This window comes from bacterium, assembly GCA_022616075.1.
In the GTDB taxonomy this organism is placed as follows: Bacteria; Acidobacteriota; HRBIN11; order JAKEFK01; family JAKEFK01; genus JAKEFK01.
In genome coordinates, this window is record JAKEFK010000360.1 from 1 (window position 1) to 48548 (window position 48548).

Annotated in this window: 43 protein-coding genes; 8 read left to right on the plus strand and 35 right to left on the minus strand. The window is 48.2% G+C overall.

What is annotated here, in order from left to right:
* Positions 1 to 40: 40 nt before the first annotated feature.
* From L0156_27395 to rsmB, 3 genes are all read right to left on the minus strand, one after another.
* A complete protein-coding gene (locus L0156_27395) occupies positions 41 to 1309 on the minus strand; it encodes a ribonuclease H-like domain-containing protein (protein MCI0606727.1) in 1269 nt (422 codons plus the stop codon).
* Positions 1310 to 1377: 68 nt separating this feature from the next.
* Positions 1378 to 3729 carry a DEAD/DEAH box helicase gene (locus L0156_27400; protein ID MCI0606728.1) on the minus strand — a complete coding sequence of 784 codons (2352 nt, stop codon included), beginning with the start codon at positions 3727 to 3729 and terminating at the stop codon, positions 1378 to 1380.
* Between the two features lie 63 nt (positions 3730 to 3792).
* Positions 3793 to 5058, minus strand: coding sequence for a 16S rRNA (cytosine(967)-C(5))-methyltransferase RsmB (rsmB, locus tag L0156_27405; GenBank protein MCI0606729.1), 1266 nt, complete (start codon positions 5056 to 5058; stop codon positions 3793 to 3795).
* Between the two features lie 18 nt (positions 5059 to 5076).
* On the opposite strand from rsmB, the gene L0156_27410 reads away from it, so the two are divergent.
* The 6 genes from L0156_27410 (at position 5077) to L0156_27435 (ending at position 11804) form a co-directional block, all read left to right on the plus strand.
* A complete protein-coding gene (locus tag L0156_27410; protein MCI0606730.1) occupies positions 5077 to 5886 on the plus strand; it encodes a thioredoxin family protein in 810 nt (269 codons plus the stop codon).
* Positions 5887 to 5981: 95 nt separating this feature from the next.
* Positions 5982 to 7493: an amino acid permease gene (locus L0156_27415; protein MCI0606731.1), complete on the plus strand. Its 1512-nt coding sequence runs from the start codon at positions 5982 to 5984 to the stop codon at positions 7491 to 7493.
* A gap of 62 nt (positions 7494 to 7555) precedes the next feature.
* Complete coding sequence (locus L0156_27420) at positions 7556 to 8122, plus strand: sigma-70 family RNA polymerase sigma factor (GenBank protein ID MCI0606732.1); 567 nt, start codon at positions 7556 to 7558, stop codon at positions 8120 to 8122.
* A 1-nt stretch (position 8123) separates the two neighbouring features.
* A complete protein-coding gene (locus tag L0156_27425) occupies positions 8124 to 9071 on the plus strand; it encodes a HEAT repeat domain-containing protein (protein MCI0606733.1) in 948 nt (315 codons plus the stop codon).
* The gene (locus L0156_27430) at positions 9068 to 10213 is read left to right on the plus strand and encodes a DUF4097 domain-containing protein (GenBank protein ID MCI0606734.1); all 1146 of its coding nucleotides are present in this window, start codon (positions 9068 to 9070) and stop codon (positions 10211 to 10213) included. The genes L0156_27425 and L0156_27430 overlap by 4 nt, the downstream gene beginning before the upstream one ends.
* Positions 10182 to 11804, plus strand: a complete 1623-nt coding sequence (locus tag L0156_27435) for a HEAT repeat domain-containing protein (protein MCI0606735.1) — start codon at positions 10182 to 10184, stop codon at positions 11802 to 11804. The genes L0156_27430 and L0156_27435 overlap by 32 nt, the downstream gene beginning before the upstream one ends.
* 14 nt (positions 11805 to 11818) lie before the next feature.
* On the opposite strand, the gene L0156_27440 is transcribed toward L0156_27435, so the two are convergent.
* The 10 genes from L0156_27440 to L0156_27485 all read right to left on the minus strand — a co-directional run bounded on the left by L0156_27440 (position 11819) and on the right by L0156_27485 (position 22793).
* Positions 11819 to 13423 (minus strand): tetratricopeptide repeat protein, encoded by a 1605-nt coding sequence (locus L0156_27440; protein MCI0606736.1) that lies wholly within the window; start codon positions 13421 to 13423, stop codon positions 11819 to 11821.
* Between the two features lie 2 nt (positions 13424 to 13425).
* Positions 13426 to 14496, minus strand: a complete 1071-nt coding sequence (locus L0156_27445; protein ID MCI0606737.1) for a hypothetical protein — start codon at positions 14494 to 14496, stop codon at positions 13426 to 13428.
* Between the two features lie 371 nt (positions 14497 to 14867).
* A complete protein-coding gene (locus tag L0156_27450) occupies positions 14868 to 15524 on the minus strand; it encodes a DedA family protein (protein MCI0606738.1) in 657 nt (218 codons plus the stop codon).
* 169 nt (positions 15525 to 15693) lie between these two features.
* Entirely contained in the window at positions 15694 to 16698 is a 1005-nt protein-coding gene (locus L0156_27455) for a hypothetical protein (GenBank protein ID MCI0606739.1), read from the minus strand.
* 16 nt (positions 16699 to 16714) lie between these two features.
* Positions 16715 to 18064 (minus strand): TIGR00366 family protein, encoded by a 1350-nt coding sequence (locus L0156_27460; protein ID MCI0606740.1) that lies wholly within the window; start codon positions 18062 to 18064, stop codon positions 16715 to 16717.
* A gap of 36 nt (positions 18065 to 18100) precedes the next feature.
* Positions 18101 to 18808 (minus strand): ABC transporter ATP-binding protein, encoded by a 708-nt coding sequence (locus L0156_27465; GenBank protein MCI0606741.1) that lies wholly within the window; start codon positions 18806 to 18808, stop codon positions 18101 to 18103.
* Positions 18808 to 19569: an ABC transporter ATP-binding protein gene (locus L0156_27470; protein MCI0606742.1), complete on the minus strand. Its 762-nt coding sequence runs from the start codon at positions 19567 to 19569 to the stop codon at positions 18808 to 18810. The genes L0156_27465 and L0156_27470 overlap by 1 nt, the downstream gene beginning before the upstream one ends.
* A gap of 4 nt (positions 19570 to 19573) precedes the next feature.
* A complete protein-coding gene (locus tag L0156_27475; GenBank protein ID MCI0606743.1) occupies positions 19574 to 20563 on the minus strand; it encodes a branched-chain amino acid ABC transporter permease in 990 nt (329 codons plus the stop codon).
* Positions 20560 to 21615, minus strand: a complete 1056-nt coding sequence (locus tag L0156_27480; GenBank protein ID MCI0606744.1) for a branched-chain amino acid ABC transporter permease — start codon at positions 21613 to 21615, stop codon at positions 20560 to 20562. The genes L0156_27475 and L0156_27480 overlap by 4 nt, the downstream gene beginning before the upstream one ends.
* Before the next feature lie 47 nt (positions 21616 to 21662).
* Positions 21663 to 22793, minus strand: coding sequence for an ABC transporter substrate-binding protein (locus L0156_27485; protein MCI0606745.1), 1131 nt, complete (start codon positions 22791 to 22793; stop codon positions 21663 to 21665).
* Between the two features lie 232 nt (positions 22794 to 23025).
* Here L0156_27485 and L0156_27490 point away from each other — a divergent pair, with 232 nt between their 5' ends.
* Positions 23026 to 25440 (plus strand): sodium-translocating pyrophosphatase, encoded by a 2415-nt coding sequence (locus L0156_27490; protein MCI0606746.1) that lies wholly within the window; start codon positions 23026 to 23028, stop codon positions 25438 to 25440.
* A gap of 93 nt (positions 25441 to 25533) precedes the next feature.
* Positions 25534 to 26106 carry an outer membrane beta-barrel protein gene (locus L0156_27495; protein ID MCI0606747.1) on the plus strand — a complete coding sequence of 191 codons (573 nt, stop codon included), beginning with the start codon at positions 25534 to 25536 and terminating at the stop codon, positions 26104 to 26106.
* A gap of 134 nt (positions 26107 to 26240) precedes the next feature.
* Here the strand turns inward: L0156_27495 and L0156_27500 are convergent, their stop codons facing one another.
* The 22 genes from L0156_27500 to trmFO all read right to left on the minus strand — a co-directional run bounded on the left by L0156_27500 (position 26241) and on the right by trmFO (position 48540).
* Entirely contained in the window at positions 26241 to 26663 is a 423-nt protein-coding gene (locus L0156_27500; GenBank protein ID MCI0606748.1) for a biopolymer transporter ExbD, read from the minus strand.
* A gap of 16 nt (positions 26664 to 26679) precedes the next feature.
* Positions 26680 to 27099 carry a biopolymer transporter ExbD gene (locus L0156_27505; GenBank protein MCI0606749.1) on the minus strand — a complete coding sequence of 140 codons (420 nt, stop codon included), beginning with the start codon at positions 27097 to 27099 and terminating at the stop codon, positions 26680 to 26682.
* Positions 27080 to 27775, minus strand: a complete 696-nt coding sequence (locus L0156_27510) for a MotA/TolQ/ExbB proton channel family protein (protein MCI0606750.1) — start codon at positions 27773 to 27775, stop codon at positions 27080 to 27082. Before L0156_27510 ends, L0156_27505 begins: the two co-directional genes overlap by 20 nt.
* 19 nt (positions 27776 to 27794) lie before the next feature.
* The gene (locus L0156_27515; GenBank protein ID MCI0606751.1) at positions 27795 to 28526 is read right to left on the minus strand and encodes an energy transducer TonB; all 732 of its coding nucleotides are present in this window, start codon (positions 28524 to 28526) and stop codon (positions 27795 to 27797) included.
* Positions 28527 to 28539: 13 nt separating this feature from the next.
* Positions 28540 to 29376, minus strand: a complete 837-nt coding sequence (locus L0156_27520) for a tetratricopeptide repeat protein (GenBank protein MCI0606752.1) — start codon at positions 29374 to 29376, stop codon at positions 28540 to 28542.
* Positions 29377 to 29545: 169 nt separating this feature from the next.
* Positions 29546 to 30130: a DUF4416 family protein gene (locus tag L0156_27525; protein ID MCI0606753.1), complete on the minus strand. Its 585-nt coding sequence runs from the start codon at positions 30128 to 30130 to the stop codon at positions 29546 to 29548.
* Complete coding sequence (gene thiE, locus L0156_27530) at positions 30127 to 30756, minus strand: thiamine phosphate synthase (GenBank protein ID MCI0606754.1); 630 nt, start codon at positions 30754 to 30756, stop codon at positions 30127 to 30129. The genes L0156_27525 and thiE overlap by 4 nt, the downstream gene beginning before the upstream one ends.
* Positions 30757 to 30825: 69 nt before the next feature.
* Complete coding sequence (accC, locus tag L0156_27535; protein MCI0606755.1) at positions 30826 to 32217, minus strand: acetyl-CoA carboxylase biotin carboxylase subunit; 1392 nt, start codon at positions 32215 to 32217, stop codon at positions 30826 to 30828.
* Between the two features lie 93 nt (positions 32218 to 32310).
* The gene (accB, locus tag L0156_27540; GenBank protein ID MCI0606756.1) at positions 32311 to 32793 is read right to left on the minus strand and encodes an acetyl-CoA carboxylase biotin carboxyl carrier protein; all 483 of its coding nucleotides are present in this window, start codon (positions 32791 to 32793) and stop codon (positions 32311 to 32313) included.
* On the minus strand, positions 32793 to 33149 hold the full coding sequence (locus L0156_27545) for a hypothetical protein (GenBank protein ID MCI0606757.1): 357 nt from the start codon (positions 33147 to 33149) through the stop codon (positions 32793 to 32795). The genes accB and L0156_27545 overlap by 1 nt, the downstream gene beginning before the upstream one ends.
* A gap of 10 nt (positions 33150 to 33159) precedes the next feature.
* Positions 33160 to 34458, minus strand: coding sequence for a tetratricopeptide repeat protein (locus tag L0156_27550; GenBank protein ID MCI0606758.1), 1299 nt, complete (start codon positions 34456 to 34458; stop codon positions 33160 to 33162).
* Between the two features lie 137 nt (positions 34459 to 34595).
* Positions 34596 to 36035 (minus strand): PKD domain-containing protein, encoded by a 1440-nt coding sequence (locus tag L0156_27555; protein ID MCI0606759.1) that lies wholly within the window; start codon positions 36033 to 36035, stop codon positions 34596 to 34598.
* 68 nt (positions 36036 to 36103) lie between these two features.
* Positions 36104 to 38287 (minus strand): PKD domain-containing protein, encoded by a 2184-nt coding sequence (locus tag L0156_27560; GenBank protein ID MCI0606760.1) that lies wholly within the window; start codon positions 38285 to 38287, stop codon positions 36104 to 36106.
* A gap of 80 nt (positions 38288 to 38367) precedes the next feature.
* Complete coding sequence (locus tag L0156_27565) at positions 38368 to 38997, minus strand: hypothetical protein (protein ID MCI0606761.1); 630 nt, start codon at positions 38995 to 38997, stop codon at positions 38368 to 38370.
* A gap of 26 nt (positions 38998 to 39023) precedes the next feature.
* Positions 39024 to 41474: a type IV pilus secretin PilQ gene (pilQ, locus tag L0156_27570; protein MCI0606762.1), complete on the minus strand. Its 2451-nt coding sequence runs from the start codon at positions 41472 to 41474 to the stop codon at positions 39024 to 39026.
* A complete protein-coding gene (locus tag L0156_27575; protein ID MCI0606763.1) occupies positions 41471 to 41965 on the minus strand; it encodes a hypothetical protein in 495 nt (164 codons plus the stop codon). The genes pilQ and L0156_27575 overlap by 4 nt, the downstream gene beginning before the upstream one ends.
* Positions 41962 to 42567, minus strand: coding sequence for a type 4a pilus biogenesis protein PilO (locus tag L0156_27580; protein ID MCI0606764.1), 606 nt, complete (start codon positions 42565 to 42567; stop codon positions 41962 to 41964). The genes L0156_27575 and L0156_27580 overlap by 4 nt, the downstream gene beginning before the upstream one ends.
* A gap of 6 nt (positions 42568 to 42573) precedes the next feature.
* A complete protein-coding gene (locus tag L0156_27585; GenBank protein ID MCI0606765.1) occupies positions 42574 to 43176 on the minus strand; it encodes a PilN domain-containing protein in 603 nt (200 codons plus the stop codon).
* Positions 43177 to 44235, minus strand: a complete 1059-nt coding sequence (locus L0156_27590) for a pilus assembly protein PilM (GenBank protein ID MCI0606766.1) — start codon at positions 44233 to 44235, stop codon at positions 43177 to 43179. It lies immediately after the preceding gene.
* Between the two features lie 217 nt (positions 44236 to 44452).
* Positions 44453 to 46117: an N-acetylmuramoyl-L-alanine amidase gene (locus L0156_27595; GenBank protein MCI0606767.1), complete on the minus strand. Its 1665-nt coding sequence runs from the start codon at positions 46115 to 46117 to the stop codon at positions 44453 to 44455.
* A gap of 145 nt (positions 46118 to 46262) precedes the next feature.
* Positions 46263 to 47168, minus strand: a complete 906-nt coding sequence (locus L0156_27600; GenBank protein ID MCI0606768.1) for a tyrosine recombinase XerC — start codon at positions 47166 to 47168, stop codon at positions 46263 to 46265.
* A gap of 13 nt (positions 47169 to 47181) precedes the next feature.
* A complete protein-coding gene (gene trmFO / locus L0156_27605) occupies positions 47182 to 48540 on the minus strand; it encodes a methylenetetrahydrofolate--tRNA-(uracil(54)-C(5))-methyltransferase (FADH(2)-oxidizing) TrmFO (GenBank protein MCI0606769.1) in 1359 nt (452 codons plus the stop codon).
* Between the last annotated feature and the right edge of the window lie 8 nt (positions 48541 to 48548).

Sequence of the window (48548 nt, forward strand, 5' to 3'; positions counted from 1 at the left end):
ATTTTGCATTTCGATGGTCACTCCCTCAAATGGTTCGCCATTATGGTCCCAAAGCAGGACGCTGGTTTCCATTGGGTCCAGCAGCTGAAGCCGTACGAAGAGCGGTACTAACTTCGCATTTGCGTTGAAGGCGCGCGCGGCGACGGTCCCAATCGTTCCATTGAATCGCAAAACGACTGCTCAGGCCGCGGTATTTCTCCAGCTTCTGCATTTGGAGCTGGGCATACTTGAGAGCGAGGGTGAAATCCTTCAGGTCATGCTCGCAAAGGATGCAGATTTGGCGGCAGAGCAGGTCATCCATAGGGATATTTTCGGCTTGATCCACGAGCCACTGGATTCGTTCTTGATCCTTCATGCGGCGAAGATTGCGCGCAAGAGAAAACAGAATGGCTCGCCGAAAATGAGTTTCCCCGGCGAGAGCCAGCAATTGATGTTGAACTGCTTTGGCCGGGTCCTTTTGCTTCTCAAACAAAAGGCTCAGTGAAAAGTGCTCTTCGGGTGTCAAATCTTCTTGCTGCTGCAATCGCGAAGCGCGCGCGGTCAATACGGCCAGAGAAACAATGTCCCACTGGTTGTGATGAATCACTTTTTGCATCAGGTTTGCGCGCGCAAAACGCAAGTAGTCCGTGTAGACGGAAGGAATCAAATAGCCGGGAATGTCATCGAGCCGGTAGAAATTCAAGAGATTTCGTTCCAGATTCATCAAATCGCATTCCCGGAATCTTTTCTTCCACAACCGGCGGGCAATAAAAAGCATATCCACATGAGGTTTTTCCTTGAGCGGATCTTCCTTGCGATGCATCAGATAGCGATTCCGCAAGATTTGGGAATCGAATGTTTTTCCGTTGTACGTGACGAGATAGCGAAACTTCCCGGAGAATTCTTCAATGGCATTCAGAAATGCGGATTCCTGGGCAAGATCATGAAGAAAGAATTGGCGAACTTGAAAATAACCCTCTTCAACAAAACCAAATCCGACAAGAAATGCGTACGTACCCGTTCCGCCGGCCGTGCCTGTCGTTTCGATATCAAGAAAAAGGACATCCCGGATGGAAAAATCGGCAAGTGTGCGGTCCTGTGAAAGAAACCGGAGCGTATCGACTGCAATTTCCGGAAATTGTTTCAGGTCGATCTGTCCGTGGTAGTCAATAAAGATTTTGTCGCAGTAGTAAGTCAGTCCTTGCTTGTTTTCCAGCGGTGTTAAATAAGGTAAGGGAGAACGATTCACAGGAGTGGATGGGATCCGGTCGCCGGACCGCATCTGATTTAATCGCTCACGCAAATTCATAACGTCTAAGCTTCGTGACACTTGTCTCCCCCTTATAAAGGGAGAGACAAAAGAGGGGGTTGTCTTTTCTTAATTCTTCCAACCTCCCCTTAATCCCCTCCTTCATAAGGAGGGGAAATCCGCGCACTGTTCAATTGGGACAAAATGTACAAAATGGCTTCCTTGGGGCGTCTTGAATAAATCAACGGGGCGCCGATGCAGGACGGGCATCCGTTGATGCAATCACAACGCTGCACCAGCGATTCCACCGATTGAAAAAGAGTTGGGTGGATGTCGTACAGCGTTTTGCTGAAACCGATGCCGCCCGGATACTTGTCGTACAAATAGATGTTTGGTTGAAAAACATCTCGCGCAGGAACATCGGACTGCCGGCGCCGCAATTGATGCTGATAGATTTTACGGTCCTGCAATGTATCAATGACGGCAACTCCAAGATCCCGAACGTCGCACATCAAATAGATGACAGCCATGCTTCGCAGACCGTACGCTAATCCGCGAACAGCATCGATCTTTTCTTCCGATTCAAATGGCGCCTGGTCCAGAAGCTCGCGCGTCAGTGTGAACCAGAAAGATGTGGTGTGCCATTCCCGCTCCGGCAGCGAAAGCTCGCCTGCTCCGACATTTTCGAGCGTGAACAATTTCAGCTTTTTGAAACCCACCACCTCTTCTGTGACCTGAATTTCGCCATGACAGGGTCTGTGAACTGCGCTTTCCTGTGTCTCGAAAATATCGAGCACTTTCACGTCCGTGTAAGTAATGGCATCCGTGTAATAATCCGCCTGAACCGGACGAACCAGAGCTTTTCGGCCTTCGAAATCCAGCTGATCCACGTAGTAAGGAACTCCCTCGCACATGTAAATCGCCTTTTCGTGGAGTGTTGTGAGTCCGCTCGTAAAATCAACTTCAGCAATGATTTCATCTCCTTTCGAAGTGTCCACCACCAGGAAGTTATCGGATGTGATCCGGCGCAAACTTACCGCATTGGCGGGATACGCTTCATGAATCCAGTGGTATGCCTCTCCGGTCTCGTGAAGGAAACCTTCCTCGCGCAAAAAAGTCAAGATTTCAGTCAAATCCTCTTTGCCAAATCGTTCCACATTATGAAATGGCATTTCAAATGATGAACACTTGATATGGTCCACCAGTATGTGGAGATTATCGGGATTGATCCGCGCGTGTTCCGGAGAAGCTTCGAAGAAATATTCGGGGTTGTGAACGAGAAACTGGTCGACCGGTGAGGAAGTGGCGACCAGCACACTCATGGAAGATTTATCCCGGCGGCCGGAACGCCCTGCTTGCTGCCACGAGCTGCTGATGGTTCCCGGATAACCGGCCAGGATGCTGGCGTCCAGCGAGCCGATATCGATGCCGAGTTCCAGAGCATTCGTGGAAACAACGCCTTTGATCTCTCCTGAACGAAGGCCTGCTTCAATCTCGCGGCGGACCGAAGGAAGATAACCCCCGCGATATCCGCGGATTTCTCCCCGTTGCAAAACCATCTTCTCCTGTTCCTGCTGCAGGTAGGTCAACAAAATTTCCATGATCAAACGGCTTGGCGCAAAAAGGATTGTATGAAGTCCTGCGCTTAGCAGATAATTCGCCACACTCTGGCTCTCCTTCACATAAGAACGCCTGATGCCTAGAGCCGGATTTACCACAGGAGGGTTTAAAAGAAAAAAGTGCTTTTCACCGACAGGAGCGCCATTCTCATCGATGAGCTCCACGGGCGATTCGAGAATCAGCTCCGCATGTTCTTTCGGATTTGCAATCGTTGCCGAACAACAAATGAATTGCGGAGCGCTTCCGTAAAAACGGCAAATCCGTTTGAGCCGCCGCATCACATTCGCAACGTGGCTTCCAAAGACTCCACGATACGAATGCAGTTCATCCAGAACGATGAATTTCAAATTTTCAAAAAGCTTTTGCCACTTAACGTGATGCGGCAAGATTCCGGAGTGCAGCATGTCCGGATTCGTAATCACGATATGTCCCTGCGCGCGGATCGCCCGTCTTGCATCGGCTGGAGTGTCCCCATCGAAAGTAAACGCTTTTGCCTCCGGGGCAGCATGGTTCAAGAGGCTTTGAAGTTCCGCCAGTTGATCCTGCGAAAGAGCTTTCGTAGGAAAAAGGTAAAGAGCGCGCGTGTTGGGATCCTCCAAAATCTTCTGGACAACAGGAACGTTGTAACAAAGCGTTTTTCCTGACGCCGTGGGAGTGACCACAACAACGTTCTTGCCATCCGATAGTTTCCGCCAGGAAGCGGCTTGATGACTGTAGGGTTTGGCAATCGAACGCTGCTGGAGCGCTTCTACTAATTTAGAAGGAACGGATGCTGGAAAATCGCCGAACACCGGTGGACGCGCATCGATGATTTCATGATGGAAAATGCGATCCGCAAAATCGCGCCTGAATGCAGCAAGCACCCTCAAAAAATCGGTCATTCTCTGACTACCTGTAGGGGCAGGGTTTGTCCCTGCCCGCGCGGGCGACCACGAGGGTCGCCCCTACCTCTTAAATTTCACTATATAAAAACCGTCGGTGTGATCACGATGAGGAAGCAAAACCATCTCTTTCTGAATGTTAAACCCCGTGTGATCCGTCAAAAAAGCATCCCTCACCTCTTCTGTTTCTTCGGATTCGAAACTGCAAACCGAATAGACCAGTTCACCCTGACTTCGCACATATTTAGCACAGGCATCTAGAATTTGCAATTGTAAAGTTTTCAGCCCCGGCAGATCAGTCTCTTGCCGCCACCATTTGATCTCCGGATGCCTGCGAATAATACCCAGAGTTGAACAAGGAGCATCAACGACCACCTGATCAAAGGATCCGGTCAGCGGCAAATTTCGCGCATCGGCAACAACCCCATAAACGTTGGAAATTTTCATCCGGTCCATATTTCGCTTCCATGTCTTCATTCGCCGCAGCTGCGCATCAGCAGCCACAACTCCCCCCTTCTCTCCAATCCGAAAAGCCAATTGAAATGTCTTTCCTCCCGGAGCGGCTGCAAGTTCGAGAACCCTGTAGCCCGGTTGAGGGCTCATTACTTCACCAAGCAGATGAACAGCAGCATCTTGAATATAGAATTCGCCCTCCAGAAATGATTTTGTGTTTTGCGCTGATCCTTCGCGCACCATAAATACGGAAGAGCCAAAAATCGTGCTCTCGACCAACACACCTTCTGAAGCAAGATGCTCGCTCACAATCTCCGGCTGCACACGAAGAGTATTTACGTGCACAAACACTGGAGGTGGCTGGTTGTTCACCTGCATCAAAGCCACCGCATCTGATTCTCCGAAGCGTTGTACCCACCGGTTTACCAACCACTCCGGATGGGACCACCTGACCGCCAGAACGTTTTCTGTGGGTTCGGGCAACGTTGTCATCCTTCCTTGCACGCCGCGCAAAATACCATTCACAAAGGAAGATGCCGACGTCAGCCGCGCAATCTTGCAGAGCTTGACCGTTTCATTCACGGCGGCATGAGCTGCAATATTTGTGTAAAGAAGCTGATAAACGCCCACTTGCAGGATCAACAACACTTCTTTATCTAACTGTTGGAGCGGTCGCCGTGAGAATTGACTGATGATAAAGAGCAAGCGTTTGCGCCAGCGGATTGTGCCTAAAACAAGATCGGTGATGAGATGCCGGTCTTTTGGGTCGGCAACTTGCCCCAAAGCTTCTTGCAACAGAATCGTAGAATTCGATTGTCTCGACTCAATTCGTCTGAGCAATTGATAAGCGACCCATCTTGCGTTGAAATCTCTCATTCGTCTTATTATAGAAGCATGAAAGGAGCGGCGATTTTCTTCTTGGTATTTCTCGGGACACAGCAGCTTTTGCAGTCGTCAACTCCTCAGGTCGTCTGGCTCACGGACTTTCAAGAAGCGCTCTCTAAATCGAAGGAAACAGGCAAACCGGTTTTTATCGATTGTTTTGCTGAATGGTGTATGTGGTGCCACAAAATGGAGGCCGTAGTCTATTCCGATTCCAAGTTTGTACAGTTTGCAGGAAACTATGTCATGCTCCGGATTGATATCGACGACAATTCGGAAGGAACTCGACTTGCTGCAAAATACAGCGTGGAAACCCTCCCTACTCTACTTGTGGTCGATTCTAACGGAATTTTAATCAACCGGATCGGCGGATATCTCAAAACCGATGAGCTCATTGCGGACATTTCCCATATGCAAGATCTGATCAACCGGGAGCGCTTGAATGCAAGTGATTGGATCACGGTTCAAACGCTAGCGGAAGAATATCTCTTTCGTGATATGAATGCGGAAGCGGAAACTCGATTTCTGAAAATTCTGCAGGCCCTGGTCCCGGATAGCGCTAAAGAATCTGCGCATTTTTCGCTGGCTCTCTCACAGTATTATCAGCAGAAGAATCAGGAAGCTCTTCACACACTGGGCGTTTATCTGGAAACTTATGTAGAAGGAAACTCAACAGAAGACGTTCTGCTGCTGTTTTCGCAAATCTATCTGGAAATGGATGAGCGTGAAAAAGCAAAGCAAGTTCTGCAACAGTTCCTCCGGAAATTTCCCGATAGTAAAAGCGCAGGACGCGCGCGAAAAGTGCTTGAATTGATGGAGTAATTGAACCGCCAAAGCGCCAAGTCGCCAAGCCCCTACCTACACCGTAGATTCTCTGTTATAGTGATTCGTGGCTCGACGGGTAAGGAGGGGCTTGTATGCAGCAATTCTTTCGAACAAAGAATCTGGATCAAATCCTGAAGGATGCCGATTCGGGAGTTCAGTTAAAGCGCACACTCGGCCCGATTGATCTCATCGCTCTCGGCATTGGCGGAATTATAGGGACAGGAATCTTTGCCGTCATCGGTACCGCCGTTGCGGGAGGGTCTGCGCACCTGGGAGCCGGGCCCGGCATCATTCTATCGTTCGTACTCACGGCAATTGCCTGTGGGTTCTGCGCGTTTTGCTACGCTGAGTTTGCTTCACTTGTTCCGATTTCCGGAAGCGCTTACACCTATTCCTACGCAACGCTTGGGGAACTCGTTGCATGGATTATAGGCTGGGACCTGATCATAGAATACGCTGTGGGTAATGTCGCTGTTGCCATCGCATGGGCAGCCTATTTCCACCAGCTTTGCGATGGTTTGGGATTGCATATTCCTGCGTGGTTATCAGTCGATTACCGGTCTGCCATGCAGGCTGCCAAGGCAGTGTTGACTGCCGGCGGACAGATCGATCCCAGCTTGGCCCTCGCTTATGAAGCATGGACCAGTCATCCAACCATTGCAGGGATCCCGATCATCTTTAACTTTCTCGCAGTTTTCGTTATCGGTGTGATCACATGGTTACTGGTAATCGGCGTCAAAGAATCGGCTCGCACCAACAACATCATGGTAGGGATAAAGCTCGTTATCCTTTTCTTCTTTATTTACGCTGGATGGAAATATGTCAAACCCGAAAACTGGACTCCTTTCATGCCGAATGGATTGAAAGGGGTTTGGGTCGGAGCCAGTTTGATTTTCTTTGCATACATAGGTTTTGACGCCATTTCAACGGCATCTGAGGAGTGTAAAAACCCGGGCAAAGACATGCCCATCGGCATCATCGGTTCTCTGGTGGTCTGCACGTTAATCTATATCGTAGTTGCTGTAGTTCTTACAGGGATGGTCCCGTGGAATCAACTGGGTGTTGCGGATCCGCTTGCAGCAGCTTTTGATTCTGTCGGGTCCAACGTTTCAGCGGGCGTTGTGGCGTTTGGCGCTGTAATCGCGATGTCCGCGGTCTTACTGGTGTTTCAATACGGACAACCACGAATCTTCTTTTCGATGTCCCGCGACGGATTGCTTCCTCCGGTTTTCCGAAAAGTGCATCCCAAATACCAGACGCCGCATGTAACAACGATCTGGACCGGTGTTGTGGTGGCCGCTATTTCAGCCGTCGCAAACATCAATGAGATAGTGGAGCTTACCAATATTGGGACGCTTTTTGCTTTCATTCTTGTTTGTGCAGGTATTATAATTCTGCGTTACAAAGACCCCAACCGGCCACGTGCTTTTAAAACACCCTGGGTTCCCGTTGTTCCGATTCTTGGAATCCTCTCCTGCTTCTATCTGATGTACCAGTTACCTATGGTCACCTGGATCCGTTTCGGGATCTGGCTGCTGGTCGGTCTTGTGCTCTATTTTGCTTATAGTTACAAGCATAGCCGATTGCGCACGATCGCCTCATAGCAGTCGACGCGCTGCTTACAACCTTTTTTGACGCTACTGGTCTAATTGGAGTGGCCAAGGTGATGACGGAGCAAGAGGAAAACGAGTTAATCATTCAGGCTCAGAGAGGGCATGTGCTTGCATTTGAACAACTTGTGCAGATCTACGACCGCCAGGTTTTATCTCTGGCTCTTTCTCTTATGAATAATGAGGAAGATGCTAAGGACATCTATCAGGAGGTCTTCATCCGGGTCTACAGGGCTTTGCCGAAATTCCGGATGGAAAGCAAGTTTTCGACCTGGCTCCACAGGATTGTTACCAACGTTTGCCTGACGCACCGTTCACGGCGAAAACGTTATGAATATGCTTCTCTTGATCAGGAAACCGAGGGAATGCGTCCCCTGGCTGAAACGTTGCCGGACAAGTCATCGAGCGACAGCGATACTCTAAACACAGAGATCAAGGAACAGGTTCAGCAGGCAATGCACGCATTATCGCCTCAGCAAAAGCTGGTGTTTACGCTCAGACATTTCGAAGGTTATAAGTTGCGCGAAATAGCCACAATGATGAATTGCGCAGAAGGTACTGTGAAGAAGTATCTGTTTACCGCGACGGAAAGATTGCGGGGACAGTTGCGGGAGGTTTTTTAATATGGATCACAAAGAATATCGCGAACAATTACCACTCCTGATTTACGGAGATCTCGGAAGAGAGGAGCAAAAGCAATTGAAGCTGCATCTGGATCAATGCGAGCTCTGTACCGAAGAACTGGCTCAGCTCGAAAAGCTGCAATCCACAGTGGATGCGGCGGCTGTGCCAAAGCCCTCCGCACAGTTGCTGAACGAGGCACGCTTGGAGCTTCGGGCCGCGCTGAGAATGGAGCGTTCGCGCAAGACATGGAAGGATATCTGGACAGGACGGTTGCAGGGCTGGTTACCAATTTTCCGGTTATCGTTCGCCACAATGGCGAGTCTCGCATTTGGAATTATCATCGGATACAAAGCGATCCAGCCGAAACAGAGCCCGCCTACATCAGGACCCATTGTAAAAACGCAACAACCATCGATCCTGCCTGGGGAAACACAGATCACCAATGTTAAATTCCAGGACGCGGATGCAAGCGACGGGAATGTTGAATTTACTTTCGAAGCTGTTAAACCAATGACGTATAAAGGGAGCATCAATGACGCGCGAATTCAGGAAGTTTTAACATATGCGCTTGTCAATGAACAGAATCCCGGAATTCGATTGCACGCGGTGAATGCGTTGAACGCAAAACAGCTGAGAAAGCCGGATGCGGCGATCAAGGGCGCGTTAATTCAAGCAATGGTGAAGGACGAAAATCCGGGAGTGCGGATCGAAGCGTTGACCGCGCTGGAGAAATTTGAGCCAGACGAAGAGATCAAGCAAGCATTTTTGCATGTGCTCGCAAACGATAAGAACGCAGCGATGAGAATTGCTGCCATAAAGAGCATTGAAACAGAGCGTTTGGTGGACCAGGAAGTAGTGAAGGTTCTCAGAGAAGCCCAGACGGATGAAGAAGATTATGTCCGTTTGAAGGCCAAATGGTTGATTCAGGAGGTTTCACAAAAACAATGAAAGCAAAACTTATTTTCACCATCATTCTGCTGATCGTTTCATGCTCGGTATTTGCAGTAGAAAAACATAAGCACGACATTGCCGGCGAAACTAAGACTCAAACGTTTCAGGTTGGCAAAGGGGGAACGCTGGAGGTCTCAATCAGCGCCGGAGATATTCTGGTTAGTTCTTGGGAAAAATCAGAAGTATTCGTAAAAGCCGAAGGAATTGATCCGGACGAACTTCAGGATCTCAAGATGAGTCAGATTGGCAACAACGTGCGGGTCAGTTTTCGTCCAGAATGGGGCTCGCATCATGTGCGTTTCACGATTCAAATCCCGGTTGATTACAACACGGATCTGCATACATCCGGCGGCGATCTTCAATTGCAAGGCAATTTCCGTGGAACGATAGAAGGATCCACTTCCGGCGGAGACATTCGGCTGGGTGATGTTCAGGGAAGAGTAGAATTGAGCACTTCCGGTGGAGATGTCATAGCCGGTAAAGTTACAGGCACAGCGAATCTGCGCACTTCCGGTGGAGACATACGTATGACGAATTGCAGCGGGGATGTGGATATGTCCACTTCGGGTGGAAACATCGCAGTAGGCAATGTTGGAAAAACACTGGTAGCGCGCACTGCCGGTGGAGATATCGAAGTTGGAGATGTTGGGGGCGAAGCGACGGTTTCGACTGCAGGCGGAGAAATTCGAATCGGTAAAGTTACAGGCAGCGTCACAGCAAAAACGGCAGGAGGAGACATTGAATTGCGAGGCGGAAGCGGGTTGATCCGCGCCAAAACGGCCGGTGGAAATATTAACTTATCAGACCTGACTGGTTCCGTTGAAGCTAGTACGGCTGGCGGAGATGTGAAGGCCGAGCTTCGCCCGAGTGGAAAAGGCCGCAGCAGGCTCTCTTCCTCCGGGGGAGATGTCATTATTTACCTGCCGGCCAATGCGAAAGCAAATATCGATGCTCTCATCGATATACGGGGAAGATGGGAAGAGGATGAATATCAAATCCTTTCCGATTTCAAACCTGATTCATACGACAAGAATCCGGATTCAAAAGAAGTACACGCCACTTACACTTTGAACGGTGGCGGAGAAAGTATCTGGCTCGAAACTGTGAATGGCAATATTCATATTCGCACTCTGCGATAGCCGCACTTTTCCGGAAGGAAGCGAAGAAAATCTTCGCTTCCTTCATTCCTTCAGTCCCAAAACCGGTATAATTCTGTTAACCATGAGAACATTGCGATTTATCGCCTTGACTGTTCTCATGGTTTGGTTCCATTCATCCAACCTTAGCGCTAAAGTTCAGCGGAAATGTGTTTCTGCGGAAGGGCACCAGTCCTACGTCGCTTCCGCAAAAACCGGCGGATTGGTGTGGGCATCTGTCGATAAAGTGGGTGTGTATGAAGAATTTATGAAAGCCCCTAATTATGAGCTACTCACGTATCTGTATGTCTGGAATATCATTGGCTCTCCAGACGGTGACAAATTCGTACTCTTTGAAGGAGGTAACGCCCGGGTCTACAATTTTTCGGACTATAAGAAAATCAAAAGCATTTCTACAAAACCAATCAAAGAGTGGTCTCGTTTATCCTGGGTCTGGATGAACGGATCAAACGACGTTGTGTTTGTCCTATCAAAAAAGGAGATCCTTGGAATTGGGCGTCTGGATATGATGACAGGAGCTGGCGTAGTTCTTCCTGTCGGACAAAGCGCAGGATACAAGTCCTCTGCTTTCAATGCGGCGGTTTCTCAGTCTGCGATCGGCTTTGCTGATGGGCGAATTGAAGTGTACTCGATCCGGGAAGGCAAATTGTTACATCGTTACAATGCACATAACAACGAAATCTGGTCACTGGCGTTTCACCCAAAACAAAATGTGATCGCATCAACAGGCGGTGATGGCCGGACCGTATTTTATGATCTGGACAAGGGCCAAACTCTATCCGTTTTGCCAGTTTCCGGCCATTTTCTCTCGTTTACATCGGATGGCCTGAAATTGATCTTCGCCGATTATGAGAAGTTGGGGTTATACGATTTGCAGGGAAAGCCGATCGAAACGATCGCGTCAAGCAGTTCGGGCGGTTGGAGCTATTTTCAGGTTGTAGAAAAATTGAAAAGAGTTTACGTAAATGACTCGGATACAATCTGTTGGAATCAATTTGAAGAGTGGGACGCGGTACCGGAGAGCTCTTCCACTCCTCTTACGGCTCAGGAGTCAATGTTTCAAGGAAAACCTCTCAGTCATTACATCCAGGAATTACAGAAAAATGATGTGACCGCGCGCCTGATGGCACTACAGGCGCTGGCACAACTCGGACCACCCGCAAAAGCTGCGATTCCTGCTATGTTGCAGCTCTGGGATTTAAAGGAGGGGGAAACCGAAGGTTTCTGGCGCACTTCGATTGTGCAAGTATTTGCAGCCATCGGTCCAGAAGCCGCCGAAATGGTCCCAAAGATGATTGAAGCTTTGAAAAACCCGAACGCTTTGGATCGGAGGTCAGTCGCCATGGCTTTGTCGCAAATGCGTTCCGCAGCAAAGCAAGTTGTATCCGCGCTCATCCAATTGACCAACGACCCGGATACCATGGTTCGTGAAGCAGCGATTCTGGCGCTCGGCGAGATTGGTCCTGATGCTAGAGAGGCCATTCCAACTTTAAAGCTATTGAAAAAAGAGAAAAACAACTTGATCAAGTTCCGTGCCGAAGACGCGATTAAAAAGATCGAAGGAAAGTGGTAAAGACGATTTTCGGGTTATTCGATGCGTACGTATTTAGTCTCGGCTGTGGTTCGATAGAAGAACTCACCGCGATCAGCCCAATGATCGCTCGAAATTACAAGATCTTTTCCTGCCATTTTGTAGAGAGTAAACGTGTAACTCTTCAATCCAGGCCGGAGATCAGCAGTTGCGTTGTGAAGCATTTTTTCGGACACAAAAAGCGCGCTGATGAAGTAAGGATCTGAATCCGATGGGATCAATTTCCCATCAACCGGCACCGTCCCTATCCCAAACGATAGCGCATCTCCTTCCTCATTGAACTCGATTGATAAAGGGGTTGCATAGGAAGGATTTGCTTTCGCATACTCCACCATGGATTCCATCATGTATTTTCCGGAAAGAAGGGGCGGCGGACGCACACCCTGCGGAATGGATTCGAATCTCTGCCAAATTGCCTGCAGCGCATCCTGAGCGGGAATCCTCTGACCTTCCGAACCAGAAGAAGGAGCTTCCCATTTCTTTTTGAAGTCTGCGTGTAGGATGATCGCCGCTTTTAGTTTGTTTAAAGCGGGACTTAAGGTCAAGTCGCGTGCAAGTTGATCGAGAAGAGGCATTGTTTCAGGTACTTCCAGAGAACCGAGTTTGATCAGTGCTACCGCCAGTTGCTGTGAATCTTTTGATCTTACCTGGTTGTTCAGCTCATTCTGGTGAAGCCCAAAAATCTTTTTTTTCTCCATTTGACCCTGCAACCAGACCTGCCAGCCGGCCATTTGTTCCCATGCTTGTGGACTGCTGGTAGCAACTCTCCCGAGCGCCGCCAGAGCTTCGGTATACTGTCCATTTTTGTAGTAACAGTTCGCCAGATCACGAAAGTATCCATACCAGTTTTCGAATTGAACAAGCTGGTCAAGCACAGTAACGCATTCTTCATATTTCTCCAGCCGGTCATACGCTTTCGCGGCCCAGTAGTAGCCGCCTGGATGTCGTGGAAGTTCCTGTTTAGTCCGAAGCGCAGATTCTAATGCCCTTTCCGGTTCCTGGAGATCATTCAAATAAATATCTGAGGTTAAGTTTCTAATATTTCCTGAATTAGGAAACTTTGATGCCAACTCCACGCTTTGCTGCAACGCTTCTTCATACTTCTTGTTTTTTCGCAGCCGTGTGATGCGATCTATGGCATCTCGCCAGTAGTCAGGCAAAACGACCTTCCACTTCCCTTCCGATTTTCTAACGACGAGTTTTTGAATCACGGACTCGCTATCACGCGAGCATTGAATGGTTACCTGTGCATCCTCTGCTACGATCCTCTCTTCCTGGATGACCGGGTTTTGGCAATTGAAATACATCTGTCCGCGTCCCGTTAAGAAATCAGCCTCCACTTGTCTGTAAAAGTTTTTGCGCGCTTCTACTTTCTGCTTCTCTGTCAATGGAGATGCATTTTCGCTTTCACCAGTTTGCATTTCGAACAAACTTTGGAAGAAACGGGGATCAACATATTTTTGAAAAGTTTTGAAATCCTTCTGCTGAACAGCGTTTGCGGCCGCCAGTACAATTTGACCTGGAGACTCTTTGGCCTGTGCAAGCTGAAAGACGAAACAATTGAGAACGAATATTAAAGCGATGCACCGAATCTTTAACAAAACTACTCCGCAGCGCTAAGGCCGGCAGGCACTGACATAGCTTTCGGAATAATAATTCCAATCCCTGACTTCATGTATTCTTTTGTACTCATTGATTCAATACCGGACCAGCCGTCATCCGTTCGCCTTGCAGGACCCAAATGCTTCGATCCTGTGGCTCCAACTCCCGGCAAGATACCGGCTTCGTATCCGCCCCATGGATTTCGGAAGTAGACTCGATCTCCTTCCACTTTAGTAATGTTCACCATGTGGGTTCCGCCCCAATCAAAACCAGCCAACACAGGTCCTCTGCTACTCCCCAACTCTTCCTTGATTTTATCAAGAACATCCTTTTTGCCACCTGCTCCATCCATGTATACTTCAAATTCATAGCCATGGAGTCCCTTAAGTATTTTGAGCGATTCCGCATCTACCAATCCGCTTGTACCAGTAACGGTAAATCTGTCAGTCCCATCGTCCGCAGTGCCTTTTTTTCCGTCAAGCCCGGGATCAATGTTCTCGTATATCCCACCCGGTCTGGCATAGTCCATAAGACCTGAATGCACGAGTCTTTCCCCGACCGACCGGTTGCTGCCATCATCCTTCCATGAATCATTCGTAGGACGGATGAAATCACCATTGGCGAGCCGTGATGTACCTCTGGTAGCCAAATCCGCAGTAATACGAGCATATTCAGCGGGATTCTTAGCCGCCAGACTATGCGTGATACTCGTAACGGTACAAACATCCCTGTTATCCTGATTTATGTAATGGTCTGGATCACTTACCTCCTTTAGTAGATCTTCCATGACGCGATCCTTGCCGACGCCCGCAACTTTAGGATCAAATTTTGCGTCAAAATCACTAGTGGACAGCCGGTGAAGTTCGTCCAGGAGAGTTTCGGTGCTGCCATATCCGCGGCTTGCTAATGCCGGCTTTCCATCGATATCCTTTTCCAACAGCTTCAAGAAAGCTTTCTTACCATCAGGAGTCGTGCTTTCAAAAACAGTTACTGCTTTTCCCTTTTCTTCTTTAGAAAGAACTTCGTAACGATGGTGCTTTATTAATCCTATCGACTTGAGCTCTGCATGCAAATCGGATTTCCTCGTTAAGGCAACCGGATCATGGGCGAGAGCCTCGGAAGATTTTTGTCGAAACTTTGAGTGTTCCCTCTGCGCGCGCAGACTCTGCGGGCACTATTTTGAGCTCCTTTAACCCCGGTTTATCCTTGGTTTCGGCAACATGCGATAGTCCTAAAGATGAAGCAGTATCGGAACGCCGGATGGATTTAAACATAAGACACCTCCAGTCTCCTTATGAACTTATCGAAAAGATTCAGGTGGAAGTTGCGTGAAGCGCGTATTTTTACGTTTGTATGAGCACAGATATTTTTGACAGAAGGTCGCAAAGGAAACTAAGATTTAAACCCTTTGCTCTCTATGCGTCCTTCTGTTCAAAAAATGTTCTATCTGTTTATCTGTGGTTCTGACTTTCTACGGTGGCGGATGAATTCAATAACGCCCGGCAAGATGGAAAGGAAAACAATGGCGAGAATTACCAGCGTAAAATTCCTTTTTACAATCGGAATATTTCCAAAATAGTATCCGCCAAGAACAAAAAGGCCGATCCAGAGAATGCCACCGATGACGTTATAGCTTAAGAATTTGCCATACGTCATTTTTCCGATTCCCGCTACAAAGGGCGCGAACGTGCGGATGATCGGCATGAAGCGGGCAATGATGATGGTTTTGCCGCCATGCTTCTCATAAAATTCATGCGTGCGGATCAAATACTTTTTCTTGAAGAATCGGGCATCCTCATATTGAAAGGCTTTTGGTCCGATATACGCGCCGATCCAATAATTCACAGTGTCTCCCCCAATGGCTGCTATCGTGAGCAGAATCAGCACCGTCGTTACATCAAGAGCTCCATTTGCCGCGAACGCGCCGGTTGCAAACAGCAGTGAATCGCCAGGCAAAATCGGTGTGACCACCAACCCGGTTTCACAAAAAATAATCAAAAAAAGGATGAGATAAGTCCAAACACCATATTGCTGAATGATGGCAGCAAGATGTTTATCCAGATGCAGCAGGATGTCGATGAATTGTTGTAACAGTTCCATGAATAAAGAAGAGAGATACTATATCAGCCTCAGCGAGAACGCAATGAATCATTGAATGGTTGTTCCTCCCCCTTATTAAGGGGGAGGTTAGGAGAGGGTTTCATTTATTGGACAACCCTCCCCTTATAAGGGAGGGGAATCGTTGCAAAGTGCTACTTGGAATCTCTTTTCAAATAAGGGGTTGGCCACAAACGTGACAGAAGCGCATGTTTTGTTTCCCCACGTTTCCACAAATCTGGCAATAAGAGGGCAGGGTTTGACTGGATTCCGGAAGATTCAGAGTGTACTGACCGTCTTCCACTTCTGTAAGGAGAGCTGCGGTCATAGGAACATCGCCCAGCTGCGCAAATTTGTTGAATTGCATCTGAGTTCCGCCTAGTACGTTCTTTAATCGCATCTTAAGCGCCGTCTCGCGAGATGGAAGAGATCCTTCTTCTGGTCCAGCTTGATGCAAGCGTTCGGCCCCTAGTTTGGCCAGAGTCTCCTTCCAACGAGAGAAAGTGGGACGTTGCGCAGCCGGAAAACGCAAGGCTGCCTCAATCAAATCAGAAAGATCAGGAGGCAGCGAGGATGCAAGCTGCCGGACCGATGGAAAAGTAAAGGAACGAATCCGGTGCGCAATTTCCTGAGAAGAATCTTGCTCGACAATCTGGCATCCGGTAAAGAGCTGAAATGCGATTGCGGCCAACGCAAATGAATCGGCTGCGGGCGTCGGAGTAAAGCTATCGATCAATTCTGGAGCCGTGAATTTCGAAATGGCGCAGTACGAACCTTGAATGAGTAAGTCGACATCACTCGGATTCGGCGGATGAACTGAAAATACCAATCTGTTTTGCGTCACAAAGGAACACCGGATCTGCTCATCCCAGTTCAGAATGGCCCCGCCGCGAGATTCTTTGCGGTACAGGTAATCGAGAACATCCGTCAGGCCATAAAGAACGGAGCATTTTTGTATGAAATTCAAGTCAGCGTGGTTCATTTCTGCAAGATAGATCCACCTGCCGGGTCCGGCCTGTCTCACAAGAGCCCAGCGACCGTTATCGAGTACTCCCACTTCGAAGACATTTGTCAAATTGCGATGCTTCAACTGCATCACTTTCCGCGCGTAACTTCGCAACCGGCTCGAAGGAATGACTTCGCTGACATCATCCTGAAAACAGACTTCAACGATCAAATGAAAACCTCAAACCCTAATAAAAAGGTAAGAAAAAGAAGAACAGAGAAACGATGACAGCATAAAACAGAAACGCGATCATTTCATAGCCGAGGATTTCTTTGAATTCAATTCCTGCTGCAGCCAGCAGTGGTATTGCCCAAAATGGCTGCAACAGGTCCGTCATCATGTCTCCCCAGGCGTAAGCAACAACGATCTGATCATATGCCACGCCAAGCGTTTTTGCAGCTTCAGCGATGTAGGGCGCTTCCACAGCCCATTTCGATCCGCCGGAAGGCACAAAGTAATTCACGACACCGGAATACCAGTACACGATCAAGGGAAGAGTCTTTGGAGTTGCGACCTGAACGAAAGCGTTTCCGATAACGTTGGATAGGCCGCTCCCTTTGATGATGCCGTACATTCCGGAATAAAAAGGAAACTGCAGAACAATGTTTGAAATAAAATATGCCGATTCGGCTGCTGCTTTCATTACAGAAGCGGGAGATTTGTGAAGAAGAATTCCTGCTGTCAGGAAAGCGAAATTTACTGTGTTAATACTGATTTTTTCGAAGCCCTGCGTGAAAAAATAATTCACCAGGTAATAGACTCCCATCGAACCGAGGATCAGATTCAAGGCGTAACGGTAATCGAGAAAATTTGTAGCACTCTTCTCCTCCGAAGGCGTAGGAGCTGTAAAGATTCCGACATTCTCCAGAGCTTCATCTGCCACCATCCGGCGGTCTTCTATGTTGCGAGGATGAAGGAGAAAAGCCAGTGTTGTCATCGCTGCCAGGACTACAACTGTTGCCGTGAGATTGAAGGGATGAAAGATGGTTTGAGACAGAGGAATGACTCCGATCTGCTTTTCCATAAAATGCCCGGGAGTGGCGCTCAAAATTGGCGCCGATGCAGAGAGTCCCGCGTGCCAGGTGCAGCCGAGACCAAAGTATGCCACTGCAACAAGCAACCGGTAATCCACTTCTCTGTGCTGTTTTGCCATGTATTTCACGAGCACTGCAGAACCGAGAATTCCGAGACCCCAATTAATCCATGCAAGAAGCATGGACCCAAGAGCGGTCAAAGCAATTGCGGCGTGAGGATTCCTTGGAAGGCGGCTGAACCAATGAAAGAACGCATTTACAGGAGGAGAAACCACGACAATGTATCCTGTCACCATGATCAAAGTCATTTGCATGCCGAAGGTCAGAAGCTCCCAGAAACCATCTCCCCAGAACACGAGGCATTGCGCAAGTGAATGGGGCGTTGCGGCCATTGCGAAGACTATTGTGAGCAAGGTGAGCAGAAGAGCGATGGAAAAGGATCCGGGTATCCAGCGGGAGGTCCAGCGATTGAGTACGGAGGCGATCGATACAAGAAATTGCATTTTAGCTCCGCAGGCGGGACGCCTGCGCTACTTTGCTTACTTTTCTCCGAGATAGGCTTCTTTGACTCGTTGATCGGCAGCCAGCTGTGCTGAAGGGCCATCCATGACAATCTGGCCTGTTTCCAGAACATAGCCACGATGCGAGTGCCGCAAAGCAGCATTCGCATTTTGCTCAACGAGCAAAATAGTAGTCCCTTCCTTGTTGATCAAATCGATCGCTTCAAAAATCGTATGAACCAGTAGAGGAGCCAGACCGAGCGAAGGTTCATCGAGAAGCAGAAGTCGGGGACAAGCCATGAGAGCGCGACCAATCGCAAGCATTTGCTGTTCACCGCCGCTTAGAGTGCCTGCGGACTGTTTTCTCCGTTCATTCAGACGCGGGAAAAGGCCAAATACGCGCTCCAGAGATGCCTTGCTCTTTGCACGATCTCGTTGAAGATACGCGCCCATCTCCAAATTTTCCATTACGGTGAGATTCGCAAAAACCGCTCTTCCTTCCGGGACCATGCAAATTCCCAGTGCAACAAGTTTGTGCGTAGGAACATCGTTCAATCGCTTTCCTTCAAACAGGATGTTACCGCTTCGAGCCTGAACAAGCCCCGTTATTGTTCTGAGCGTCGTTGATTTGCCGGCGCCATTCGCGCCAATCAGAGTTACAATTTCTCCCTTTTCCACGTGAATATTGATCCCTTTTAAAGCCTCAATGGCTCCGTATCCACTGGAGATGTTTTGGAGGGTTAACATCAGGCGCCCCCCAGATAAGCTTCGATTACTGCCGGATTATCCTGGATCTCTTTCGGTCCGCCGATTGCAATCGTTTCCCCGTAATCAATGCATTGAATTATTTCGCATACGCCCATCACAACCTTCATGTTGTGTTCTACTAATAAGATAGTAATGTGGAAGTGATCGCGGATCCAGCGGATGAGATGCATCAGCTCGGATGCTTCCTGAGGGTTCATTCCGGCAGCCGGTTCATCCAGCAACAGGAGTTTCGGTTTGGTGGCAAGCGCACGGGCAATCTCGAGACGACGCTGAGAACCATAAGGCAAATTATTCGCAAGCTCAAAGGCAACCGTATCCAGCTTGAAGATCTTTAATAGCTCCAGCGCATCATGCTCAATCTCCTCCTCTTCAGTATGAAGGGACCGTGTGCGCAAAACGGCGTCCACTAACTTCTGGCTGCGGCGCATATGCCGGGCCAGCTTTACATTTTCCAGCACGGTCATGCTTTGAAAGAGCCTGATGTTCTGGAAAGTTCGCGAAATTCCAAGCGCCGCGATCGAAGAAGGTTTCTCACCCTGAATCTCCTTCCTTTCCAGCTTGATCGTGCCCTGGTCCGGCTTGTAGACTCCGGTAATCAAGTTGAAGATCGTCGTCTTGCCTGCGCCGTTCGGTCCAATTAAACCGTACAGATCTCCCTGGTTTATAAGCATGTTTAGATCTTTTACGGCTACGAGTCCGCCAAAACTTTTTATGCAGTTATCGACTTCCAGAATCTGCATCCATTCACCTTGCAGTGAAGCGCTTCGGTTTGAGGAATAAGGCTTTGGATCCCATAATGCCCTGTGGACGATAGATCATAATCAGAATCAAAGTGATAGAAAAAATTACAAGCCGGTAAGGACCAAACCCGCGAAATACTTCCAGGATCACGGTGATTAAAACGGCTCCCAGAATCGAGCCCTCAATACTTCCGAGACCTCCAATCACAATCATGATTATGATTTCAAACGACTTGATAAAGGTGAACGTATTCGGATGCAGGTACATCGTGAAATGCCCGAAAAGCCCTCCGGCAATTCCACCAAACATCGAGCTGATCACAAAGGACATAACTTTAAAACGCGTTGTGTCCACACCCATCGCTTCAGCGGCGATTTCATCATCGCGTATGGAAATGAATGCGCGACCGTAACTTGAATAAATAAGATTTTGAACGGTCATTACGGTCAAGACAACAAACAGATACACCCAGAAAAAGTTACTCAAGCGCGGAATGCCCGTAAAACCTCTCGAACCGCCAATGGCATCGATATTCAGAATAAACACACGGATGATTTCTCCGAAACCGAGAGTGACGATGGCAAGGTAATCACCTCTTAAACGCAACGAAGGGATTCCCACAGCCAATCCTGCAACTCCAGCCAGCAGAGCTCCTGCCAGAATTCCCACCAGTAAAAGCACTGCATCCTGACCGGTAGAGGGTAGAAACGAAACAACATTTCGAACGGAATCGCCGACCGTGCTGATGATAAAAGCAGACGTATAGGCGCCCACTGCGAAGAAACCTGCATGACCAATCGAAAATTGACCCGTGAAACCATTAATGAGGTTCAGACTTACCGATAAGATGACGTTGATCCCGACCAGAATCAGAATCTGATGGATATATGGACCCTGTTGGATCGGGCCACCAAGCAAAAGACCGTCCACAACGGTGAGTTGGAGGACAATCAGAAGAACAATTGCGCCAAGGACCAGCAGCCACTTCTTCATACCTTTTCCACCAAACCCTTCCCCATGATGCCTGCGGGTTTCAATAGCAAAATCAAAATCAAAATCGAGAACGCAATCGCATCACGATAAGTGGATTCGAGATATCCGACGACCATGACCTCCGCAATCCCGATAATGAACCCGCCAAGCATTGCACCAGGGATGTTTCCGATCCCGCCGAGCACGGCCGCAACAAATGCTTTCAGACCGGGCATGATGCCCATGAGCGGATCGATCTTGGGGTAATTCAAAGAGACCAGGATACCGGCAGCCGCTGCCAGAGCGGAACCCAGCGCAAATGTAGCAGCTATGATTCGGTCTGTATTGATCCCCATCAGTTTTGCCGCATCCAGATTAAATGCAGCGGCGCGCATTGCCTTCCCTGTTTTTGTGTAGTTGACAATTGCATTTAACAGGATCATCAAAATGACTGCCATAACAAAAACAGTGATTTGCTGATTGTTTAAGCTCAGACCGCCAATGTTCAATTGCTTAGCAGAAACGATCTGTGGAAAAAACTTTGGGTCGGCTCCAAAAACCAATTGTCCGCCATTTTCCAAAAACATAGAAACGCCGATCGCCAGGATGAGGAGAGCAAGCCGCGAGGCGCGTGGAATGGTTCGGATGAAATATTTTTCAAGAAAATAGCCGACTAGACCGCCAATCAAAGTGCCAACAAGGATCGATATCATCGATGCTGATACAAATCGGCCCAGGACTGCGCCTAGAATTCCCAGCCAGAATGCCAGGGCCAGTTTTGCCCCACTGCGGCCAGGACGGTAAGCATATCGCTCAATGAAAATTCCCAGCGCAGCAGAAAGCACCATGGATCCGAACATAATGAATAAAGCGTACAGGTATGATCCTTCTCCGGAGCCACGAATGTACCGGGAGAGATAATAGCCCATGAAAGCTCCGAACATGTAGACATCACCATGGGCAAAATTGATCAGCCGCAATACACCGTAAACCATGGTGTAACCGAGCGCAATCAGAGCATACATGCTGCCCAGCACGATTCCGTTCAGTAACTGTTGGAGGAAACTACCCATGGGGAAGGCTCAAAACGTTCAAGTGTTTCAAGAGGCTCAAGCCGGTATTATGGTTTGACCGTTTCAACGTATTCGAGCTTGCCATTTTTTACACGAAGAACGACGGCCGGTTTGACTGCGTTTCGATTGGAATCAATCGTAATGCTGCCGGTCACCCCCGCAAAACCTTTGGTCTGAGCAATGACGTCACGGACTTTGGTGGCTTCCGTTGTTCCAGCAGTTCGTAAGGCGTGGAACAGAATGCGCGCTGCATCGTAGCCAAGCGCCGCAAGGGCATCCGGTACCTGGTTGTAACGTTTCTTGTAGTCGGCCACAAACTTCTGGATCGCCGGGCTTGGATCATCAACTGAATAATGATTTGAATAATAGCAATCGTTGAGCGCTTCACCTCCAATCTCCCACAATTTCGGCGAGTCCCAACCATCTCCTCCCATCAGAGGAATTGTGAATCCGAGCTTTCGTGCCTGCCGCGCGATCAAGCCTGCTTCGGTGTAGTAGCCTGGCACAAAAATCGCTTCCGGATTGGCAGATTGAATAGAAGTCAATTGAGCGCTGAAATCAGTATCCCCTTCGCTATAACTTTGATCCGTAACGATGTTCCCGCCCATTTTTTTGAAATTCTCGACAAAAACATCCGCAAGTCCCACGGAATAATCATTTTTGATATCGCGGAGAATGGCAACGTTCTTCATTTTCAAGGTCTGCGACGCAAATTTGGCCATCACAAAGCCCTGAAATGGATCGATGAAACAGACCCGGAAAATAAAATCTCCAATTTGTGTGACTTTCGGATTCGTCGACGATGGAGTGATCATCGGAATTCGATTACTCTGGCACACGGGAGCAGCGGCAAGACTACGCGATGAGGCAACTTCGCCGAGAACCGCAACGACGCGGTCCTTATTAATCAATTTCGTCACGACCGTTTGCGCCTCTTCAGGTTTTCCCTGATCATCTTCCACGATCACACGAACCTTTTTACCCAGCAATCCACCCGATTGATTCACTTCGTCAATAGCCAGATCGACGCCATTTCGTGTAGAAATTCCAAATGTCGCAGTCGTTCCGGTGAGTGATCCGTATTCACCAATTACTATTTCAGATTCTTGCTTTTTGCAGGAAATCGAAATGAGGACGCAGAAAATGATTAAAAGACACAACATGAATCTTGTCTTCATGATTCCTCTCAGTAAGAAGCAATGAGCAATGAGTAATGAGCAATGAGACCAAATTAGAGGCGGCTTACCGTCTCAACTCATGACTCATTGCTCATTACTCGGAACTTTTGCTTGTCATAGTTAAGTTAAAAAAAAGCCCTTTGTCAAGACGACGACCTTGAACAACTTGAACCCCTTGAACACTTTGAACTCTTAATGATAGAATCATCGGCTTCTTAAATAGGGAGAAAATATGCACACACGTAGACTCGGGATTTTACTGACCTTTTTCGCGGTAGCTATTCTAGCGCCGGCCCACTCATCGGCCAGTGAAGCGGATCTCATTTTGCCAGACCTTGAGGCGGAAACGTTTCAGGGGGTAACCGGATTCAATTTACTGCTAGTCGGTCTGGCAGTTTGTGTCTTTGGAATGCTGTTTGGAATGATTATGTACCGGCAACTGAAGGGTTTACCTGTGCATCGATCCATGAAAGAGATTTCCGAGTTGATCTACGAAACCTGCAAGAGCTATCTGATCACACAGGGTAAATTCATCTTGAAACTGGAGTTATTGATCGGTTTTATTATGTTCGTGTATTTCTACTGGTTGCGACATCTACCTCTCGATCGAGTGATCATCATTCTCGTCTTCAGTCTTGTTGGAATCGCGGGCAGTTACTGTGTCGCATGGTTCGGGATGCGCATCAATACTTTCGCGAATTCGCGGGCAGCATTCGCTTCGCTCGGTGGATGTCCCTATCCAACCTACGACATTCCGTTAAAGGCTGGAATGAGTGTAGGCATGCTTCTGATTTCCGTTGAATTAATCATCATGCTCGGCATTCTTCTGTTCATTCCCGGTGATTACGCTGGTCCCTGTTTCATCGGTTTCGCGATCGGCGAATCCCTCGGAGCCGCTGCTCTGCGAATAGCGGGTGGAATCTTTACAAAGATAGCGGATATCGGCTCCGATCTGATGAAGATTGTTTTCAATATCAAAGAAGATGATGCTAGGAATCCAGGCGTCATCGCGGATTGCGTGGGAGATAACGCAGGAGATTCAGTCGGACCAACTGCAGATGGATTTGAAACCTACGGTGTCACCGGAGTGGCCTTAATCACGTTTATTATCCTGGCAGTCAATGAAGCCACCGCAGGACCGGACTATGCATCCACACAGGCACAGCTTCTTGTCTGGATTTTTGTGATGCGAATTCTGATGATTATCACCAGCGGAGTTTCCTACTGGATTAATCAAATGTGGGCAAAAGCCCGCTACGGGAACTCGGAAGAGTTCAATTTTGAAATTCCCCTTACCTCACTGGTCTGGATCACTTCGTTTATTTCAATGGGAATGACTTTTCTTGCGTCTTATTACTTGATCCCGAACCTTGGTGACGGCACTCTCTGGTGGAAACTTTCCATGATTATTAGTTGTGGCACTCTTGCAGGAGCGTTGATCCCGGAGCTTGTAAAAGTATTTACTTCGACTGAATCGGCTCACGTAAAAGAAATCGTGACCTCCTCCAGAGAGGGCGGCGCATCCCTCAACATTTTGTCAGGGTTTATCGCAGGCAATTTTAGCGCTTACTGGATGGGTATTGCGATCGTCACTTTAATGGGGATTGCTTATTACATTAGCACGATGGGGCTTGCTGTTTTGATGGTGGCTCCTGCGATTTTTTCTTTTGGACTGGTTGCCTTCGGATTTCTAGGAATGGGTCCGGTCACAATCGCAGTCGATTCCTATGGTCCGGTCACGGATAATGCACAATCGGTTTACGAACTTTCGGTGATTGAAACCCAGCCAGGAATTCAAGATGAAATCAAGAAGGATTTTGGCTTCACACCGGCCTTCGAACGTGCGAAGAAGTATCTCGAAGCAAATGACGGAGCAGGAAATACGTTCAAAGCGACCGCCAAACCAGTATTGATCGGGACTGCCGTAGTCGGCGCGACAACCTTAATATTTTCCATCATCGTTATATTGACCAGTGGTTTGACCGAAGGGCTGGATCAGCTTTCACTTCTTCATCCACCATTTTTGCTGGGTCTTGTTACCGGTGGGGCAATGATCTACTGGTTTACTGGAGCCGCAACTCAAGCTGTTGCCACCGGCGCGTACCGTGCTGTCGAATTCATTAAGAAGAACATCAAGCTGGACAACGAAGCTCAGAAAGCATCCGTGGAAGACAGCAAGCGCGTAGTTGAAATTTGTACCCAGTATGCGCAAAAAGGAATGTTCAATATCTTTTTATGTGTCCTTTTTGCAACTCTGGCGTTTGCCTGTCTGGAACCTTTTTTCTTTATCGGTTACCTCATCTCCATCGCTCTTTTTGGACTTTACCAGGCAATCTTTATGGCCAATGCCGGTGGCGCTTGGGACAACGCGAAAAAGGTGGTTGAAGTAGAATTAAATCAAAAAGGAACTCCACTTCATGCCGCCACCGTTGTGGGTGATACTGTTGGCGATCCTTTCAAAGACACTTCCTCCGTAGCGATGAATCCAATCATCAAGTTCACAACTCTTTTTGGGCTACTGGCCGTTGAGCTTGCAATCGAAATGAATCCTGATATTGCCCACATTCTCGCTGGTGTGTTCTTTCTGGTCTCCGTCTTTTTCGTAAGGCGTTCCTTCTACGGAATGCGTATTCAAACCCAGAAATAGTACGTTGCCCGCTCGCCCAACGCTTGTTGTATAATGCAGTGTCGGTCAAGCAATTCTTGATCTCGATAAATTCCGCTACGAGGAGGGGTTACCTTGAAGAAATTCTTACTTGCAATAGTTCTTGGATGTATTCTGTTTGGCTCAGGCACGGCGTATGCCGGTCAAGGTAGAAACAGCGTGGCTGTAGCCGGTGGTTTGGCCTGGCCAGAAAATATCGACGTAACCTGGTACATCACAGCAGGAGCTCGTTTTCACTTTGACGATAACTGGGCAATTGAACCTGATTTTGGCTATTGGAAACAGAATGAAGCTGAAAGAGTGCAGCTGCAGAATGGTGTTCTGATTTACAGTTTGAGAGATATCCATGCCGGCGGAAACGTTCTTTTTATCGGATCCTGGGGTGATATAGGAATGTATGCGGGTGGTGGCGCAGCAGCCCATTGGCGGAAGAGAGAGACGGAACAAGACGTGAATCCTCCCAAAAACAATCCGGATCTTGAAGAAACACGTTTGGGGTTGCAGATTCTGTGGGGTTTAGATATTCCTATTGCTCACTCGGTGGATTTCACAGTGGCCATCCGCGATGATTTCATCTTCCGAGATGACGATCTCGATACGCAGACTGTGTTTAAAGCCTACGGTGGCTTGCGTTTCTACTTCGACTAAAAAGATTCACCGCAGAGAACGCAGAGGACGTAAAGAAAAGAATATTGGAGCTAGTCTCAGCGTTCTCATTCCTCTGCGCTAAAAAGAAAAAGGCCTCACACAGTGCGAGGCCAAAATCAAGAAGTAGTTCGTATCTACGAAGGAACGGTCACCTTGTCTGTGATAATTCCAATCCTGTCTGCTCCGGCATTCCGAATCAAATCCATGGTTTCCATCACAAGCCCGTAGTTCAACTCGTCGTCAGCAGAATAGAAAACTGTTTTGTCGCGCCGGTGTTTAAGAATGTCACTGAGCCTTAGAGGAAGTTGCTTGATATCGACCTGTTCCCGGTTCAGATAGACTTTATCCTTGTTTACCTGTGTTACCACCAGCTGCTCCTTGGAAATAACCTGTGATGTATCCGCCGTAGCCTTTGGCGGAACATTAACGTCGTAACCCATTTGCAGCAGTGGTGTGACGACCATGAAGATGATCAGCAGCACCAAAACGACATCGACAAGCGGTGTAACATTAATATCAGACTGCAGGGAGCCTTTGCCCCCGAGTGCCATTGCCATAGTCTCACCTCAAATTCTAAGACGCTTCGGGAACCCTTTCCGTGATTAAACCGACATTTTCATAACCGGCTTCATTGATCATGTCCATGACTTTCTTGATGTCTTTGTAGCGAAGGCGGCTGTCCCCTTTGATCATGATCTCCTTTCCGGGGCTACGTTGATACATTTCTTTCATCTGCGTCACAAAATCAGTTTTGGGAACCCAGTTCGTATCAATGTAGATTGTGGAATCGGATTTTACCGAGACAATCAATTGATTCTCGTTATCCGGTTTCTTATCCGGGTTGGTTGTTAATGGAAGCATGACGTTCACACCTTTCTGCAGCATGGGTGTAACAACCATAAAGATAATCAACAAAACGAGAACAACGTCAACCAGCGGAGTTACGTTTATATCAGATTTTACTTCTGGTACGTCAACTGACCCGACTTGCATTGACTCCCCCACGCCGCTTGATGAAGTAATCCAGCAGCTCGTTGGAAGAATTGCCCATTTCAATATTGAACCGCTCTATGCGGTTCATGAAATAGTTATACATCCAAACAGCAGGGATGGCCACAAACAGACCAAATGCTGTAGTGACCAGAGCCTCTGCGATCCCGGCGGATACGGCACCGAGACCACCGGATCCTGTCATAGCCATGCCGCGAAATGCATTAATGATTCCGACAACTGTTCCGAACAATCCGATAAAGGGCGCAGTTGTTCCGATCGTAGCCAGACCGCCAAGACCACGCTTGAATTCAGCGGATGTCATCGTGGCTTCGCGTTCGATCGCGCGCTTTGCAGCTTCCACGACATCAAACTCCGCTGCTGCGCCAGGATTTTCTGTTTCGTAGGTAAATTCATACAAGCCTGCTGAAACCACTTTCGCCAGATGGCTCTTTTTGTAGTTTTTGGAAGCGGCAATGACTTCTTTTAGCTTGTTTTGTTTTAAAAGCTGGGTTGCCTGTGTCGCGAATTTGAGAGATTGTTTTTTGGCCGCATTAAAGGTCAAGTATCTCTCAATCATCAGACCAATGGAATAAATGGACATCAGGGCCAGAAGGATGACGACGCTTTTGGCCAGGTAGCCCATAGAGGTCCAAAGGTGTACTATTCCAAATTCCATAACGTTCCTCCTAAACCGATTAACGAAGTGTAAAGTTTACAGTCACGGTAAAGTATACCTTAACAGGACGACCGTTCAATGTTGCCGGCTGGTATTTCCACTGTCTCACTGCATTTACAGCGGCTTGATCCAGAATCGGATGCAAAGCGCGCAAGACTTTTACTTCTTCAACGCTTCCCGTTTTCGTAATGACCGCTTCCAGAATAACGATACCCTGAATGCGTGCCTTACGTGCGATTTCCGGATACGGTGGTTCTACTTTTTTTACTAATACAGGCTGCTTTACTTCAGCCGTAATCCGCATCGGAACTTCTTCGGCACCGGGCGTGCCTCCAATAACTCCGCCAAGAACGCCACCTGTAACACCACCTTCTACTCCGCCTTCCACACCACCTTCCACTCCGCCTTCAACGCCAGTGTCTTCATCCTCAGACATATCTTCGGGTGTCGGTAATTCTTCCGGTATGTCAACCGGTTGAAATTCTTTTGTTGGCTCAACTGGTTTGATTTCCTCTTTTGGCTTCACCTCTTTCTTCTTAGGAGCTGCCGGAGGAGGCGGCGGTGGTGGCGGTGGAGCTGAAAACAGAGTAACCGGGATCGGCGGCGGCTGGACGGCTTCCACAAACCAGTAAGACGCACCGATAATAATGGCTATAGCAACGCCATGTAAAAACATCGAGAGCGGAACGGTTAACCATTTTCGTTTCCCTTCCGTTGTTCCTCTCGATTCAATTAATGTTTTTTCCCACATAGAAAAACCTCCTTTATGAGGGCTGATTTGCCGCCGAGCGCAATGCCACGGCCTTCTGCTGAAATTCCTTCGCTTTCTCAAGCAGCGCGTTATATTCTTCTACCCTATCTTCAGGCACAGTTGCCGGATCTAACGAAATCAATTTCGCTTTTTCCCGTAACAAAAGGTTCATGTAGAGATAGGCGTCCGCATATTTGGAATTGATCCTAATGGCTTTTTCGAGAGCCGCCATACCGGATTTGATAACTCGCTCCCGTTCCTCAGGTGTGATGTCAGCAAACTTGTAGGATTTCTCCCAGCAGATAACCCCAATAATATAATAGGCTTCCGCATTATTTGGTTCAACTTGCGCGCGCCGTTCATACCATTTTAACGCCTCATCAAATTTGCCGGATTGCGCGTAAAGAAAAGCCAGTTTCTGCATGAAAGCGGTATTTGTATTGTCGCGGGCGAGCTGTTCCTCAAAGTATTTGATGGCATCATCCTTCCGGTCCGCATTCAGATACATATTGATCAAATACTCATTTACTTTCGTATCATCAGGATTGCTTTTTTGATATTCTTTGAACGAAGCGATCGCTCTATCCACGTATTCGAGGTCTTTCGGATGGGTAGAGCCGGGAACATAGAGGGCCATGTAGCTTAGGCCCAGATTCAAGTGGACCGTATCCAGGCCCGGATCCTTTTCCAGAGCTGATTTATAGGCCTTAATTGCGTCTTCGTACTTTCTTGCTTTGTAATAATCATTTCCTTTTTTGACTTCCATTTTTGCCTGGAATCGTTTACAGGAAATAAATGTAAGGGATACGAAAAAGACAAGAAAAAGCGATACGATATTTCTTCGATTCATAAGCTCCATCCTTGAAGGCAACTCCCCCTCGCCCTTCTGACCTGTTTGGACTTTTTGAGCCAGAAGCTGGGGAAAAAAGAACTCTTTTGGCCCGGCCGTCCCTGGCGAGGACAATGGAAAACCTGCTGTATATTTATACTCGAGACAGTTCAATTGTCAATATGCCTCTTCAGGAAGATTCATGTATTTTGGACACAGTAAAAGAGGAAAAGTTCCTGTCTGATTTCATTTTTAATTGGTTTGCGTAGATTTCCCGGATTTTCTTCAATATTTCCTGATATTCATAAGAGCGGTAATCGGGATACGTCCAATCCAATGTCTGGATTTTTCTTCTCTCGAAGAGTAATTCTTGCTGCGCAAAAACTCCTTTCCCCAGGTAAATCCGGTGGGCATAGTTCTTGGAGGTGGCAAGAATGAAAGCGGTCAGGCTTAAGTAGCCCGGATCAATATTGAGGACCCTCTTTTCCGTGTCCAGCTGCGAGTATTTTTCTTCGAGAGAGTTTGTCCAAACCTTAATGACCGCCAGGTCTGCCGGATCTACCAGTCGTGAAAAACTGATAAAACGGCGCATCAGAGGTTGCCCCATTTCTTTGAAATAATAGTCCGTGAAGTGAAATTCCAATGGATTCGATTGATAATCAATCTCTCCAAATTCAGTTTCGAAATCAGTTAGAGCCTGTTTGCACCACTTTTCTTCCTTATATAAGAGACCGCAGATGAGCTTTACGGGCAGTGGAACATCGAACTTCTTCATGTTTCGTTTAACGATTTCAGTAACCTGGAAACGGTATCGTAGAGATCTCCGTGCCGGTGGAGTTCAGATATAAGAGCGATCCCGTCGACCCCTGCGGCGAGAAGTTCCGCGAAGTGATCCTGGCGAATGCCACCAATTGCGACCACTGGTTTGGATTTCCCTTTGAGTAAAGGGATGATACCGGGTATTCCCAAAGCCGGATTAGAGCTCCGTTTGGTGTGAGTTTCATAAACCGGACCAACCGCAATATAGTCGATTGGAAGCCGGTTCGCAAGCTCAAACTGTGCCTTATTGTGAGTAGAAAGACCCAGGATTTTTCGGTCTAATAGCGGACGAGCTTGTTCAACAGGAAAATCTTCCTGGCCAAGGTGAACACCCGACGTTTCCGTAATCAGAGCTATATCGACCCAATCGTTCACAAGACAAGAAACTTGATTCTCCTTGCATAGCGAGGCAAGATCAACTACCAGCTCGTAAATCGCGCGTTTTGGTAAATTTTTTGCGCGCAACTGGAGAATTTTAGCCCCAGCCCGGATGATTTTGCGTGCGTCCTGTAAGGGATCTTCGCTGAAATCAGTATCCAGAATCGGATACAAAAATGGAGCACGCGGAAGACCGACAATCATTTTCAACGCAAAGACGCCAAGGCGCAAAGAAAAAATGATTTAATTCTTTGGCGTCTTCGCGTCTTTGCGTTAAAGGACTCGCGAAACACCGGCGGGTTCTGAGAAGAGAGTGGTACGGCGCTCTTTGGCATCATAACGTCGCATGAAATTTGTATCAATGTCGCCACGCACGAAATCTTCATCTTCAAGAACTTTCTTGTGAAGCGAAAGGTTTGTTTTAATCCCTTCCACAATCATCATGTCGAGCGCGCGCTTCATGCGCGATATCGCCGCTTTTCGGTGCGGCGCATGCACAATTACTTTGGCGATCATCGAATCGTAATAGCGAGGAATCACACCTTCAGCATAGGCTGCAGTATCCACTCTGACACCGGGTCCGCCGGGAACGTGAAATGCTGTAATCTTCCCTGGTGAGGGTTGAAACGTGACCGGATCTTCCGCATTGATGCGGCACTCGATTGCATGGCCACGAAATTCAACATCTTCCTGTGAAAAAGGAAGTTCACGTCCCGCAGCAATACGCATTTGGAGGTATAGCAAATCCAAACCGGTTACCATTTCCGTTACAGGATGTTCGACCTGAATGCGAGTATTCATTTCGAGAAAATAGAAATTGCCGGTTGCGTCTACAAGAAACTCGACTGTTCCTGCGTTCACATAATCGACGGCGCGAGCAACTCGAAGAGCCGCATCTCCCATTTGCATTCGCAATTCCTGATTCATTCGTACGGAAGGAGATTCTTCGATCATCTTCTGGTGCCTTCGCTGAACGGAGCATTCACGCTCACCCAAATGCACAAGATTTCCTTGCTCATCAGCCAAGACCTGAAATTCAATATGTCTTGGCCTTTGCATATACTTTTCCAGATACAGCTCAGGGACGCCAAAAGCGCTTGCCGCTTCTCTTTGCGCCATCCGGAATGCAGTGCTCAATTCAGTGGAATTTTCCACAACGCGCATTCCGCGGCCTCCACCGCCGGCTACTGCTTTCAAGATGATCGGAAAACCCAGATCCTCGGCTATCTGCAACGCATGCTCTTCCGATGTGATGACTCCATCCGATCCTGGAATGATCGGGACTCCGGCTTCGTTCGCAATTCTGCGCGCTTCCGCCTTATCGCCCATCAACCGGATCGCGTGTGGACGCGGCCCGATAAACTTGATGTTGCACGTTTCGCAAATCTCTGCAAAATTCGCATTCTCCGAAAGGAAACCATAGCCCGGATGCACGGCGTCCACTCCTGTAATTTCCGCGGCGGAAATGATATTGGGAATATTCAAATAGCTGCCCGTGCTTTCCGGAGGACCGATGCAGATGTCTTCATCCGCAAAGCGAACATGCAGGGAGTTGCGATCCGCTTCGGAATAAACGGCAACGGTGCTGATCCCCAGCTCTTTGCACGCAAGAATGATACGTAATGCGATTTCACCGCGATTCGCTATGAGTACCTTATTAAACATTTTTTTCACCGCAGAGAACGCCGAGACCGCGGAGGATTTTAGAAAATTCTCTTAAGGAACCCTGCGCTCTCTGCGTCCTCTGCGGTAAAAAAATCATACTGGTTTGATGCTGAAGAGGAGCTCTCCGAACTCCACCGGTTGTCCGTTCGATACATGGATTGCGCGAATTTCTCCTTCCACATCGGACTCTATTTCATTCATGATTTTCATTGCTTCCACAATACATAACACCTGATTTTGCCGAACATGGTCCCCCACTTCAACGAAAGCTGAAGATCCGGGACTGGAGGAACGGTAAAAGGTTCCAACAATAGGAGAACGAACTTCGTGAAAGTTTTCCTGTTCTCCGATCGCGACCGGTTCCGGCCGCGCTTCAGGTGATTGTGTAATCACCACCTGTTCTTCACCATTGCCGGCAGAGATACGGACTGGTGTTTCCTCAATGATGTTACCCTGACGGATTCGCAATCGATAATCTGCTTTACGAAATTCAAACTCAGTTACGTTGCTCTCCCGCAATAAGCGGATCAATTCCTTCAATTCTTCAAGATTTAGATCAACGCGTTCATCGGACATTAGACAAATTCCTTTTCCAGCACATATTTCGCTTTCTTTAATTCGAAGCGGGCGCGTCCCATATTTCCATCCGCCGGTAAAACTAATAGTAAGAAATACTGAGAAGTAATGCTCTTTGTTAAAAGAATCATTTTGTCCGACAGAATTAGAATTTCATCGACGCTTCCTGCGTTTACTTCCCCCGTGGACGCAGCTGTGACCTTCACAACCGTTGTAAATTCAGCGGTTACGGCATCCATGTTGAAGGTCTCATCCCGGACGACTTTCTCTACAGGCAGACCGTCCATTCCCATTAAAAAGATACAATGCATATTTTGAAACCGGTCTGCTATCTCCCTGAGCGTTTCTAAAAACATAACCCCCTGCCTAGTCGCGTTCGCGACGGATCGTCGTTAGCCAGTTTTCAAGCGTTGTAATCTTGCGCCTACGCGCTTCATCCCGGCGGGCCAACTCTTCTATAACCGCAGATTCCATTCCTTTTGGTTGCTCAGGCTGAACAACCAGAACCTCTTCTTCCTGATAAACAGGCTCTTCTGCAACTTCAGGACTAAGCTCTTTTAGTCGCTGAAGGATTTGCAAATTTCCGGGATCATTCAGCAGAAGTCTTTGATAGACTTTGACCGCCTTATCAACCAGGCCTTGACTCAAATACAGTTCGGCGAGCGTTTCCGTTGTGAGCTCTTCGGCGTCTTCAATCTCCGCTTCTTCCCCTTCATCGATTGGTTGTGTCCGGTCCGTCTGCGCATCCCTTACCATCACTTCTTCCCGTTCAAATTCGGAATCGTCCATCAGTTCAGATTCCAATTCATCGAACTGATGCTCTTCAACCGTCATGCTGTCACCTGCCAGCAGCAAGCCGGCGAGGCTAGATAGTTCCTCTGATTGATCGATTTCTTCCGATTGTTGCGCTTGAATCTGTGCCTTGTACTCTTCTACAATTTCCGGATGTTCCAAAATCAGTGTGTCTGAAGCCATCTCAGACTCCTCCACACTCTCGAGTTCCTCCACCGACGGTAAAACCGGCTCTTCCTCAGTTGCGGAACTCTTGACTTCCTCTACTGCAGCGACTGCTTCCTGCCTTGTTGCTTCCGCTGTATTTACGGGCACTTCTGTTTTTTCCAGGAATTCGGGGATCCGCATCTGAATTGTTGGCGCGTAGCTTTCCTCATCGGCTATAACCGGTTCTGTGCGCTCCACAGATGGTTTAGTCACTTCCACAAATGGTTTCGGTAGAGGGGGCGGTTCAGGAACTGGTCCCGGTTTCCTAATCTCTGACTCCAGTCTTTTGATTAGAGTAACCACTTCCTCGTCAGACGGATTCAACATCTGCACGATCCGGTACCGCTTTAGCGCCTCTGTAGGATGATCCATAAACATGTAAATGTCACCCAGGAGCTTATTGGCAAGCAGGTTATCGGGAACGGCCTGAATCACTTTCTCCAGTTCTTCCCTTGCCAGCTCGGCTTTGCCAATCTGATGGTAAACCCGACCCAGAGTCACTCTCGCCGACCAATAGCTGGGATGACGAGACAAACCTTCTTTCAATATCCGGAGAGCGTCTTCTAGATTCCCTTCTTTTCGATGCTCCTCGGCTAACTGAAAGAAAATCGTGGAATTGGGAGCTTTGTCCAGTTTTTTTTGAAGTTTTTCTATGGATTTTGTCATTGACGGCATAGGACTATTCGAGGACTGCAAAATCGAAGCATTTTCCGGCCTCGAGCCAGGAAAACACTTCGCCCTTCAGGTAGTTAAAAATTATACTTTGAAAAGCATCCACTAATCAAACGTACGGGGCCACCGCCTCACGGAATCACGAAATCGTCACTGCAGACGGCAGTGTCCCCTTCATCATCTGTAATTGTTAAGATTACAGTATAGGTATCGGCTACATCATAGACGTGGTTGACGATCTGCCCGGTGTCCGTTTCTCCGTCACCAAAGTCCCATTGAAAAGTAACTATTGATTCTCCGTTTTCATCCGTGTCTTCGCTTGCTGAAGCATCAAAAGTCGCTGTTAAAGAACCTGAATTGGTGCGCTCAAAAGCACAGAAAGGCTCTGTACCGACAAACGAAACGTTCACCGTGGCGGTGCAGCTACTGCTAAGCCCCTGATCGTCGGTGACCGTATGACGCACGATGAAGCTTCCTGCCGACGTATAAGTATGAGTGGTGGAGAATCCGGTGGCTGTGTTCGAATCGCCGAAGTCCCAATCCGACTGCTGGATCGTCCCATCCGGATCGGTGCTTGTATCCGCAAACGAAACCTGCTCTCCTACATCCGGATCTGTCGGCGCAACATCAAAGCCACAAACAGGAGGTTCACCTTCTTGCACGGTGATCTCGATCGGAGTGCAAGTGTCGCTTAATCCTCGCGAATCGGTGATCGTGTGCACCACAACAAAAGTGCCTGCTTCATCGTACGAGTGCGTAACCACAAAACCGTTTGCTGAAGCGCCGTCTCCAAAATCCCAAGTGGAGGTGCGTAGTGTGCTGTCTCCTTCGGTGCTGTCATCGACAAAAGAAATTTCCTGGCCAATGGCCGCTGTTGTGGGAGCGACAAATGAGCCGCACTCCGGGCCGGTTTGTGTTCCCAGAGAAATAGTCACCTGCTCTTCCTGATCACCTGCGATCGCAGTAACCGTAGCGTCTTCGTCAGTAGTCAATCGATCCTTCGCAACACCTTGCGCATTGGTGCGCACCGGATCACCCTGGGAAGCCAATGTGCCGGCATCTGTTGAAAAGAAAACCTGTACTCCTGAAACCGGATTCCCCTGGTCATCCCGTACAAACGCATTCAACTGCACTTTGCCACCTTCAGGCGGCAAAGAAGATGGATTCGCTGTGAGTATTAACCGTTCGACGCGCGCTTCGCCGATTACAATATCAGCTGTTGGATCGGAAATGATTTCACCTGAAAACGCTGTAATAATCGCAGTGCCGGACCTCTGCCCGGCGATAAACGTAGCGGTTGCGATTCCGTTTGTGGTTTCCACAGGATTCGGTGTAATGGCTCCCAGGTTGTCGCTTACTGTGAATCGAATCACAGTTCCATCAGGTAGAGGCGCACCACCCTCACGCGTTCCTGTAACCGTAAGGTTTGAAGTTGCACCAAAATTAATGCTGAGCGGTTGCGCTGTAAGATGGATCTCTGCGCCGGTCGGAGCTGTTAAATCAACTTGCTTGCAAACAACAAGCGTTCCTGCAAGCACAAATGGCAAAAACCAAAAACGAAAAATCTTCATAACAACAAAATAGTATACAAAATAAAAGAGGGGGCCAAAAATGGCCCCCTCAGGTTTAGAAAGTACACTTACGGAACGTCAGCAATCGAACCTACACCTTGATTATCAGTGATTGTAACTCCAGCAGACGGGTTGCTGAGAGTTACATTAAACGTTTCCTGAACTTCTGGTGTATCGGTATCCGCACAGGTGTTTACCACGATGTCACCTGTAGTTGATCCTGCAGGAATTGACAACGTACCAGCTTCAGATTCATAGTCATCCGTAGTTCCGTTGCAGACAGCAGCTCCGGTAGCATTACCGCCACCCGTTGCAAAATCAACGTCAGTTTGGACGCTGCGTGCGCTGGACAACGTGACTGTGAATGTAATAGCTACTCCTTCATTAGCAGGAGAGGGAACCCCATTGCTGATAGACATAGTTTCTTCCACATCAAAGTCCACGTTGCTAACGTCTCCACCGCAATCGTTGGTGAAGGTAATCGGACCATCAGTGGCTCCAGCCGGAACAGTGGTTGTAATCACTGTACCTGGCCCGTTTACGGTGAAGCTAGGTTGATCCTGGGTCCCAAAGCTGAGAGCGCCTCCGTTTGCGGCACTTACAAATCCGCTTCCGAAGATCTGGACTGCATCGCCAATGGCTCCGCTATCCGGATCGAATGGATTCGCATCATCGATGTCTGGAGCCTCGGTAACAACCTGCGGTCTGCTACAAACCTGAGTGCTTGCGTCGTCATTCGTGACACGCAGACAGACATCAACAATACCCGCAGTCGGGAACGAAGTGATAGCAATCGGCCCTTGCGTAGAATCAACCGTGTCTGGATTCGGTGGGTTAGTACAATCGAAATCCCATTCAAATGTTAGTACCGTGTCATTCGGATCGGATGCGCTTGCATCGAAAGTCACGTTCTGACCGGTACAGGATGGGTTCGGATCGCTATCGAACGTACAGGTCGGTACTGGTGCTTCACCGACAACAACTGCCTCTGTGCACTGAGTAGCGTTACCTTCCGGATCCGTTACAGTCAGTTCCACAATGAATGAACCTTCAGTTAGGAACTGATGAGTCACAACGGGGCCAGTGTCAGTGCCGCCATCAGCAAAATCCCAGTCAAACGTAAGCACTCCACCTTCAGGATCTGTACTCGCTGATCCATCGAACGATACGACCGTTTCTGTATCAGGATCGCTAGGAGTGAAATCAAACGTACAGGTTGGGAATCCGGTACCAACGCTAACAGTTTGTGTACACACTACTTCGTTGCCGGCGTTGTCTCGGATCGTCAGAGAAACGGTAAATGTGCCTGTGAAGTTGTACGAGTGTGTGACCTTTTCTCCGCTGGCGGTACTGCCATCGCCGAAATTCCATTGGAAGGAAACGATGTTACCATCGGGATCCTCGCTTGTGGAAGCATCGAAGAACACCTGAGTGTCCGTACTCACGGGGTTCGGACTGATGGTGAAATCGCAGGTTGGCTCATCACCCTCGTTTACCTCTACAAGTCTGGTCAAGCTAACGCAGTTCGCATCATCATCGACAACAAACAGCGTTACAGGGAAGCTCCCATTGCTTGTGTATGTATGGCACACAAATACGCCTGAACTCGAACCTCCATCCCCAAATGTCCAGCTGAAGGAAATAATTGTGCCGTTGTCTACAGTACCCTGAGCATCGAAACAGACCTGTTCATCCTCAGCCGGTGATGCTGGAGTAATTGTAAAGCTAATTTCTGGAGCCCCGGGGCCGGCAACGCAATCAAACGGCTTGGTGAGCTCTAAATCCAGTGGGTGCCGGGTAACCACTTCAAATGGATATGCAGGATCGGTCAGAATCGCAGTAATGAAAACTCGAGTGTTTACCGGTTGTTCTGCTGTGGAGGGAGCGGTATAAGTTACCCGGGCGAAGCCGCCGGAATCAGTTACAACAGTGTTGGCGTCAAGAGATCCGATTCCAACTTCTGAGCCTTCAATATTTGTGAGGCGAAGTTTGATTCTGGCATTCGGAACGCCAGCCCCGAGTTGATTCTTCAACTGTATTGTAATGTTCGATCTATCGGGAGTGGCGCTTGGTTTCCGAATAAAAACCGAATCCGGACTTGCTTCGATCGTTATAAACAATCGCGTCCCGCTTGGGCCGGTCAGATCCGGAATATCGACCTCATCCGTACTGCAGCTCGCTATGAACAGAACGGCAATACCGATGAAAGCCAAAGCAATCATTGGAGTCCCTGCTCTTAATTTGCTTTTCATAATTCCCTCCAAACAAACATACGCTTAAAACCGATCTTGCAACAATTCATCGCTATTCATTTTGGAATGTTCACGGTTTCTCATTCACTCTCGGCAAAATTGGCGAAGTGAACTTCCAGTAATCCGACCGCTGTTACGTTTCTACCTGCAATGTCATGACCAAAAAACCGCATCTGGGCGTTGGCCGTCAAGACATCCTCGCCGCCGAAGACAAGTTGAGCAAGAGGAGGCTCGCGCTTTGCAACGTGACGAACAATCAGGATTGACCCTGAAGCAGTAGAATCCACGTTCACCCGAACATTCATGGTTCCGTCAATTCCAAATGGAACATCTACGCCCGGAGTGTTGCGATTATTAGGTCTGACGAAGTCAACTCGAAATTGAGTAACGATGATGTCGTTCATGAAACTTGGATTGAACCCGGCTCCAGGTCCAATCTGTAGATAATGGTTGTCGAAAGTAACTTCAGCATTGTCATTGAAAACAGCGCAGAAGGCAGGATCCTGAATCTCATCATTGGCGTTATCACACGTATCTGAGAGAAGCGGTACACCATCCTCTTCCCCTTCTCCGCCGGGAACGCCTGTAACTTCCGACACAACAAGCAGCGATGCCGACTCCGAACTGTCTTCCACTTCGGTGCAGGCATAGCTAATCAGGGCAACAGCCAAAACCATCAAGAATGCTGGTCTAAAACTAAAGTTTTTCATGTTCATACTCCTTCCTCCTTTCCCTTCTAACGGATGATCCGAGGAGTCAAGAAAATCAGAAGTTCCCGATTGTCTCGTGTCACGTTGGTGTTTTTGAACAACCATCCTAAAAGAGGAATCCGGTGTAAGACCGGAGTTCTTCCCTGCTGATAGGACTCAGACGCCGTGAAAATACCGCCGATTACCGTCGTTCCACCGTCTTCTACAAGTAGAGTTGTGCGGGCGCTCTCCGTATCAATTGCCGGTGTTCCGCCAACACCAATAATCGAAAGATTCGGTCTATTGTTCTCGATTTCTACTTCCATAATCACAGTCCCTTCGGCTGTAATCTGCGGAAGAACACTCATTCGCAAAGACGCCTGAACGTAAGTGGTTGTAATTGTGTTGTTGGCAATCGTTTGAACCGGTATCTGAGTACCCTGGACGATCTCAGCTCTTGTATTGTTTTGCGTTGCCACTTTTGGACTGGAAAGAATACGTCCTTGTCCGGAATTCTCCAGCGCCATCAAAGCCACGTCCAGACGGAATGTGTCCAGAATATTCCCAGCGGAAAGCAAAATCGCTGAATTCGGGGCCTGTGAACTAGGCAAATTCACAGCGTATCCACTAAGCGGATTCCCGGTGATACCGGAGGTGGCACGAATCGCATTGCCGCCGATCAGCATGTTATTGGGAAATTGCAAAGTGGTGTTATTGCCAAAACTTGGATCCACGATGCCACGGAATCCCCATTGAATACCAAATCCTTGAGAGAAGTTTTTGGTGGTTTCTACGATTCGTGTTTCAATGACAACCTGACTTGTTCGGGAATCCAACGTATCGATCAAGCTGATGACCGAATCGATATTTGTGTCGATGTCGGTAATGATCAACGTATTGGTTCTGACATCAACGATGCTGCTGCCCTTTTTGGTCAGTAGCCTTTTAACAATCGCATCCACCTGCTGCGCCTTCGCGTAGCTGAGTGGTACGATCTTGGTAACCAACGGGGCGCTCAAGAATTGTTGTTCTTCAACTCTTCTGCGCTGTTCTTCTTCTGCCTCTATCTTTGAGAGTGGTGCAATCCGGATCACGTTCCCTTCAATCGTATAACCCAATCCCTGGTTCTTCGTAATCAAATCCAAGGCTTGATCCCAGGGGACTTCGGTTAATTTCAAAGTAACGGAACCTCTGACTGAAGGATCAAGGATCACATTTAATCCTGAAATATCTGCAATAAATCGGAAGAGATCCTTGATGTCAATGTCTTTGAAGTCAAAGGAGAATGGCTCACCAGTGTACTGCTTTTGCGCACCGCCTTCCCGGTCCTCCAGACTTCCCATGCCCTGACTACCAGTGGTTTCAGTTGGTGGACGACTCGTGGTCGGAAGTGTTGTGGTTTCCTGTGCAAAGAGACTTGTGTCCGGCTCAAACGAAAAGAATTGTTCGTTCGTGGTTTGCTTTGGCTCGGCCTGAGCAATCTTCGGTTCTTCATATTTAACCGGTACCTGCTCAAGATTTACCGGAACCGGCTCCGCAACAGGTGCTGCAGTTTCAGTTTCACTCTGGCTCGTGCTTCCGTTCGATTTTGCCTGAGGAATATTCGCCTCCCCAAGATGAATCGTCAGTTGCGTTCCTTCCTGACTGATCGTGTAAGGAACCTTTCTGTTCAAATCAATCACGGCCCGAACCACTTTGGGAGCTGTTTGAAATTGAGCAACGCGCACTTTTGTAAGGAGTTCCTGTCCATCCGCCTGCCGGCTGCTTAATCCTGGCCCGACACTGACTGACTTTACGTCGATCACGAGTCGAGCAGGATTGGCCAACTCAAAAACATCGTAATTCATGGAGCCGTCACCGACCAGTACTACGTCGACTTTTTCTGCATTGATCGGGCTAATCTGAACATCATTGATCACTGTGGCTGGACTTGCAGGAACAGCTTCCTTTACAGGAGCCTGCTCTACAGGTTTCGCAACTTCAGTCCGCTCAGCAGCAACCGGAGCGCTCTCGGGCACTTTCTCAACTGAAGCAGCCTGAACCGGTTCTTCTACGGGCTGATCCGCTTTCACCGGTTCTGGAGGAGCGGGAATTGTTGCTACAGAAGTTCCGTCCTCAATGTCGATGTACAGCTTATTTCCGTCTGAAGAAACCTGATGCGGACGAAAAGATGTCAGCTTCACCACAATCCGCGCCCGCTGTCCATCCGCTTGGGGAAAAGTTTGCAACGACACCACTTCGGGTGTGTTAATAAACAACTCCTGCGGAAGATTTCTTAAATCCAGATTGGTTAGCTCAACCTGAACCTCAGAAGCTGTCTGAGACGCAGTTACGTTGTATTGCAACGGCTGAGTCGTTTCCAGAACAATTCGAGTTTTGTTCTTCTGCTCTTCCCAGGAGAGATTCTTCAAGCCCACAAGGTCTTCAGCAGATAACAACGGAGGCGTGAAGAAGGAGAAAAGGAGAAGAAATAAAGGAAAATAGTGACGCTTGCTCATTGTGTCCCCTCCTGAACAGGATTTAGCCTTTTTTCAACTTCTTTAGATCGAAGTCCTGGTGCGGCTGGATTTTCCTCAGTAAAGTCTTGACGAAAGATTACTCTATCCTTTTCAATGGAGATAATCTGTCCGTCGTACAGCTTGTCACCAGCTTTCATAAAACGGGCTTTATTGTCAGCTCCCACAATTATAGCGGTGTAACCTTCTTTACCCTGAGTAATTCCTACGACCTTGGCATCGCCTACAGTCAATGCACCTTTCGGTGTCGAAGGTCCTTTTGCCTTTATGCCGACAAGCAAATCGACGAATGGATCTCTTCGACCTGCCGGGTCATAGGTATAGTTGATATCATACGCTTCAGGCTGATCCGCTTTCTTTTCGTCTTGAACCTGTAAAACAAGGAATGGATCAGCAGTCGTTGTTGCATCCCCTGTAGACGAACTTACCAAGAACAGCGCAACAGCCACGACAAAGAAAAGTTTAGTTTTCATGTTCGAGCTCCTCGTCTCTTGGATGGAGTTGGTGGAGCCGTCTCCTTATAGATAAAAGTGGTTGCGACGCAATCAGCCGTGAGTGTATTTGTGCTTCTAGGGTTGGTATAACTTCGTATTCTGATGTCCCTTACGTTGATGATCCTGTACAACTTTCCGATTCGCTCGAAAAACTTGGCCAGGATGTGGTAGTTACCGGAAAGCGACATGTTAATGGGCCATTCTTCATAGTACTCTTGTGGAGCGTGAGTGCCCGGCCTAAAAGTGGTGATGGTTAAACCAAGTTCCGTTCCCTCTTGCTGGATACGGCTGTAGAGGTCGGCGATCTCCTCTGTTTCAGGAAGGATTTTTTTCAAGGATTCCAATTGATGTTCCAGACGTTTGAGCTCAGCCTCAAATTCAATCGCGCGTGCTTTTGCTGTTTCTCCTCGATTGATTTCCTGAATCAAAGATTCCCGTTCATTGTTTAGTTCAACGATTTTCTTATTCAGTGGTTCAATCAACTGCCAGTGCCCCAGATAGAAAAGCGCTGCACCAATCACAACAAAGAGTGCAGCTTGTCCGTACCAGGGCCAAGACTTAACTGTATCCTGTATTGCCATAGTTTGCTACTGGGCCGGCGCAGCGGCAGTACTCGGAGCCGGCTCCTTTGGTTTAAATGGATTCGTAATAGGCGCTGAAATCTTAAATGAAGTAGAACGATCCTCGGTACCGAGCGGTTGGCTCGTTTCAATCAAGCTACAAGTTCCCACAAATTCCGAAGCATCGAGATTTTTCATGAATGTCGGAATCGCTTGTTCCTGAAGCGTTTTCCCATCGATGCTGAGCAGTTCACCCTGCAACTGGACGCTGGTAAGCCATAGATAATCCGGCATCGCGCGGCTGACTTCATCCATAATGTGCACGGGAATCGTTCGCTGGCTCCGAAGCAATTCTATCGCGTGATTCTTTTTCGCCAACTCCTGCCGGCGCGCATCTAACTCTTCTACTCTTTTTATATAAGGCTCCAGTTCTTTTTTCTGAATTCTTTTCTTGGCAATATCTTCTTCCAGATCCGCCACCTGTTTTTGTTTCGCTAAATAGTAAAAAATAAATGCAGCAATAGAAAGCCCAATAATGACCAATGCAAGTAAAGCTGTTGGAACCCCTCCCGGCGCTGCTGCTTTAACCCGTCTCTCTTTTTCAACCTCGAGAAGGTTAATTTTTATCATTCAGTCTCCAACCCTCCTCAACGCGAGACCCACCGCAACAGTAGCTAATGGAGCAACATCCTGCAGATAATCGGCATCAATGTTCGTCAATCGGATGTTCCGAAATGGATTCAGAACTTCAGTAGGAGCATTAAACTTGCTTTGGAAGTACTGAACAATGCCCGGAGCTTTGGCTGATCCTCCAGAAAGGTAAATGCGGTCGATACGTTCTTCCGTAGAAGTCGCTTTGAAAAAATCAAAGGTTCGTTGCACATCGACTGCCAGATCTTCGGTAACACCCTGAATGATAGAGGTGGCCGAGGCAGGATCGATTCCATCTACGGGAACTCCTTTTTTCAGGTTCTCAGCGTGTTCACGACTAAGATTTAATTCTCTTTGAACGGTTTCCGTGTAAAGGTTGCCGCCCGTAGAAATATCTCTAGTAAATAAGGATATCTCGCCCTGAATGATATTCATATTAATCAGACTTGCTCCGACATTAATCAGAGCGATGACCTCACTCGGGCTGACATCATTCTTATAGTTCAGCTCAAATGCATTCTGAACGGCGAATGCATCCACATCCACAACCATGGGCCGTTTTCCGGCCTGTGTGATAACGTTGGCGTAAAAACCGATCATATCCTTTTTTACCGCCACCAGAACAATGTCCATCATACCCCCTTCGGCTGCGCTTCCACGAAGGGTCTTGTGATCCAGGTTCACCTCGTCGATCGGAAAAGGGATATATTGTTCGGCTTCCCACCGAATGGATTCCGCAAGCTCATCTTCGCTCATCGCGGGCAGGGAGATTTTCTTAATAATGACAGATCCTCCGGAAACGGATGTTGCAATATCTGTTTTCTTTACATTGTTATTTGCGAATAGAGTGTCGATCGCTTCTGCGACAGCAGAAGAATCCATGATCGCCCCTTCCACAATGGCTTCCGGAGGTAAAGGTTGGATTCCAAAAGTGACGAGCTCGTAGCTTTTTCCTTTCTGTCTGAGCTCCACTAATTTGAGGGAGTGAGATCCTATATCCAACCCCACTAAGTCCCGTGAACGTCCAAACAGGCCCACTGTTGCGCTCCTTCTCGGAATCCTTTGGGTACACTAACAAAAACGTTTCTCTTTGTCAAGGCAATGCAATTTTTTGGTTGAAAAATGAAAAGGTGAACTCCTGAAAATGCCCTCTAGAAGCAGATTTCGGCGGAGCTACTATAAGGATAGTTCACTGTGCATTCAACGAAGATCATAGTACTACTATATTATTAAATGAACCTGTAGTACTACTCTGTTATTTCCGGTTTTGTGTGAGCTTGTTTTCCGCGAGCGTTTGGATGTACCTCTGAACCCCTGTTGCCAGACCTTCGGCGATCGATTGTCTGTAGGAATCCTCGCTCAAAAGCCGGAATTCTTGATGATTGCTGAGAAACGAAATTTCCGCGAGGATCGAAGGCATTTGGGCACCGATCAAAACATAAAAAGGGGCCTGTTTTACCCCGAGACTCGGGATGGCATAGTCCTTTTTGAGATAAGAAACCAGATGACTCTGGACGAGGCTGGCAAAATCCCGGGATTCTTCGATTTTGGAATTCATGGCAATGGCGATGGTTAGTTTTTGCAATTCGGCCATGTTTTTCTCGGCGATAGCGTTTTCTCGAGCTGCCACCTCCATGGCTTCTGGTGTCGTGGCAAAGTTTAGATAGTACGTCTCGATGCCTCGAGCCCGTTTGTTCCGGCTCGAATTCACATGAACAGAAACGAATAGATCGGCGGCATTACTATTTGCGAAGGCAGTTCTCTCTTCCAATGCGACAAAACGGTCATTATCCCGCGTCATCAAGACTTCAAAGTCGTATTTTGACTGAAGAAGCATTTTGAGTCTTCGAGAGACGTCCAGGGTGATGTCCTTTTCGCGAATTCCAGCCGACATCGCCCCCGGGTCATGTCCACCATGTCCCGGATCCAGTATGATTCTCCTGACTTTCAGCCCCAGTTGTCGGGCCAGTGAGTATTTCCCATTCCCGTTCTTTTCAGGAGGCTCAACTGTGGTTTCCGGCATGACAGAGACCACGGGCGGAGGCGCAGCTACAGACTTTTTGCCTTGAACATCGATAACGATACGGTAAGGATGATAAAGCGAAAAAATTTCGTACGTCTCAATGCTTTTTAAGTCGAGCACCACTCTGGCCTTGCGATAGGTATTCTGTCCGACACGAATCTGTTTCAAGAAACCGTCATCGACCTGGAAGTTTTGCTCCAGCAAGGATTTCATGGCGACTGTGTTATCAAAATCAAGATAGAGCCGGTCAGGATTGGAAAGACGATCCCTTTTAAAAGAAATCTCTTTATCGAAATCGATAACAATTCGTGTGTAATCGGTGCCTGTGTAGTGCCGCAGGCTTTGCAACGTGGCCGGCTGCGTGGGTGTGGCGGGCGGCTTTTTGGAAATTGCCGCCGCAGCTTTAGGATTCCTGGATTTTAGTTTTTTCAGCAACGTTTCTGCATCGTTTTCCCGTTTCAGTTCATCGCGGTAAATGCGGATCGCCTCGAGCATCGCTTCTTCGATAAGGGAGCTGGAAGAATACTGTTCAATTAGAAATTGATAAGTAGCGGTGGCGCGATGGTAATAGAACGAATCCTGAAACTGTTCGGCCATTTGAGAATAAAGCGTGGCCACATGAAAAAGCGCGTTGTCGCAATACCCGGAAGAAGGATACATGTAATAAACATTTCGAAAAGCAGTGATCGTTTTTTTCCAGACTGCGGCATTAGCGCGGGATTTGGAGGTTTTCTTCAAGTCCGCTTCGAGCCGAACGGCCGTATCATAGAGAGTCTTGGCACTGTCCTTTTTGGTTTTCGCCAGAGCCGGGGCAAGGGGAAGGATTAGAATCAGGAGAAACACTGAACAGACTGAAAGTCTGACCTGCCTCATCATCTCCATCTTCTTCAGCGACACTGTCGCTGCAATTCACACCCAAATGTTGATTTATGATACTTTGAGCATAGTGCTATGTCAATAGTAGCGCGGGCGTCTCGCCTGCGTTATTCGCAGCCGGGACGGCCGCGCTACTTTGTTAAAACGCCTTTAACACTTTAGACTCTTACTTTCGGGGGTGGGCCTTTTGGTAGGTCTTCAATAGTTGGTCGATGTTCAAATGGGCGTACTTTTGGGTGGTGGATAGACTGCTGTGGCCAAGTAGTTCTTGAATAAAGCGAAGGTCAGCGCCAGAGGTCAGCAGATGCGTAGCGAAACTATGCCTGAGAGTATGAGGAGAGACTTTTTTGTAAATTGCCGCTTGACGAACGCGGGCGCGAAGAATCTGACGGATCCGCGTTTCTGAAAGCCGTTTTCCTTTCAAATTCATAAACAGATATCCCGGGTCCCCGGTCTGAATGAATTCGGACCTGATTTTCAGGTAATTCCCAAGCGCAACAGAAGCTTTTTCACCAAAAAGCACCAGTCGCTCCTTTTTGCCCTTTCCTAAAACAGAAATGCAGCGTCCGGCATGGTCGATGTTTCTCAGCTTTAAATGGGAAAGTTCCCCGACCCGTAATCCCGTCGCGTACAGCATTTCCCACATCGCATGATCCCTTTTCCCAACATCAGTATCTGATTCAGGTTCGTCCAGGAGAAGGCTCAGCTCATGCGGTTGCAATACCTCAACCAGTTTTTTGGGAAGTTTGGGAGCCGGAACAAGAGCTGCGAAATTTTGGCTCAAATAATTTTGCCGGCACAAAAACCGGAAGAAAGTGCGCACTGCGGCAATTTTCCGGCCGATCGTGCTCTTCCCCAAACCCTTCCGGTGGAGATCATTCACGAAACCACGGACCGTAAGAAGATCAAACGCCGGGAGGCTCCCGGGGTTCTGAAAAATATCCTGGCCTAGAAACTCATTCAGGAAAGTGCAAAACTGGTTGAGATCATTCCGGTAGGATATCAGCGTGTTTTCAGAAAATCGCTTTTCCAGTTCCAGATAATTCCAGAATTCGTCCAGATATTTCTGCACGATTCTTATAATACTACAAAAGTAGCGCGGACGTCCCGTCTGCGCAGCGCCATAGGCGGGACGCCTGTGCTACTTTGTTTACAAATTCGTTGATGGCACGCAGTGCATTTTCCACCAGCAGCTCTTTCTTGCGTCGTTTGTCTTTCAATGCTTGAATTTCAGGGGATCGGAGCAAGCCAAAAGTAATGTTCATTGGCTGGAAATGTTTGGCATCCGCATGAGATATGTAAAACGCAAGGGCTCCGATTGCAGTATGAGGTGGAGGGACCCGCGCAGGAAGATTTAACGCAAGAAAAGCAGCATTGAGGCCGGCGAGCAAACCGGAGGCTGCCGAATCAACATAGCCTTCCACTCCTGAGAGCTGACCGGCAAAGAACAACGAGGGACGCGTCTTAGTTTGATAGGTTTCCCTCAATACGGCGGGAGCATTCAGGTACGTGTTGCGGTGAATCCATCCATATCGTAAAAACTCTGCATTTTGCAGTCCGGGAATCATCCGGAGCACACGCGCCTGTTCTGAGAAACGCATACTTGTCTGAAAACCGACGATGTTGTAATGTGACGCGGCGAGATTGTCCTGTCGAAGTTGCACCACGGCGTAAGGGCGTTTTCCCGATCTAGGATCGGTCAATCCTACCGGCTTCATGGCGCCAAAACGAAGTGTGTCCGGTCCTCTTCTTGCCAGTTCTTCGATCGGCAGACAGCCTTCAAAAAAGAGCGCCTTTTCAAAGTCTTTGAACGGATGAGTTTCCGCCGTCAGAAGCGCCCGATGGAATCGATCGTATTCCTCACGATTCATCGGACAGTTCAAATAATCCCCTTGCCCTTTATCGTAGCGCGAAGCCGCAAACACGATGGAACGATCGATTGTATCCACATCCACAATTGGAGAAATTGCATCGTAATAATAAAGGTAGGGAGAATTTGTGAATTCGCGGATCGATTCAGCAAGCGAATCGGAAGTTAATGGACCGGTCGCAACTATATTGATTCCATCGGGCGGGATCTTTTCAATTTCTTCCCTGATGATTTCGACATGTGGAAGAGCCTTCAATGCTTTCAGGATATGATTGGAAAAAGCTCCACGGTCCACCGCTAAAGACATGCCCGCCGGCACTGCGCTGGTGTCGGCAGCTCGAATAATAAGCGAGTTGAGGATTCGCATCTCCTGCTTCAGCAAACCGGGAGCGTGCAACAGATCATTCGACTTCAGTGAATTGCTGCAGACCAGTTCGGCAAGATGGTCGCTTACGTGAGCTGGGGTGGAACGAACGGGACGCATTTCATAAAGCTCAACCGGCAATCCGAATTGAGCGATCTGCCAGGCGGCTTCCGATCCGGCAAGACCACCGCCAATAACCCGAATCTTCATAAATGAAA

Bases quoted from the DNA above. Each gene is read 5' to 3' on its own strand.
- L0156_27560 (MCI0606760.1), bottom strand. From the start codon at position 38,287: ATGAAAAGCAAATTAAGAGCAGGGACTCCAATGATTGCTTTGGCTTTC.
- L0156_27470 (MCI0606742.1), bottom strand. From the start codon at position 19,569: ATGCAGATTCTGGAAGTCGATAACTGCATAAAAAGTTTTGGCGGACTC.
- thiE (MCI0606754.1), bottom strand. From the start codon at position 30,756: ATGATTGTCGGTCTTCCGCGTGCTCCATTTTTGTATCCGATTCTGGAT.
- accB (MCI0606756.1), bottom strand. From the start codon at position 32,793: ATGTCCGATGAACGCGTTGATCTAAATCTTGAAGAATTGAAGGAATTG.
- L0156_27410 (MCI0606730.1), top strand. From the start codon at position 5,077: ATGAAAGGAGCGGCGATTTTCTTCTTGGTATTTCTCGGGACACAGCAG.
- L0156_27415 (MCI0606731.1), top strand. From the start codon at position 5,982: ATGCAGCAATTCTTTCGAACAAAGAATCTGGATCAAATCCTGAAGGAT.
- L0156_27525 (MCI0606753.1), bottom strand. From the start codon at position 30,130: ATGAAGAAGTTCGATGTTCCACTGCCCGTAAAGCTCATCTGCGGTCTC.
- accC (MCI0606755.1), bottom strand. From the start codon at position 32,217: ATGTTTAATAAGGTACTCATAGCGAATCGCGGTGAAATCGCATTACGT.
- L0156_27400 (MCI0606728.1), bottom strand. From the start codon at position 3,729: ATGACCGATTTTTTGAGGGTGCTTGCTGCATTCAGGCGCGATTTTGCG.
- L0156_27575 (MCI0606763.1), bottom strand. From the start codon at position 41,965: ATGAAAACTAAACTTTTCTTTGTCGTGGCTGTTGCGCTGTTCTTGGTA.
- pilQ (MCI0606762.1), bottom strand. From the start codon at position 41,474: ATGAGCAAGCGTCACTATTTTCCTTTATTTCTTCTCCTTTTCTCCTTC.
- L0156_27480 (MCI0606744.1), bottom strand. From the start codon at position 21,615: ATGGGTAGTTTCCTCCAACAGTTACTGAACGGAATCGTGCTGGGCAGC.
- L0156_27520 (MCI0606752.1), bottom strand. From the start codon at position 29,376: ATGAATCGAAGAAATATCGTATCGCTTTTTCTTGTCTTTTTCGTATCC.
- L0156_27545 (MCI0606757.1), bottom strand. From the start codon at position 33,149: ATGTTTTTAGAAACGCTCAGGGAGATAGCAGACCGGTTTCAAAATATG.
- L0156_27490 (MCI0606746.1), top strand. From the start codon at position 23,026: ATGCACACACGTAGACTCGGGATTTTACTGACCTTTTTCGCGGTAGCT.
- L0156_27485 (MCI0606745.1), bottom strand. From the start codon at position 22,793: ATGAAGACAAGATTCATGTTGTGTCTTTTAATCATTTTCTGCGTCCTC.
- L0156_27510 (MCI0606750.1), bottom strand. From the start codon at position 27,775: ATGGAATTTGGAATAGTACACCTTTGGACCTCTATGGGCTACCTGGCC.
- L0156_27435 (MCI0606735.1), top strand. From the start codon at position 10,182: ATGGCAATATTCATATTCGCACTCTGCGATAGCCGCACTTTTCCGGAA.
- L0156_27475 (MCI0606743.1), bottom strand. From the start codon at position 20,563: ATGAAGAAGTGGCTGCTGGTCCTTGGCGCAATTGTTCTTCTGATTGTC.
- L0156_27550 (MCI0606758.1), bottom strand. From the start codon at position 34,458: ATGACAAAATCCATAGAAAAACTTCAAAAAAAACTGGACAAAGCTCCC.
- L0156_27555 (MCI0606759.1), bottom strand. From the start codon at position 36,035: ATGAAGATTTTTCGTTTTTGGTTTTTGCCATTTGTGCTTGCAGGAACG.
- L0156_27450 (MCI0606738.1), bottom strand. From the start codon at position 15,524: ATGGAACTGTTACAACAATTCATCGACATCCTGCTGCATCTGGATAAA.
- L0156_27580 (MCI0606764.1), bottom strand. From the start codon at position 42,567: ATGGCAATACAGGATACAGTTAAGTCTTGGCCCTGGTACGGACAAGCT.
- L0156_27430 (MCI0606734.1), top strand. From the start codon at position 9,068: ATGAAAGCAAAACTTATTTTCACCATCATTCTGCTGATCGTTTCATGC.
- L0156_27460 (MCI0606740.1), bottom strand. From the start codon at position 18,064: ATGCAATTTCTTGTATCGATCGCCTCCGTACTCAATCGCTGGACCTCC.
- trmFO (MCI0606769.1), bottom strand. From the start codon at position 48,540: ATGAAGATTCGGGTTATTGGCGGTGGTCTTGCCGGATCGGAAGCCGCC.
- L0156_27515 (MCI0606751.1), bottom strand. From the start codon at position 28,526: ATGTGGGAAAAAACATTAATTGAATCGAGAGGAACAACGGAAGGGAAA.
- L0156_27585 (MCI0606765.1), bottom strand. From the start codon at position 43,176: ATGATAAAAATTAACCTTCTCGAGGTTGAAAAAGAGAGACGGGTTAAA.
- L0156_27425 (MCI0606733.1), top strand. From the start codon at position 8,124: ATGGATCACAAAGAATATCGCGAACAATTACCACTCCTGATTTACGGA.
- L0156_27565 (MCI0606761.1), bottom strand. From the start codon at position 38,997: ATGAAAAACTTTAGTTTTAGACCAGCATTCTTGATGGTTTTGGCTGTT.
- L0156_27505 (MCI0606749.1), bottom strand. From the start codon at position 27,099: ATGCAAGTCGGGTCAGTTGACGTACCAGAAGTAAAATCTGATATAAAC.
- L0156_27420 (MCI0606732.1), top strand. From the start codon at position 7,556: ATGACGGAGCAAGAGGAAAACGAGTTAATCATTCAGGCTCAGAGAGGG.
- rsmB (MCI0606729.1), bottom strand. From the start codon at position 5,058: ATGAGAGATTTCAACGCAAGATGGGTCGCTTATCAATTGCTCAGACGA.
- L0156_27500 (MCI0606748.1), bottom strand. From the start codon at position 26,663: ATGGCAATGGCACTCGGGGGCAAAGGCTCCCTGCAGTCTGATATTAAT.
- L0156_27465 (MCI0606741.1), bottom strand. From the start codon at position 18,808: ATGTTAACCCTCCAAAACATCTCCAGTGGATACGGAGCCATTGAGGCT.